Below are 51887 nucleotides of genomic sequence, written 5' to 3' on the forward strand. Positions count from 1 at the left end.
CCTCGGTGAACTCGGAGTTGGTGATGCTCGTCCGTTGGGTGTGGAGTTCGCCCGCGTAGTTCGTGTTGATGATGTGCTCCGCGAGTTCGGCGTCGGACTCGGGGTCCGGGTCGTCCGTGACGGTGAAGATGAGGTCGAACCGCGAGATGAGGGCGGGTTCGAGGTCGATCTGCTCGCCGATGGACTCGTACTGGTCGAAGCGGCCGTACTTTGGGTTCGCCGCGCCGAGGAGCGAACACCGCGACTTCAGCGTCGCGTTGATGCCGGCCTTCGACACCGAAATCTGCTGCTGCTCTAACCCTTCGTGCATCGCAGAGCGGTCCTCGGGGCGCATCTTGTCGAGTTCGTCCACCGCGGCGATGCCCTTGTCCGCGAGGACGAGGGCACCGGCCTCCAGCGTCCACTGTTGGCCGTCGCCGAAGTCGTCGCGGACGGCGGCGGCGGTCAGACCCGCCGAGGAGGAACCCTTCCCCGACGTGTAGACGGACCGCGGCGCGATGTTCCGGATGTACTGCAGCATCTGGGACTTCCCGGTACCGGGGTCGCCGATGAGGAGCATGTGCAGGTCGCCGCGGATGCGGGACCCGTCCGGGAGGTGCTTGGTCACGCCCGAGAACAGTTGGAGAATCATCGCGAGTTTCTCCTGTTCGTAGCCGTAGATGGAGGGCGCGACGGAGGCGATCATCTTGTCGTAGATGTCGTCGGCGTTCGACAGTTCGACGATTTCGGCCACGTCCTCCTCGGAGATGTCCATGTCCTCGAACTCCTCGTCCTCTATCTCGACGGCGACGCCGTCCATGTAGAGGTCGAAGATGGGCGTCTTCTCCTGACCCGACGTCTGCTGTTCGATGTGGAGGACGCCCGTGACGGTGACGTGGTCGCCCGCGGTGACCTTCCCCGTCACGTCGTCCTCGATGTCGATATCGATGCTCTGCGGCGTCTCGCCGCCCCGCAGGCCCTCGGGGCTCTCTTGGACGCGGAGTTTCTGCGAGTCGATGAACTCGGACTGGTCGAAGTTGACGTGGAACGGTCCCTGTCGCTCGCAGCCCTGACACTCGTGCGGTTCTTGGAACCCGCTGTCGGTCTGCGGGATGTACGTCATCGTCCCGCAGCGTTGGCACTCGAACGCCGCCTCCGTGATCTTCGGGCGGACGTCCGTCGCCTTCCGGACGATGCCCTGCACGGCGACCATCCGACCGATGTGGTCGTCGTGGACGCGGATGTTGCGGATGTCGACCGTGTCGGGGAGGTTCCGGAGGCGGACGTGCGCCTGCCCGAGTTTGACGTCCGCCGGGAGGTCGTACAGGCGGAGGCCCTCCTCGGCGTACTCGCGTATCTGATCGGGCTTCTTCCGGTAGTCCTCCGCGAGGTCGGCGTCGAACTGGTACAAGTCCTCGTAGTCGACGTACAGCGAACGCTGCTCGTTGGGGTACTTCTGGGCGAGTTTCCCTATCTCGTCCCGGTAGTACTTCCGGTAGAACTGTATGAACCGGTCGGTGAGGTCTGTGTTCGGGTCCTGCGGGGCCTGCGCCATCGATAGAGGCTACGTCCTGCATCGAATAAGAGTCTTCGCCACGCGCGCGACCCCTCCCCCTTATCGGGGGAGTCCGAGCGGAAGGTACGGGCGCGCACCGGCGGGTGAGACGAGAGGCCGAGATGAGGGAGAGAGCGGTCGAGACGGATCAGAACGAGACGTTCGTCTCGATGTCCTCGGTGGCGTCGCGGAGTCCGTCGTGGTGGGCGTCCACGTCGAGGCGCGAGGAGAGTTCCGCGTCGGTGAGGAGTTCCTCGAACTCGTCGCGGAAGCGGTGGTTCGCGCGCGTCGCCTCCGCCGTCGCCTCGACGACGCGGCGGTAGCGCGCGACCGTCTCGGCGTCGGCGTCCAAGTTCGCGGCGCACGCCTCGTCGTCCGCGCCCTCGGCGACGAGCGAACGGAGGTCGTCGAACTCGAACGGCGCGTCGCGGTCCGCCTCGCCGACGAGGTGGAGGTCCATCCGGGCGCGGAACACCGTCTCCGCGTCGGCGTCGGCGTCGAGTTCCGCGGCGATTTCGTCGTCGTCCGCCCCCTCGTAGAAGCCGAAGACGACCCGCTTGAGGTCGGCGTCGCCGAGACCGCTCTCGAACTCGTAGCGGTCGCGCATCCGCGAGACGAGTTCGCCCACCCGTTCGGTCACCCGCCGGTCGTCGCCGTCGTCCACCAACGACCCCGGGCCCTCCTCCTGCGATTCCGTCACGGTGTCCGAGCCCGTGGCGTCGATGAAGATGTCTCGGAGTTTGGCCGTCTTCTCGTCCATAGGTAGATCTCTCAGGGCGTGAAGCACGAAAAACTTACTGGGGCGACGCATCCAAATACCGGACTGTCGGCCGAATCCGCGTCGTACGAGGACCGCCGCCGATGTTCGTCAACCGAACGATTCATTGTGGTTTACGAGACACGGAGGTACATGGCGACTGAAACGGAGTCGGTCGAACTCGTCGGCGACGAGTCCGCGCGGAATATCGCGCGCGCGGTGCTCTTCGCCGCCGTGACGAGTGCGACCGCGCCCGTCGATCTAGTCCACCCCCTCGTACCGAACGTTCCGATAACGCTCCAGACGCTGTGGGTCTTCCTCGCCGGCGTCGTCCTCGGTCCCCTGTGGGCGGGCGTCTCCTTCGTCCTCTACGCGGTGGGCGGGGTGATCGGCCTCCCGGTGTTCGCCGGGGGGTCGAGCGGTCTCGGCGTCCTCCTCGGGCCGACCGGCGGGTTCATCGTCGGATTCCCCGTCGCCGCCTCCGCGGTGGGCCTCGTCGCGCACGGCACCGGTAGTCTCTCCGCGCCGGGCGACATCCCCCTCCCGCGAATCGTCGCGGCGATGGTCGCCGGGTCGGCGGTCATCTACGCCGTCGGCGCGGTTGGGTTCTCCGTCGTCCAGGGCATCGGTCTGCTGGCCGCCGTCTCGGCTGTCGTGATACCGTTCCTCCCCGTCGCGGCCGTGAAGATAGCCGTCGCCGCGGCGGTGACGCGAAGCGACGCCATCGTCGCGCGGTGACGTCGTGAGGCGAACGCGATGATCGCCGTCCGCAACCTCACCCACCGCTACGGCGAGGTGACGGCCGTCGACGACGTGAGCCTGACCGTCGAAGACGGGTCGTTCGTCCTGCTCGCGGGGGCGAACGGGTCCGGGAAGACGACGCTGGTGCGCCACTTCAACGGCCTCCTCTCGCCGGACGAGGGGGCCGTCGAGGTGAACGGCCGCCCCGTCGCCGAGGACGTGGTGACCGCCCGAACCGCCGTCGGGATGGTGTTTCAGGACCCCCGCGACGGGTTCGTCGCCTCGACGGTGCGCGCGGACGTGGCGTTCGGCCCCGAGAACCTCGGCCTCGAGAGGGCGGAGATACGTCGGCGCGTCGAGTCAGCGTTGGCGGCCGTCCGCATGGCCGACCGGGGCGACGCCCGCATCGAGGAACTCTCGGGCGGCGAACGCGAACGCGTCGCCATCGCGGGCGCGTTGGCGATGGAACCGGACCACCTCGTGTTGGACGAACCGTTCACCGGACTCGACTGGCCCGCGCGGACGGCCGTCCTCGACAGACTCGAACACCTGCGCGACGCCGGCACCGGCGTCGTCGTCGTCACGCACGACCTGCGGGACGTGTCGGAACTCGCCGACCGGACGGTGGTGATGTCGGAGGGGCGAGTCGAACTCGACTCGTCGGACCCCTCACCCGACCGCCTGCGGGAACTCGGCGTCCGCCCGCCGCCCGAAGCCGGATCGGAGTCGGCGTCGGAGGCAGAGACGGGGACGGACGCCGCGTCGCGCCGGCGCGCGAACGAGCGACGATGATCTCCTACGCGCCGGGCGACTCCGCGGCCCACCGCCTCGACCCGCGGACAAAACTCGGGTTTCAGGCGGCGTTCGCACTCGCGGCGTTCGCGCACACGACGCCCCGCGGACTCGCCGTCCTGACCGTCGTCGCCCTCGGCGTCCTCGCGGCGTCGCGGACGCCCCTCCTCGGGACGGTGCGGGCGTACCGAGCGTTTCTCCCCTTCCTCGTCGCCGGTCCCCTCTTGGCGGCGGTGACGCTCCGGCCCCCCCACGTCGTCCCCGCGGCGGCCGTCTACCCCGCACTTTCGAGTTACCGTGTCGTCCTCGTCCTCCTCGTGAGTACCGCGTACATCCGGACGACGCCCGTGCGGGACTCGCGGGCGGCCATCCAACGCGTCGTCCCCGGGCGCGTCGGCGTCCTCCTCGGGGCGGGCGTGGGGTTCGTCCTCCGCTTTCTCCCCCTCCTGAAGCGCGACTTGGCGACGATTCGCTCGGCGACGGACGCGCGACTCGGCGACCGGCGCGGCCTGCGCGAACGGATGCGCCTCGTCGCGGAGACGGGCCTCCGACGCCTGTTTCTCCGGTCGGACCGCTTCGCCCTCGCGCTTCAGGCCCGCTGTTTCGCGTGGAACCCGACGCTCCCGGAACTCTCCTTCTCGCGGGCGGACGCGGCGGGCCTCGCGGCGACGGCGATGCTGGTCGCCGCGGCGTTCGTCTGACCGCCGGGCGACGGCGACGCCCGCCCCGTCTCTCTGATAAGCGGGTCGGTGGTGGCAAGATTTAATCCCGCGCTTCCCGCCGTATCGACCATGACACTCTTGCAGGCGGAACCGACCCGAGAGACGTTCTGGACCGTCGGGCCGGTCGGCGAGGCGGTCTTCTACGGCCTCGCGGCGATGGCTATCTTGATCTTCTGCTACGGCGTCTACGAACGGTTCGCGCGGTACGCCCGTGGCGGGGCCGACCCCTTCGACAGAGTCAACGACCTGCCGGGGCGAGTCGTTCGCGCGTCCCGGGTCGTCCTCTCGAACGAGAAGCAGTTCGACCGGGACCTGTTCGCCGGGGTGATGCACGCGTTCATCCTTTGGGGCTTCCTGACGCTCCTCATCGGGACGACCATTCTGATGGTCGATATGGACATCTACCGCCGCCTGACGGGCACCTCGTTCTTCACGGGCGACTTCTACCTCTCGTACTCGTTCGTGATGGACGCCCTCGGGTTCCTGTTCGTCGTCGGCGTCGGCATGGCCATCTACCGTCGGTACGTCGTCCGCCAAGAGCGACTGTGGGGGAAACACACCGGCTTCGAGGACGACGTGTTCGTCTGGACGCTGTTCGTCCTCGGCGTCGGCGGGTACGTCATCGAGGGCCTCCGCATCGTCGGCACGGAGTTCCCCGCGTGGGAGACGGTGTCGTTCGTCGGCTACTTCGTCGCCCTCGCCTTCGACGCCGCCGGGGTGACGCCCGGACTCGCGGCGACGCTCTACTGGGTCGGGTGGTGGTCCCACGCCCTCGTCGCCCTCGGGTTCGTCGCGTTCCTCCCGTACGCGAAGCCGTTCCACATGATCTCCTCGTTCGCCAACGTCGTCGCCCGCGACGAGAAGGCGGGCAAGCGCCTCCCGGGCGTCCCAGAGGACGCCGCGCCCGACGAGATAGGCTACACCGGAATCGAGGACCTCTCGTGGAAGCAACTGCTCGACACCGACGCCTGCACCAAGTGCGGCCGGTGTTCGTCGGTCTGCCCCGCCAAGGAGGCGGGACGCCCCCTCGACCCGCGCGACGTGATTCTCGACCTGAAGTCCTACCGCGAGAGCCTCGACGCCGGGGAGACGGAACCGGTGGACATCGTCGCGGACGGCGGGCGGTCCGTCATCGCCGCCGAGACGATGGAGTCGTGCGTCGCCTGCATGGCCTGCATGGACTCCTGCCCCGTCGATATCGAACACCTCAGCCACTTCACGGAGATGAACCGCCGCCTCACCGAGACGGGCCAGATGCAGGAACCCGTCCAGGAGGCGATGATGAACGTCTTCCAGAACGGCAACGCGTTCGGCGACCCGGCCCGCAAGCGACCGGAGTGGACCGAGGAACTCGACTTCGAGGTGCCCGACGCCCGCGAGGAACCCGTCGAGTACCTCTGGTACGTCGGCGACTACCCCTCCTACGACGAGCGGAACCGCCGCGTCGCGCGCTCTCTGGCCCGCCTGTTCGAACTCGCCGGCGTCTCCTACGGCATCCTCTACGAGGACGAACAGAACGACGGCAACGACGTGCGGCGCGTCGGCGAGGAGGGCCTCTACGAGATGCTCGTCGAGGACAACGCCGCCGCGTTCGACGCCTGCGAGTTCGAGACGGTGGTCTGCACCGACCCCCACTCGTACAACACGTTCGAGAACGAGTACCCGGAGATGGCCCCCGACTTCGACTACCCCGTCTACCACTACACGCAGGTGGTCGAATCGCTGGTGAAGGAGGGCGAGATCGAACTCGACGGGACGGAGCTCGACTACACCGTCACGTACCACGACCCGTGTCACCTCGGTCGGTACAACGACGAGTACGACGCCCCGAGGGAACTCGTCCGGGCGACGGGCGCGCGGTTGGCCGAGATGCCCCGCAACCGCGAGGACTCGTTCTGTTGCGGCGGCGGGGGCGGCGGCCTCTGGATGGACCACGACGAGACGAAAAAGCCGAGCGAGGAACGACTCCGCGAGGCCCTCGAAGATACCGAGGCCGGGCGCGCAGTCGAGAAGTTCGTCGTCGCCTGCCCGATGTGCGGCACGATGTACGAGGACGGCCGCAAGACCGGCGACTTCGAGGAGGACATCGAGATTATCGACGTGGCGGAACTCCTCGTGGAGGCGTTGGAGTCGAAACGGGGGGGCGTCGCGGAAACCGAGACGGGGTCGGACGACGGCACGACGCCCGCGTCGGCGGACTGAAGCGTCGACGCCGGAGGACCTCGCCGCCTCAGGAGTCGGCGTCCCCGCCGTCTCCCTCTTCTTTCTCGTGTCGCCGCCGCAGTTGGTCCACGAGGTTGAGGTGCATGAGGTGCAGGTGCATCCCGATGCCGAACAGGAGCAGTCCCATGCCGACGAAGATGAGGGGGAGGAGGACGGCGTTGACTGCGCTCGGAACGCTGTCGAGGTTGTACGGGAGTCTGCCGACGAGAGCGAGGAGGAACGCGGCGAGGATGACGCCGAACCCGGCCCTGACGAACCGGGAGTACCGCCCCAGTTGGTCGATTCGGTCCTCTATCTCGCCGGTGTCGAGTGCGCGTTCGTCGTCTGTCATCGTGAGGGGTGGCCGCTGAACCGCGCTATCTGAACGTGAACCCTCCGTCCTTCGGTCGCCGAGGTGCGGACCGGCGGCTAGCGGAGGGATAAAACGGAGGAGTAGCGAGGAGACGGCCTCAGTTCATCGGGTACTCTTTCTGGAAGCCGCGGAACTCCGTGCGGTGGGCCTCCTCGTCGGCGAGGATGGTGACCGCGAGGTCCTCCGTCACGGGGTCGTCCGCTTCGCGCGCGGCGTTGACGAGCGACCGGTACGTCTCGATGGCGTCCTCCTCCGCCGTGAGGACGCCCTCGATGACCGAGACGACGTCCGTGCTGTCTTCCGGCGGTTGGAGATCCATCTGGTTCGCCTCGAACTCGGCGGACCCCGGCGGCTTCGCGTCGAGTTGCTTCAGGCGGTTCCCCAACATCTCGGCGTGGTTGAGTTCCTCTTGGATGTCCTCCTGAAGCGACTCTTTGACCTCCTCCGCGTGGACGCCGTCGAGGACGATGGAGTTGGTCAAGTAGTTCATCACCGTCTCCAGTTCGTCCAGATACGCCTCTTTGAGTATAGACGTGATTTGGTCTGCCATCTCGGTAAGATGTTGGCCCGCCGAGAACTAATAACTACCCGCCGCGGGGCGTCTCTCGGCTCTCAGTCCAGAAATCCGACCAGTTCGACGGCGTAGCCGTCGGGGTCCTCGACGAACGCGGCGCGGGCGTTCGCCTCCTCGATAGTCATCGGTTCGTGGACGACCGGACAGCCCGTCTCCTCGACGACGCGTTCGAACTCGGCGTCCACGTCGTCCACCTCGACGGCGACGTGGTCCACGCCCGAGGGGTCCACCGACTCGTCGCTCTCAGGGTCGTACTTGAACTGCAGTTCCAAGCCGTCTTCGCCGCCGACGTACACGTTGCGGACGCCGTCGAGGGTGAACTCGTGGGCGAATTCGAGTCCGAGCGTCTCGTAGAAATCGAGCGTCGCGTCCACGTCCGACACGTCGAGCGCCGTATGGATGAGTCGCATGGCGGTCAGACGACCGCACTCGTGAAATATCGGTCGGTCAGGCCCGGGAGGCGTCCACGTCGATGGCGTCCACGGGGCAGATATCGACGCAGAGCATGCAGTCGATGCACTGGTCCTCGCGCGTCGGTTCGACCTTCCTCTCGCTTTCGGGGTGGTCGGGCGTGTCCACCCACGTGAACACGTCCACGGGGCAGTTCTCCAGACACGCGCCGTCGGCGACGCAGATGTCGTAATCGACGGCGACGTGCGTGCCGTGGATGCCGAGTTTCTCCGGCGGGTCCACGGGGCCCCAGACGGCCACCCCGTTCTCCTCGCCGACGTTCTCGCGGTTCGCATCGAAGTTCGGATCGATTCCCATTTGGCGGCAGTAATCGCCCGGCCGTACTAAAGCGTCCGACTCGGAGATCGGCGACTCGACGCGGGCGGAGGCGCGACTCGGGCCGCCTCGCGTGACACCCAAGTGATCGACGCGCGTCCCCGTACTCATGCCGCGCGTCAACGAGTCGGACGTCGAGTGGACGGAGAACGAACGCGGAGAGACGCGGTTCCGCCGGAAGCAACTCGGGGCCGCCGCGGACGCGGACCGCCTCGGCGCGAGTCTCTACGAACTCCCGCCTGGGGCGTCGTCGTGGCCTTACCACTACCACGCGGGCAACGAGGAGGCGGTGTACGTCCTCTCGGGGACGGGCGTCCTCCGGACACCGGAGGGCGAATCGGCCGTCGAACCGGGCGACTTCGCCGTCTTTCCGGACGGCGAGTCCGGCGCGCACCGCCTGCGGAACGACGGCGACGAACCGCTTCGCTACCTCGCCGTCTCGACGATGAGAGACCCCGACGTGACCGTCTACCCCGACTCCGAGAAGGTGGGCGTGTTCGCCGGGTCGCCGCCCGGCGGACGCGAGGAACGGACCGTCTCCGGCTACTTTCGGCGCGAGGACGCGGTGGACTACTGGGTCGGCGAGGAGGAGTCGGAACGCGACGGGCGAGAATAGACGAGGCGACCCGGTCGCCCCGTCGGATACGGGACGCTCACGCGAGGGCGGTCTGGACGCTGTCGAGGACGTCTCGCGCCGGACTCCGGTCCCGCGGCGGTACGCTCCCGTCGATGTACGACCGGAGCACCGACGTCAGGTACTCCAGTTGCTCGCAGTCGAAGTCCTTCCCCTCTTCGAGGCGGAAGAGGAGGGTGAGCGCCCGTTCGGCGTCGTTCCCCTCGTCCAGTTCTCGTTCCACGGTGTCGAGGAGTGCGGTGTGCAGGACCCAGGCCTCCTCGCGGTTCAAATCGAGCGTCGTCGGGCAGTCGTGTGCCGGAGCGGTCATTGTCTTACTCCGGGCGAAACTACACCCCGGACGGTATAAAGGTGTGTTTGGTATTAGCACACTGCGCACACTAGCGGCAACAGATGCGGTTCGTCGGGTAGGACGTCCGGTCTTCTCCCCCGAGGCGGAATCGGTCGTCTCGGCGGGAGATCAGTCGGCGTCCCGGGTGAAGTTCCGGAGGAGGCGGTCGCCGAACAGGAGCACGAACAGTGCGCCGAGGAGGTCGAACAGGAGGTCTTCGACGGTGTCGCGGCGACCGTAGTAGACGAGTACGGGTTCGATACCGAGGCGGTCCGACAACCGGTGGACCGCGTACTCCATGATCTCCCAGAGGAGGCCGCCGCCGACGATGGATGCGAGAACGTCTCGTCGGGGGTTACGTCCGAGATGGTCCGCGGCGACGTGGACGAACCCGCCGAGGAGCGTCGCAGAGAGGACGTGCGTGACGTGGTCCCACCACCACGTGTCGTCGTAGGGGCCGAGGATTCCGACGGCGTGCGCGAGCATCGAAATCTCCGTGTACACTCGCTGCCACGGCCGGAACTCGACGTCGAACAGGCGTTCGGCGACGCTCGGGAGGTAGGTCGCCGCGAACATGAGAACGGCGTTCACGACCGCGTCGGGGTCCCGTTGGCGAAGTCCCTCGACGAACACGGCGAGAGTCGCGCCCTTGATACCTCGCTCGGCCGTCTGCTCCGTCGGAGTTCGCGTCGGTTCCGTCATAGATGCGGCTCACCGAGACGAAGGGGGCCAGAACGGATAGGCGTGTGGTCCGTTTCGGACGAGAACCCCGTGTCGAGCGAACGGAGTTACTCGAAGGCGCGATGCCCGTCGCTAACTGCGATTCCACCGTATCGAGTGACCGAAGTCACTCGAAGGCTGCAATCCCAGTTAGATCCTCCCCTAACACGAGCGTGTGGATGTCGTGGGTGCCCTCGTACGTGTACACCGTCTCGACGTTCGCCAGGTGCCGCATCGGCGAGTAGTCCGTCGTGATGCCGTTGCCGCCCAGCATCTCTCGGGCGGTTCGCGTCACCTCGCGCGCCATGGCGACGTTGTGTCGCTTCGCCATCGAGACGTGTTGGGGGCGGAGTTCGCCCCGTTCTTTCAACTCCGCGAGGCGATACGCCATCAGTTGCCCGTTCGTGATCTGCGTCGCCATCTCGGCGAGTTTCTGCTGTTGTATCTGGAAGCGCGCGATGGGGCCGCCGAACTGCTCTCTGTCCTTCGCGTACTCGCGGGCCGCCTCGAACGCGTCCCGCGCCGCGCCGACGATACCCCACGAGATGCCGAACCGCGCCTGCGTGAGACAGGAGAGCGGTCCCTTCATCCCCTCGACGTTCGGGAGGACGTTCTCCTCGGGCACCCGAACGTCGTTGAGACCGATTTCGCCCGTGACCGACGCCCGCATCGAGAGTTTGTCGTGGATCGGGTTCGTCGTCACGCCGTCGCGGTCCGTCTCGACCAGAACGCCCCGGACGGGCGACCCCTCGGCGGAGACGTCCCGCGCCCAGACGACGGCCACGTCCGCGATGGGCGAGTTCGTTATCCACGTCTTCGACCCGTTCAGGACGTATCCGTCCGCGTCCTTCTCCGCCCGCGTCTCCATCCCCGCGGGGTTCGAACCGTGCTCGGGTTCGGTCAGACCGAAACAGCCCACCGCCTCCCCCCTGCCGAGGGCCGGAAGCCACCGCTCCTTCTGTTCTTCGGACCCGTAGGCGTGGATGGGGTACATGACGAGTGCGCCCTGCACGCTCGCCATCGAGCGAATCCCCGAGTCCCCGGCTTCGAGTTCCTGCATCAGGACGCCGTACGCCCTTTCGCCGACGCCCGGGAGGCCGTACCCGTCGATGGTCGGCGCGTAGAAGCCGAGTTCGCCCATCTTCGGTACGAGTTCCTCCGGGAACGTCCCCGCCTCGAAGTGGTCGCCGACGTCGGGTTTGACCTCCTCCTCGACGAACCGGCGCGCCTCGTCGCGTATCATGCGCTCTTCGGGCGTGAGGTCCGACTCCAATTCGAGATAATCGAGCATGAACGACTCTTGCGCGGTACGGCGACAAAAGCGTTCGCTCGCGTCCCGTCGGGCGACGAAAGCGGGGAGAAAGCCGCGTCAGACCGTCAGTTCGGCGTCCGGTTCCTCGGTGACGTCCGCGTCGACGTCCGCGTCCGCGGCGACGTGTTCGGCGTACGCCACGAAGTTGTCGAACAGTCGCTTCGCCTCGCAGGCCGCCTCGTAGTTCTCGGCGTCGATGCCCGCGACGACGGATTCGATTCGTTCCTCGGGGAGGTCCTTCCCCCGGGTGACGGATTCGGCCGTCTGCGGGTCGTACTCGGGGTGGAACTGGACGCCCCACGCGCGTCCCTTCCGGAAGGCGTGGACGCCGTAGTCGTTCTCCGCGACGAGTTCCGCCCCCGGCGGGAGTTCGACGACGGCGTCCGAGTGCGTCGTGAAGGCGGTGAACGTCTCGCCGATGCCCTCGAACAGGGCGTCGTCGCCGGAGTGCGCCACCTCGCGGTAGCCGAGTTCGTACTCGCCCATGCCCTCCACGCGGCCGCCGAGTGCGGTCGCGAGCACCTGATGGCCGTAACAGACGCCGAGCATCGGCAAGCCGGCGTCGTGGGCGTCGCTCACGTAGTCCACCAGCGGTTCTATCCAGTCTTCGTCCCAGTAGACGGACGACCGCGACCCGGTGACGACGACGCCGTCGAAGTCGAAGTCGTCCGGCAGTTCGCCGGCCGTCGCGTCGAACTCGGAGAGGTCGGCGTCGAGTTCGCGCCGGAAGTTGCGCCGCGTGTTCGGGTCGCGGTGCGACGCGTCGAGAAGTGCAAATCGGAGGCGAGAGTGGCCCGTACTCATCACTGCGTGCGAACGTTTCCCGCGAAGAAGTGTCTTGCGCACGTGGCGCGTCGTGCCGGTCTTCCAGACGCCGCCGCGCGGACCGGTGGCGCGTCGCCGACAGTCGCCGCCGAACCGACGGCGCTACCGCGGCGCCGACTGCTCGTCGAGGAAGCGCAGGAGTTCGTCGTTGACGACTTTCGACGCTTCGACGTGCGCGAGGTGGCCCGCGCCCTCGACGGGGACGAACTCGCCGCGGGGGAGGTCCGCGGCCAGTTCCTCGCCGCGTTCGACGGGCCAGACGGCGTCCTCGGCGCCGTGGACGACCAGCGCCGGGGCGGTGATCTCGTAGAGGTCGTCCGCCTCGAATCGCTCGACTGCGGCGGCCTGCGCCTCCCACGCCGCCCGCGAGGCGTCCTCCTCGGCGCGCCACTCGACGATCTGTTCGAACGCCTCGGGTTGCGCCCCGACGAATCGCTCCGAGACGGCGGCCCGGAGCGATCGGTCGAGGGCCGCCCGGTCGTCGGGCGCGCCGAAGAGGGGTTCGAGGTCCAGGCCGCCGTCGGACCCGTGGTCCGACGTGCTCCCGACCGCGTCGGGACCGCCCCCGGACGCGGCGGTGCCGAACAGGGCGAGACTCCGGACGCGCGAGGTGGACCGCGCTGCCCGCAAGGCGACCATGCCGCCGAGTCCCGCACCCACGACGTGCGCCTTCCGGACGCCGTGGTCAGCGAGGACGGTCACGAGGTCGTCTACGAGCGTTCCGACGGCGTACGGGCCGGGCGGCGCGTCGGACCGCCCAGTGCCGCGAAGGTCGAGGACGAGGCTCTCGTACGGTCCGGCGACGGCGGCGTGTTGCCACCCCCACTGCCACGCGCCGTAGCCGACGTCGCCGACGAAGGCGACCGTCTCGCCCTCGCCCTCGGCGTCGTAGTACAGGTCGACGCTCCCGTTCGATGCGGTTGGCATGGTCGTCACTCTCGGCGGCGGCGTCTTTACGGCACCGACGCGTCGAGCGTCGGAAGAAGAGACGACCGACGCTCGGGGGCCCCTACGCGTTCAGGACCGTCCGGAGGACGTCCGGGGCGGCGTCGAGCGTCTCGTCGAGTTCGTCCACGTTCGGGCCGCCGCCCTGCGCGAAGTCCGGCGGGCCGCCGCCGCCGCCGCCGACGCGGCCGGCGAGTTGGCCGACGACTTCGCCGGCGTTGATGCCGACGCCCTCGGGGACGCCGACGACGAACTGCGCGCTCCCGCCCGTGTCGGAGCCGAGAACGGCGACCTTTCCCTCGTCCACGATAGCGTTGGCCGTCGCGCGGAGTTCGTCGGCGTCGCCGTCGAGTCGTTGGACGACGGCGGGCGTGCCGTCGATGTCGACCTCCTCGGCCTCCGCGGCGGCGCGCGCCTCCGCGAGTTCCGTCTTCAGGCGGTCGATTGTCTTGCCCCGTTCCTTCCACTCGGTGAAGAACCGCTCGGCCGTCTCCGGCACGTCCTCGGGGTTGACGTCGAGGACGTCCGCCGCCTCGTAGAGGGCGTTCTCGGTGCGGTGGGTGGCGTCGATGGCGGCGTCGCCCGCGGCGAAGACGATGCGTTCGATGCCGTCCTGAACGGGTTCGGTGTTCAGAATCTTGATGGTCCCGATGTCGCCGGTGTACTTCACGTGCGTCCCGCCGCAGGCCTGCACGTCGTCGCCGACGGTGATGACGCGGATGTTCTGTCCCGGCGGGATGCCGCCCTGATACAGGTCGAAGCCGTACTGCTCTTCGGCCTCGTGGCGGTCCGGCCACTCCTGTTGCACCGGCACGTTCCGCATCACGATGTCGTTGGCGAGGCGTTCTATCTCCTCTACCTCCTCGCGGGAGATACGTTCGTAGTGCGTCACGTCGAAGCGCGCGCGGTCGGTCCCCTTCTGCGCGCCCGCCTGCCGGACGTGGTCGCCGAGAACCTCGCGCGTCGCGTGGCCGACGACGTGCGTCGCGGTGTGGTGCCGCATCAGGCGACGGCGGCGTTCCGAGTCGACCTTCCCGCGGACGAACTCGCCCTTCCCCGGGTCGCCGTCCGCGCGGTGGAGGACGACGCCGTCGGCTATCTGGACGTCCGTCACCTCCACCGTCGTGTCGTCCGAGGAGAGCGTCCCGTGGTCCGCGGGTTGACCCCCGCCCTCGGGGTAGAACATCGTCTGGTCTAAGACCACGTCGTAGCCGTCGTCGCGTTCGAAGACGTCCAAGACGACCGCCTCGAACTCCATCCGCTCTTGGTCGTCGTAGTAGAGACGCTCCGTCTCCGGCAGGTCGGCGATGCGTTCGTCGCGGGCGACGGCGTCTCGGGTGCCGCCCTCGCCCTCGTGGCGGTCGGCGACCAGCGAGTAGAAGTCGTCCGGCATGTCGACCGTCGCGCCGCGTTCGTCGGCTATCTCCTCGACCATGTCCGGTTGGATGCCGTGGGAGTCGTACAGTTCGATGAGTTCCTCCACGGGGATGGGGTCGCCGGACTCGGCGTACTCGTCGGCGAGGGTCTGCACCTTCCGCGTGCCGCGTTCGAGCGTCTCGCGGTACTTCCGCTCCTCCGTGCGGACGATGTCGCGGATGGTGTCGCGGTTCTCGTAGCCGAGGCGTTCGGCCTGCATGTCCACCAGTTCGTCGAGGGGCGCGTCGACGCCGACGTTGTCCACCAGGCGCTTGGTCCGCCGGAGGACCATCCGCGCGAGGTAGCCGGTGCCGACGTTCGAGGGGACGATGCCGTCGCCGAACATGTACGCGAGGGTGCGACAGTGGTCGGCGATGGCGTAGATGTCTTCGAGGGGACGGAGAAGCGCCGTCAGTTCCTCGGCGTCCACGTCGAGTTGCTCCGCGATATCGACGCGCGCCTCGTACACATCGTCCACCTCGTCGATGTCGAGGTAGCCGGAGAGTTTGGCGGCGCGGTGGACGAGTTCGCGTTCCTCCTCGGAGAGTTCGACGCCCGCGTTCTCCTTGAGGAACTCGATCATGTCGGGGTAGACGGCCTCGTAGACGGTGGGGGTCCCCTGCGACACCCACGTCCAGCGTTCGAGGCCGTAGCCGGTGTCGACGATGTAGGTGTCCATCGGCGAGTACCGGTTGCCGTCCTTCATCTCGTAGTCGCCCTCGGGGTCCTGTTCCATCGACATGAAGACGAGTGTCGCCAACTCGGCGCCGCGGTACAGAACCTCGAAGGCGGGGCCGGCGTTGCCGCCGCCGACCCACGGGTCCTCGATGTACGTTATCTCCGAGACGTCCGCGCCCATGTGCTCGAAGAACTGATCGCAGAGGCGGACCGTCTCGTCCTTCCAGTACACCTCGCCGGAGTAGGCGTACTCGTCGCCGACCTCCTCGCGGGCGTTGAACGCGTGGTGCGCCATCATCTCGAACGCCATCGTGTGCCGGCCCGTCTTGCCGACGTTGTCGATGTCCTGCATCCGGATGCAGGGCTGAGAGATGGTCAGCGGGTTCGCCGGCGGCGGCGTCTGACCGCTGGTGACGAGCGGTTGGAAGTCGTAGATGGACGCCTGCGTCAAGAGCACGTCGTCGCGCCAGCGGTTGGCCGCGACGGGGTACGGTTCGATGCGTTCGTGGCCGTGTTCCTCGAAGAACGAGAGGAACTCCTCCCGCATCTCTTCGAGCGTGTACTCCTCGTCGAAGCCGGGGTTGTCGATGAAGGTGTAATCGTCGGCGGGCGGTTCGCCGCAGGTCTCTCTGTCGGGGTCGCGCGTCCAGAAGTGGACGTCGGTCACCGGACACTGCTTCCGGTAGAACCCCTCCTCCTCGAAGTAGTCGAGGCGATACTCCTCTTCGAGTTCGCTCATTACCCGTGATTGGCCTACGACCGGGTAAAACAGTTCCGGGAACGCGGGGGTACGAGCGGGCGATTCCGGGCTTCTTTCCGCACCCGAAGAGGCGGAACGAGCCGCCTTCGCCGCCGTCTAGGTGGGGGCGCGTCCGGCCGACGCGTCGGACGCCGGCGACACGGCTAACCGGTCACCGCGCCTCTCACCGGTATGGAGACGCGCGAGGCGGCCCCCGGCCGGTCGATAGGCGAGTGGATAGCGTGGGTCGGGGTGTCGTTGCTGGCGGGCGTCGTCGGGAACGCCCTCTCGGGGGCGGCGGTTCGGACGTGGTACCCGACGCTCGCCGAACCGTGGTTCGCGCCCCCGGAGTGGGTGTTCGGGCCCGTCTGGATAACCCTGTACGTCCTGATGGGGACGGCGGCGTTCCTGGTGTCTCGGTCCGACGACGGCCGGACTCGCGTCGCACTCGCCGCCTTCTTCGTCCAACTGCTGTTGAACGCCGCGTGGTCGGGGGCGTTCTTCGGCCTCCGGTCGCCGGCGTTCGGACTCGTCGTCATCGTCCCTCTGCTCGTCGCCGTCGCCGCGACGACCGGACTGTTCGCCCGCATCGACCGACGGGCGGCGGCGCTGATGGTCCCGTACCTCCTGTGGACGGCGTTCGCCACCGCCCTCAACTACGGGTTCTGGGCGCTGAACTGACGGCGGTGTCCCCGTCGGGCGGGAGAGCGGAAGAAGAGAGAACGTAACGGAGCCTACTGCTCCGACGCGCCCGCGAGAGACGCCAGCAACGCTTCGAGTTGCACCTGTTCGTTCGCGCCCTCGGTGATTCGGTAGTCCGCTTCGCCGATACGTTCCATCAGGCGGACGGTCGCCCGTTCGTCCAGGTCGAAGTCCCAGACCGACCGGTGGAGTTGGTCGATGATGTCGCCGCCGGCCATCCCCGTGTCGACGAGGAGCGTCTCCAACTTCGACCGCGCGCCGAGGAAGTCGCCGTCGATGGCGGCGGTGACCATCTCCTCTATGTCCTCGGGGCGGGCCGTCGAGGTTATCATGTACACCGCCTCCTCGTCCACCACGTCGCCCGTCGTCGCGGCGGCCTGCAGGGAGTTGATGGCGCGGCGCATGTCGCCGCCCGCGGCGTAGACGAGGGCGTCGAGGCCGTCCTCGGTGAGTTCGATGTCCTCGTTCTCCGCGATGTCTTCGACCTGCGACCGGACGGCGTCGTCCGAGAGGGGCGAGAAGCGGAAGACGGCGCACCGCGACTGAATGGGGTCGATGATCTTCGAGGAGTAGTTACACGAGAGGATGAAGCGGGTGTTGTCGGAGAACTGCTCCATCGTCCGGCGGAGCGCGGACTGCGCGTCCGACGTGAGGGAGTCCGCCTCGTCTAAGAAGATGACGCGGTAGTCGTACCCGCCGAAGGAAGAGCGCGCGAAGTTCTTGATTCGGTCGCGCACCACGTCGATGCCGCGTTCGTCCGAGGCGTTCAGTTCGAGGAAGTTGCCGCGCCAGTCGTCGCCGTAGATGGCGCGCGCGATGGCCGTCGCGCACGTCGTCTTGCCGATACCCGCCGGTCCGGCGAAGAGCAGGTGGGGAAGGTCGTCCTGTTCGACGTAGGACTGCAGACGCCCCACGATGTCTTCCTGCCCGTACACGTCGTCCAGCGTCTGCGGGCGGTACTTCTCTATCCAGATCTCTCGGCCCGCCGGCGTGGCGTCGGACTCTGCGGCCTCGCTCATACGCGTCACACGGGCCCCCCGAGTGATAAAGAACCCGCGTTGCGCGCGACCGGCGAGCGAACGCGGAACGGACGGCGGACGCGGAGAGAAACCCTGAAACCCGCGGCGCGCCGACGCACGACCATGCAGGTGACCGTCGAAGTCGTCGGGGAGGAGACGCGCGAGGTGGAGGTGGGCGACGACGGAACGTACGCCGACCTGATCCGCGCGGTGGACCTCAGTCCCCACGAGGTGTCGGTCCTCGTAGACGGCTCTCCCGTCCCCGAGGACCAACCCGTCGAAGCGCCGGAAGTGAAGGTCCTCAGGCTCATCAAGGGCGGATGACGGTCCGACGCGACTACCCCACGAAAACGGGTTCCTCGGAGGTTAGCCGTAGTAGGCGAACGAGTCGCTCCGCCCGTCGCGGAGCGTCCACCCGGGACTCCCCGCCGTCGACGGTGCTCTCGTCGGCGTACTCTTCCGCGCAGAGGTCCGACCCGCGTCGAATCGACCGACCCTAACCGAGAGACCGACGGCGGTAGCGCGGCGACCGACAGCGAGGAGGCCGACCAACAGGACATCATCGCCTCCGGCGAGATCCCGGAGCGTCCGAGCCGTAGCTCGCTGTCGCTGTACTACTCCGAAGGCTCCAAGACCTACGGCTGGTCGGAGTGCTAACCCCGAGTTGAGCTGCGTTACGCTCGGTTTGTCTCCCGTTCTTCGTCGTTCGGGCCGGAGACGTTACAGTGGTCCATAGCGTACGCTTCGTTCGATTATGCGGCTAACCGGGGGAACGGAGGGATGGTCGCGTGGCGGTCGCCGGAGAGGCGTCCCCGACGTGCGAACGAGAGAGGTTGCGGAGCCGAGCAGTACGGATACGAACGACCGTGCTGTCAGGACGACGGAGACGAGCGTCCACACCGCCGAGACGAACGCCGTCGCCGAAGCGGACGACGCCGCCGGGGAGGTATCGGCGTGAGTCCGAGGAGAGATTCGCTCCGGCGCGGACTCCTGTTCGTCGGCGCCGGCGTGCTACTCGTCGCCATCGCGTTCGGAGGGAGTTGGGCACTCGCTCCCGATACGGATCGGATGTCCGAGTCCGCCGACGTGAACAACTCGTCGCTGCTGGTGGGCGTGCAGGGACCTGGGCCGAACGGAAACGTGACCGCGCTCGACGGTCGGGGGAACGTTAAGTGGAGCATCGGGAACATCATCAGTTACCAGAGCGTCCAGACGCTCGACAACGGCTCGGTGCTGACCACGTTCGCCGCGGGCGGCTACCAGGACTGCGGACGGTACCAGCCGCCGTGCAAGCGGACCGGCGTCCGGATCATCGAGCCGAATCCCCGCCCGGAAGTCGTCTACGAGTGGAGCTACCCGGTCCGGACCCGGAAGGACAGCGAGGTCCACGACGCGGAGATGATGCCCAACGGCAACGTGCTCGTGGCCGACATGGAGTGGGAGAGCATCTTCACCTACGACCCCGAGACGGGTGAACGGAACTGGACGTGGAACGCAAGCGACCACTACGAGGCTCCCGACGACCCGACGAAGGTCGACTGGCTCCACCTCAACGACGCCGACTACATCGGCGACGGCCGCTTCCTCGTCTCGATCCGCAACGAGAACCAGCTCCTGATCGTCGAGCGCGGGAAGGGCGTGGTCGAAGTGATAAACGAGGACGGCGACGAGGACGTGCTGAACCAGCAGCACAACCCGCAGTGGCTCGGCGACGGCGCGGTGGTGGTCGCCGACTCGGAGAACCACCGCGTGGTCGAGCTCCACAGGAACGAGACGACCGGCGAGTGGGAGGAGGCGTGGGCTGTCGCCAAGGCGGGCGGTGTCGCGTTCGACTGGCCGCGGGACGCCGACCGACTGCCGAACGGCAACACGCTGGTGACCGACAGCCGGAACAACCGCGTGGTCGAGATACGCGAGGACGGGAGCGTCGTGGCGAGTTACGGCGTCCCCTCGCTGCCGTACGAGGCCGACCGCGTGCCCCACGGCGAGGTGTCCGGCAAGGCCCCGCAGTCGATCCAGCCCTACGGCACCGAGCGGGAGACCGACCTCGGCCTGCTCGAGCGCAAGATCCCGATACTCTGGATGCTTCTGGCCGGCGCGCGAGAGATCGTCGCGCTCCCCTACTGGGTGTCGGAGATTCACGTGCTAGTCGTGGCCGTCGCGCTCGTCCTCTGGATTCGGGGCGGGCACCTGCTCGTGCGAGGCGGACTCGGTGGAAAACAGTGATCGCGCTGGCGGGGTGAGCTACCCCCGTGAGCGAGGACGGTGGCGAGCGACGGGGCGGCCGACCTGTCCGATGTGCGAGGAGCCGATGTACCACCGCCACTGCAAGTACGTCCGTCCCCAGCACGGCGTGGCCTACGACTGTTCGGACACCTTCTACTGACTACTTCATCGTCACCCACGCCGGGAACGCGCGAGGGGATTTAACCCGACGCGGGGGCGAACGTCGGTCGATGAACCTCGCGGTGCGGGAGGCGACGCCCAACGACGAGGCGGACGCGATGTTCCTCCTCGACGGCGCGATGCTCGAAGCAGACGCCGAGACGGTCCGCCGCCGAATCGAGTCCGGGTCGGTGCTGGTCGCGGAGAGCGGGGACGACGGCCGTCTCGTCGGCGTCTGCGTCCTCAACGGGACGGAGATAGCGCAAATTGCCGTCCGTCGGCAGCGTCGCGGCCGGGGCGTCGGGAGCGAACTCGTGGCGGCGGCCGACGCGCGGGTCGACGGGACGGTGACCGCCGAGTTCGGCGACCGAGTGCGGCCGTTCTACGAGTCGCTCGGATTCGAGATACGGGAGACGGAGAACGAGGGGCGCTTCCGGGGCGTCCTCAGATGAGCGGTTCGACCAGTTCGCGGCCCGCCTCGAGCAAGGTATCGACGTCCTCCCGACTCGACGCCTCGGCGTAGACGCGCATCATCGGTTCCGTCCCCGAGGGGCGGACCAGAAGCCACGACCCGTCCTCGAGGAGGAGCTTGAAGCCGTCGAGCGTGACGACTTTGGCGATGTCGCGGCCGGCGACCTGTTCGGGGAGTTCGTCGTCTAAGTCCTCGATGACCCGTTCCTTCTCGGAGTCCGGGCACTCTAAGCCTATCTTGTCGGCGACGATGTCGCCGTGTTCGTCGAGGAGGCGGTCCACGCGTTCGTCCATCGGTTCGGCCGCCGTCGCCGCCGCGCCGAGGAGTCCCATGAGGACGCCGTCCTTCTCGCGGACGTGCCCGCGGACGGAGAACCCGCCCGATTCCTCGCCGCCCATCAGGGCGTCGTGCTCCTTCATCGCGTCGGCGACCCACTTGAATCCGACCGGCGTCTCGAACACCTCTTCGCCGTGCGCCTCCGCGATGCGGTCGATGAGGAACGTCGTCGAGACGGTGCGGATGGCGGGGCCGCTATCCGATTCGAGGAGGTAGTCGTAGGCCGCGGCGAAGAAGAGGTTCTCGTCCAAGTGGCCGCGTTCGGGGGTGACGAACGCCACGCGGTCGGAGTCGCCGTCGTTCGCGACGCCCAAGTCGGCGTCCTCCTCGCGGACGGTTTCGACCAACCGTTCGAGGTTCTCGGCGCTCGGTTCCGGCGGGCTTCCGCCGAAGTCGGGGTCCTGTTCGTCGCGGATGCTGATGACCTCCGCGCCCGCCGATTCGAGGAGGGCGTCCGTGACGCCGCGGCCCGATCCGTGCATGGCGTCGTAGACGACGGTGAGACCCGAGAGGTCGGCGTCCACGAGTTCGCGCGCGTGTTCCGCGTGCGGCGTGACGATGTCCACCTCCTCTATCGTCCCGCGTTCCGCCTCCGGGAGGAGGTCAGGTTCCGCGAGGCGTTCGACGATGGCCTCCGTCACCTCCGGGAGGGCGGGCGCGCCGTCGGCGGGGATGAACTTCACGCCGTTGTACTCCGCGGGGTTGTGCGACGCCGTGACCATCATCGCGCCCGAGAGGTCGCGGTCAACGATGGCGTAGGCGACGAGGGGCGTCGGTCGGTCGCGGTCCGGGAGCAGAACGTCGAAGCCGTTCCCGGCGAGGACCTCCGCCAGCGATTCGGCGAACCCGGGTGAGGACTCGCGGGCGTCGTACCCGACGAACACCGGCGCGTCGTACCCCTCCTCGGAGAGGTAGTCGGCGACGGCCTGTCCGACGATGCGGAGACGGTCGTCGGTGAACGTGTCGAGGGTGGCGCGCCACCCGTCGGTTCCGAAAGATATCTCGTCCATACGTGAACGTCTTCGGCGTCCGTCAAAAAGGTACGGCGCGGCGACGGGTAGACGCGCCCTACGGAGTGCCGACGGGCTTTTCAGCCGATGGGCCTAGTTCGCTAGCGATGACGAAGGTTATCGCCGTCTGCGGAAGCAGGCGCGACGGCAGTCACACCCTGAAAGCCCTCCGCGTCGTCCTCGACGCCGCCCGCGCGGCGGGCGCGGAGACCGAGATGATAGACCTCGGCGCGGCGGATTTACCCCTCTATCACCCCGACGAGGACGAACAGGGGGAGTCCGCCCGCTTGACCCGAAAGGTCCGCGACGCCGACGGCGTGATCCTCGGCTCTCCGGTGTACCACGGGTCGTACTCCTCGACGTTCCGCAACTTCCACGACTACTGCAGTTTCGACGACTACGAGGACACCGCCGTCGGGTTAGTCGCCGTCGCGGGCGGCGGGTCCTACGGCGCGACGCTCGAACACATGCGAAGTACCGTCCGAGGCGTCCACGGGTACGTCGTCCCCCAGCAGGTCGGAATCAGGAAGGGGTACGAGAAGTTCCAGGGCGGCGAACTCGTCGACGAGGACATCGAAGAGCGACTCGTCTCCCTCGGCGAGTCCGTCGTCGAACACGCGGCCAAACTCGACTGCGAACCGCCCGTCCTCGCGGAGTCGGACTGACCGCCTCGCAGGGGGTGCGGACCGCCGCCGGTCGAACCGCGGAGTCAGAAGAAGGCGGTGACCGACGCGGAATCTACCGCAGACGCCGACGCGAACGCGGACCGGACGCGCGGCCCCACCACCGACCTCCCCGACCGGACGCCCGACCACGTGACGAAGGTTCACGTCACCGTCCGGCAGTTCCTGAACGGTGAACTCGGCGGTGCCATCGGCGGCATCGTCGGCGGTTTCGCCGCGTAGAATCGGTCGTACCGTAGCCCTTCCCCCGGTCGTTTTCCTAGCCGTCTAATCCGACCAGTCGTTCCTTTCGTCGCCGCGAGAACTGCTTGACCTCGTACTCCCGGGACATCGCCTCGGACTTCGAGTCGAACGATTCGACGTGGACGAGTTCGACCGGCGTCCGGCCGCGGGTGTACTTCGCGCCCTCGCCCGCGTCGTGTTCGGCGACGCGGCGTTCGACGTCGGTCGTGTAGCCCGTGTACAACGACCCGTCGGCGCACCGGAGGACGTAGACGTAGTGTTCCGACACGGCGAGACGGTCCGCGCCGGACGGTGAAAGTTCGCTCGGTCCGACGGGTTCGGCTCGGTCGTCTGGTCCGCGCGTCGGAGGCTTAGTCGCCGTACGAGAACTCCGTGCCGCCGCACTTCGGGCACGCGTCGTTCCCGATGGGTTTCGGCTCCATCGACCGGATGCCGAGGAGGGTGACGCCGCAGGAGTCGCAGACGACGTTCACCGGCATCGGCCGGACGGGTTCGGCGGCGTCTGCTCGGCGTCGGTTCGACGAGGGGAGGAGGCTCCGCTCATACCTCGTCAACCGACCCTAAGGGGGGCTCTCCGGTCCTCGCGGAGAGGTTGAGTAGTTCCACCTCGTGGCTCCGCGACGCGTGGCGGGTGAAGAACGCCTGCGCGTCGTCGTAGTCTTCGAAGATAACCTCCTCCGTGCAGTCGCGGCACGCACATCGGTACATGTTACTCCTCACCCGGCGGTTCGGGGACGGTTCCCCCCTCGTCCGTCCGACGGGTAGTCTTCCGGTTTCGGGCGACGAACGCGGCACGAACGGGTCGCTCCGCGTCGCCTCCGAGTGGTCGAAGTGCGTCGCCGTCTGTCGCCTCCTGCGGTGGGAGACTGTCGCATCCGACGTCATCCGCTTCCGAAACCGCCGAGGGAACCTCCGCCGTCGATTCCTCCGTTTCGGAAGTCGCCAACTTCGCGCTAGACAATCCCATCGGCTACGAGTCAGTTTGCTACTACCAAAGTATTTTCTCCAACTCTAGTTATTGGAGTATATATCCCCAGTGTTCATTTACATTTCAAAAATTGTACCTGGGAAAATATCTAGCGGTCGTCGACGATTCCCTTCCCGAAGTGGTTGAACGGTTGGAGGTACGTGCGCCGTCGGAGGCGTTCGCTGACGATAGTCAACCCCAAGGCGTCTATCTGGGTGGCGATGTCGTTGATCTCGTCCGAGTCGTTGGAGACGGCAAGGACCCTGACGTTCTCCTGCGCGCTCAACATCTCCTCGACGCGGACGACGTGGTCGATTTTCAGCGCCTCCTGAGCGAGCTCCTCGCGGCGTTTGACCGGCGCGGTGCAGCAGAATTCGAGCCGAATGGGGAACCCGGCGTTCTGATAGTTGATAAGGGGGACGTACCCTTCGAGGACGCCCATACGTTCCATCTTCTCGATTCGGTTCCGGATCGTCTGGTCGGACACCGGGAGCTGTTTGGCCATATCGACGGGCGTGTGGTTCCGAGCGTCTTCCTGAAGGAGGTGGAGGATGCCCAAGTCTATCTCGTCGAGTCCCTCGGCACTCATGGATGACGTAGCAGTATCGGACACAATGATTCTTTGGACTGACGTTTCGGGCGGGCCGGACGAGCGGCGGCCGTGAACTCTCTCCGGAGCGAATTCGCCCTCGACGACGAACTCGGGCTTATCGCTTTAATACCTCAGCGAGCGTCGGAATACCTATGGTAACTACCACTACGCCTCCGAGCACCCGGTACGCCGTACCAACCGGCGCGGGTGAACTCGTCCGCCGGACGACGGCGGGCGTCCTCGTCGCAGTCGTCGCGCTACTCCTCGTCCGTACCGTCGTCGCCCTCTCCGGCGCGAACCTTGGCGCGACGGGGGCCAACGACCCGTTCGCCCTCGGACCGGGAATCGCCGCGGCCACCGTCGCCGGCGTCGGGGCGGCCGTCGTCTACGCCGCGTTGGTCCGACTGACCGACCGACCGGTCCGAAAGTTCGTCGCGGCGGCCGCCGTCGTCTTCGCGGTGATGCTCGTCCCCGTCATCGTCTTCGCGCCGACGCTGGGCGTCACCGCCGTCGGACAGGCCGTCCTCGTCGTCTCCCACGTCGTCGTCGCCGTCCCCCTCGTCGCGTTCGTGACCGGGGCGATTAGAGTCTAAGAGACTTCGTACCCCATATCTTGGACGGCACCTTTTATCTGCGCCTCGCCTATCAGTTCGAGGTCGAATCGGACGTCCGCCGCACCGCTCTCGGCGTCGATGTCCGCCTCCATGACGCCGTTGGCGTTCTCCAGTTCGCTCTCTATCTCCTCGACTTCCTCTTCGGACTTGACCGTCCTGATGGAGAACTGCGCGTGATTTTCGGCCATGGGAGTACGGTATTCGAGGCGGGAGAATGAGCACACGGCCTGCAAGGATAAGCCTTGGAAGGGTTTCGCGGGCAGAGCGGTCGAACTACTCGACTTCGAACGTCTCCACCACGTCCGCGAGGGCGTCGCTGTCCGGCACGCCGTGGTTCACCGAGAGCGGTGAGACGCTCACCTGCGCGTCCACGAGGGCGCGGCGGTCGGTGCCGACCGGGTAGAGGCGGCGGTGTTCCTCCGTCGGCGGGAAGGGGTTCTCCCACCCCACCGCGCCGGGCCACGTCCGGTCGTGGAGGCGGACGAGGCGTTCGTCGTCCGCCAGGTCGTACTCGTCGCCGGGTTCCGCGACGGGTTCGACGTGTTGGCCGTAGTCGTGGTGCGGTCGGGTGAGGACGACCGGCGGGTTCGCCGCGTCCACCGGCGCGTTGACGTTTAGGAGGTCCACTTCGTCGTAGACGCCCGCGTCGAGGGCACGTTCGACCAGTCCGCGGGCGGCGCGGGCGGGCCGGGAGAAGTCGTACTCCTCGGGCGGCGAGAGGAAGAAGTCCTTCGAGTGGTACGCCGAGACGGCGAGGGCGGGCGTGTCGAGGAACGCCGCTTCCAACCCCGCGCCGACGGTGGCGGAGCGTCCGACGACGTAGTTGCCGGCGTTCGGGCCGTCGTTGACGCCCGCGACGACCACGTCGAAGGAGGCGTCGAGTCCGCGGAGGCCGTACGCCGCGCAGTCGGCGGGCGTGCCGCCGAAGGCGTACCCCCACGGGTGGTCGCGGACGACGGCGGTGTCGTTCCGCGTCCGGCCGAGGCCGCTTCGGTTGCCGTCGGGCGCGACGACGGTCACCTCGCCGAGGGCGGTGAGTTCCTCGCGGAGGGCCGCGATGCCGGGCGCGTCGATGCCGTCGTCGTTGGTCAGGAGGATGGAGAGACCGTCGCTCATCGGGTACCTGAGCCTCGTCGGAGTCGAACCTATGGCTTCTGATTCGCCGCGGGAAAAGGGGGGTCGGCTTCGCGTGGTGGTCTTCCGTCCGCTTCAACGGTTATGCGGTGCGGGTACGTCGCCGCGCGACTTCAGCGATGCCCGCGTTCGCCGAACAGTTTGGACAGGCGAGGACTCGCCCTTGTTCGTCGGCGAACACGCGCACGAAGTGCTCGGAGACGTGCGACCCGCAATGGTCGCAGGTTGACATAGTTGGGTCCGGCAGCCACCACAGTGCCGGTACTCACCGTAGGTGTCCCGCGCGTAAGACCGCTTCGCGCACGTGCGACGGTACCACACAACTCCGTTCGCGGCGGCGCGTCAGTTCGCGTCGTCCGACCGACCGGCGTCCTCGGCGTCCGCCCTCGCCTGCGACACCGCGCGGGCGACGAGTCCGGCCTGCGCCCCGGCGACGAACCCGGCGTCCACGTTGACGACGGAGATGACGGTACAGGACTGGAGCATCCCCGAGAGGGCCGCCTCGCCGTCGCCGCCGTGGCCGTACCCCGTCGAGACGGGCAGGCCGATGACCGGCGTATCGACCAGTCCGGCGACGACGGTCGGAAGTGCGCCCTCGCGCCCGGCGGCGACGACGAGGACGTCGGCGGCCCGCAGTTCGTCGAGGTGGTCGAGGACGCGCCCGAGGTGGGCGACGCCCACGTCCTCGACGCGGAAGACGGAAGCGCCCATCTCGCGCGCGATGACGGCCGCCTCTCCCGCGGCCTCGGCGTCGGAGGTGCCGCCGGTGACGATACCGACGGCGGCGTCGAGACTCGGCGGTTCGAAGTCCGGCGCGCGCGCGACGAGCGTTCGCGCCCGTTCCTCCCGGTCGAGTTCCGCCGCGTCGCCCAGTTCCTCGGCGACGGCGTCCACGTGGGCCTGCGAAGCGCGGGTGAGTATCGCGCGACCCGTCGATTCGACGGCCGCGGCGGCCAGCGTCGCCGTCTCTGCGGGCGTCTTCACGTCCGCGAGAATGGCCTCCGGGACGCCTCGGCGCGTCTCGCGGGCGGCGTCGAACCGCCCGGCGTCCGTCGTCGCGTACCCCGCCAGTCGGGCCTCGGCGGCCGCCGGGGAAAGGTCCCCCGCGGCGACCGCCTCCAGAATCTCTCGCATGGTGCGCCGTTCGGATTACTCCTCCTCGTACGTGTCGTTTCCGGTCGGTGAGGGTCCGCCGACGGTCGAACCTTCCCTATCACTGCTCCCCCTATATAAATCCGTTCCCTCTGAAAGGCCATAACCTACCGGTAGGGACGTAGAGGAGGCAGATTTGCGAAATCTTATTAAGTAGGACTCTGAAAGGTGGGTTGTATGGCAGACCTTATTGTCAAGGCAGCCGTCAAGGAAGCGCTCAACGACAAGAACGTCGCTTCGGACTTCTACGACGCGCTCGATGAGGAAGTCAAGGAACTGCTCGAAGATGCCGCCCGCCGTGCGGAAGAGAACGACCGGAAGACGGTCCAGCCCCGCGACCTGTAAACCGGTTCAATCCGGCTTCGATTTTTTCGAGGCGATACGTCAGATAGCCTCGCGTGTGCGGGGCGCTACGACGGCGAACGCGACGGAGGGGAGCGTCAGCCCCGCGTCCTGACCTCGACGCCGTCGTCCGTTCCGACGTACACCTCGTCGGCCATCCCGACGAACAGGCCGTGTTCGACGCACCCCGGAGTCGCAGAGAGGTCCGCGGCGAGGGAGGCGGGGTCGTCGATAGCGCCGAACTCGCAGTCGAGGACGAGGTTCCCGTTGTCGGTGACGACCGGCCCGTCCTTCCGTTCGGCGCTCCTGAGCGTCGGGTCGCCGCCGAGTTCTCGCAGGCGCGCGGCGACCGTCGTCCGCGCGTCGGGCAACACCTCCACCGGCACCGCGCGGTCCAGCGTCGCCGCCGTCTTCGAGGGGTCGGCGACGACGACGAATCGCTCCGCGGCGGCGTCGACTATCTTCTCCCGCGCGTGCGCCGCGCCGCCGCCCTTGATGGCGTTCAGTGCGTCGTCCACCTGGTCCGCGCCGTCGATGGCGACGTCTACGGTCTCCACCTCGTCCAAGGAGGCGAGGGGAATCCCCTCCTCGCGGGCGAGTTCGCGCGTCGCGAAGGAGGTGGGGACGCCGCGGACGTCGAGTCCGTCTTCCTCGACGGCGCGGGCGATGGCGCGCACGGCGAACGCCGCCGTGCTCCCGGTGCCGAGTCCGACCGTCGCGCCGTCCGTCACGAGGTCCGCCGCGCGTTCGCCTGCGCGGCGCTTCTGGTCGTCCGTACCGCCCGTCGTCTTCATACCCGTGCGTCGGAGAGGCGCGGCGAAAAGCCTTCGAACGCCGTCGCCCGCGGTCATGCCTTTACTCCCGGAGTCCGTCGTCGGGAGTATGACAGATTCTGTCGCGGTCGTCGCGGGCGTCGGCCCCGGACTCGGAGCGTCCGTCGCGCGTCGGTTCGCCGACGAGGGGTGTTCGGTCGCCCTGTTCGCCCGGTCGGAGTCGTTCGTCGAATCGCTCGCCAAGGAACTGGACGACGGACCGGGCAAGGGACTCGCGGTGCCGACGGACCTCACGGACCCCGAGGACGTGAGAGACGCCTTCGAACGCGTCCGGTCGGAGCTCGGCCCCGTCGATATCCTCGTCAACAACGCCAGTTCGTCGGCGTGGAAGGGCGTCCGCGAACTCTCGGCGGCGGAGTTAGACGACGCGTTGGCCACCGGCGTCCGCGGCGCGTTCGTCTGCGCGCAGGAGGCCGTAGACGACATGCTCGAAACCGGGGGCGGAACCGTCGTCTTCACCGGTGCCACGTCCGCCGTCCGCGGGCGGGAGGGGGCGGTCGGCTTCTCGGCGGCGAAGTTCGCCGCGCGCGGTATGGCGGAGTCGATGGCGCGTGAGCTCGGACCCGAGGGCATCCACGTCGCCCACGTCGTCGTGGACGGCGGCATCCGCCCGTCCGACGCCGACGGAGACGAGGACGGAGACCGGACCGGCGAGGTGGAATCGCTTGACCCCGACGCGATCGCCGATGCGTACTGGTACCTCGTTCGGCAGGACAGAAGCGCGTGGACGCTGGAACTAGACCTGCGTCCGAACGCCGAGGAGTTCTGAGAAGGGTCCGCCGCCGACTCCGGCGGGTTCAGAGGCGGTCCAACACGGCCTCGGGGTCGTACGCCAACGAGAGCGACCGGGAGCGCCCCCGGCCCTCGATGTCGGCGTACTCGGTCTCGATGACGCCGAGTTGGTCGAGCTTGTTCGTTATCTCGGAGTACCGCGTGTAGCCGAGGTCCGTCTCCTCGCGGAAGGCGTCGTAGACGGTGCCGGCCTGTTCGCCGTCGTACTCCGCGATGACCCGCACGAGGGCGCGTTCGGTCTCGGAGAGGCCGCGGAGACACCGCGAGAGGTGGACGTACTTCGATTTGTCGTAGGCCGCCTCCACGTCTTCGAGTTCGACGGTCCGACTCGCGCGCATCTCCGCGTGGAGTCCCGCGCGGCGGAGCAAGTCGATGCCGACGCGCAGGTCGCCGTTCTCGGCGGTGAGCTCCGCCACCCGGTCGAGTTCCGGGTCCCCGATGACGTTCTCGTGGAACCCGCGGCGGGCGCGTCCGCGGAGGATGTCCACGATCTCGTCGACGTCGTAGACGGGGAAGTACACCTCCTCGGGGCGGAAGACGCTCTGGACGCGCCCGTCGAGTTCGTCGATGACGTCGAGAGAGAGGTCCGAGGAGACGATGATGACGCCGATTCTCGCGCCCGTGTGCGTCTCGTGGGCGCGGAGCAAGGAGTAGAGCGTGTCGGACGCCTCGTTCTCGTAGAACAGGTAGTTCACGTCGTCCAAGGCGACGGCCAACACCTCCTCGTCCTCGACGAGCCTGTCGGTTATCTGGCCGAACAGTTTCTTGAACGAGATGCCCGACGACGGCGGTTCGTACTCGAAGATGTGCTCGAAGATGCGGGAGAACACCGCGTAGCGCGTCGAATCGACTTGGCAGTTCACCCTGACGGTGCGAACGCCCGACTGCGCGCCGAGTTCGCCGAACAACTTCTGCACTGCGGTGGTTTTTCCGGTACCGGGAGGACCCCGAACCGTGGTGTTGAGGGGGCGGGAACCGCGAACCGCGGGGCGAAGCGCGTACTTCAGACTCTGCAGTTGCGTCTCGCGGTGGTTGAACGTCTCCGGGACGTAATCTATCTCGAAGACGTGTTCGTCGCGGAACACCGTCTCGTCCCACGACAGCATCCCCTCCTCGGGGTCGTCCCTCATCGCTTCAATCACGAATAGCAGTCTACTTAACGGTTCCCCAGCGGCGGAGCGAAAGTGAAAGTAAAACGAAGGGACTCTGAGACGCCCGGTATCGTAGGTTCGCGTTAACTAACGTGTTCGGGCGGCGGCGGTCCGCGGACGGCCTCGAACGGCCGGCGGTGCGTCACTCGGTCGCAAGCGTGTAGACGCGATAGGCGGAGAACAGGCCGACGGAGAGGGCGACGCCGCCGAATGCGGCCGCCGTCGCCGGTGCGGAACCGGCGAGGAAGGGGCCGATTCCGGCATAGGCGAGGGAGAGGCAGAGAGCCGCGAGTGCGAGGTGAAACAGCATCAGCGTCGCCGTGCCGACGACGTACCAGACGGCGTCTCTCGTCGCGCGGTGGACGGCGTCGTACGTCTCGTCCGCGCCGGACGGGTCCGCGTCGGAGGTGGAGGAGTCGGGGACCATATCCGGCGGAACGGAACTCACCGACATAAATCCCGGTCAGAACTTCTCTAAGAGGCGGTCGTAGAAGCCCGACCCGTCCTCGCCGGCGAGTTTCTCGACGATGAGTTCCGGCGTCGAACGCGCGAGGTGGTCCTTCACGGGGGAGCGGTTCACCTGTAGTTCGCCGTCCTTCAGGCCGACCGCTTGGATGCCGTCGACGGCCACCTCGAACGACGCCGCCTCGCGTATCTCCCCGGCGAGGTGGGAGACGAACACCGCCGTCGCGTCCTGTTCGTCCAACGCTTCGAGGATGCCCGCGATAATCTTCGCCGACGCGCCGGGTTCGGTGATGCTCTCCAGTTCGTCCACCAGGACGAGGCGGCTGGCGTCGCCGTCGGCGAGTTCGCGGAAGTCGCGGAGCGTACTCTCGAACGCGCCCGCGTCGAGGGTGCCCTGCGTCTTCGCGTAGTAGTGTAACTCGGAGAAGCGTTCGAGTTCGGCGCGTTCCGCCGGGACGGGGAGTCCCATGTGCGCCAACACGACGACGACGGCGACCAAATCGAGCGTGGACGTCTTCCCGCCGGAGTTGACGCCGGAGAGGAGGGTGACGCCGGAGACGCCGTAATCGACGGGTTCCACGTCGTCGAACCCGACGTCGAGGAGGGGCGACCGGCCGCCCGCCACCTCGAACCCCTCGCCGTCGAACGCCGGGACGACGCAGTCGAAGTCGCGGGCGAACCGCGAGACGGCGAGTTCCACGTCGAGTTCGAGGGCCGCATCGACCATCTCCTCGGCGGGGTCGCGGAGGGAGGCGAGGTCCTCGGCGAGTTCGCGCTTGAGTCGCGCCGCGCGCCTGTCGCGGCCCGCCTTCAGTTCCGTCCGGAGGCGGGAGACCATCTCCTCGTTCCGTTCGACGGGGAAGGAGGCGTCGTCGGAGAACGCGCGGACGGCCACGTCCGCCTCCTCGGGTCTGAGGTTCAGCGTCTCCACGAGGTGGTCCCTCGCCGCTTCGATGGCCGCGTCGTACTCGTCTTCTAACTCCCGAGAGAGGAGCGAATCGACGCGCGCGCCCTGTTCGACAAGCGAGAGGAAGTCCGTCCCCTCGATGGTCACGTCGCGTTCGCGGATGGCGTCGCGGAGGCGGTCGTTGGCGACCGACTCGGCGGCCGAGACGGCCGTATCGAGGTCGTCCACCGCCGCCGCGAGGCGGTCGAGTTCCTCGTCGCCGACGACGGTGCCGTCCTCGTCCAGTCGGTTCAGTGCGTCCCGCAGTCTCTCGACGTCGCAGGGCGCGTTGAGGTCCGATGCCTCGTGGACGTCCGCGGCCGCCTGCACGCGTTCGCGGTTCTGCGCGAAGAACGCCAGCACCCGTTCGGGGACTATCTCGTCGGGGTTCTCCGCGGCGTCGGGGCGCACCCGAACGTCGCCCTCCACGTCCACGCCCGCGAACGTCTCGTCCAAGGCGACGACGGTGGAGTACGACCGGGCGAGTTCCGCCAAGTCGCGGGCGTCCTCGACCACCTCCACGGAGAGTTCCGGGAAGGCGTCCTTCGCCGCCGCGTAGCGTTCGGCGTCGAGGGTGGCGAGACAGCGCTCTCGGACGCGGACGCCCGAAGCGGGTTCGAGGGGTTCGACGCCGGAGAGGGCGTCCAGCACCTCGGGGTCGGGGTCGCGTTCGACCGCCTCTTCGGCGAACTCGCGGACCTCCTCGATGCGCGAGGCCGACGACGTGGGAAAGAGCGTCTCGACGCGCTTGCCGGCGTAGGCGGTGACCGTTCGGTCGCGGAGAAGCGAGAGCACGTCGCGGTACACCTCCCGGGCGCGGTCGGTGGCGAGAAAGTCGCCGTCGTCGCCGTGACGGCGGCGGATGGCGGCCCGCGCGATGGCCGCCGCGCGCCCCTCGGTGATGCCCGGGGCGCGGGCGAGTTCGGCGACGTCGCCCGCTTCGAGGGCCCGAGCGGGGTCGTCGAGTTCCGAGAGCGCGGCCGCCGTCTTCTCGCCGACGCCCGGAACGGTTTCGAGGTCCATCTCGCCGTGGAGTATCGCTCCACCCGACAAAACGTTACGGGTCGCCCGGTCGGGCCGTGTCGCCGAGATTCTCTCGGCGGGCCTCCGCGGGGGACGCCGAGGACAACGCGCTTTTGGCGCTTCGCGCGGAAGTGCATGCCATGCAACCCGACGTGGACTCGACGGGCGGTGCGGACGCTTCGGTCGAGGAGAAGGCCGAGGCGGTCCGGACGGCCCTCGGAGAACGCGACGGCGTCGTCGTCGCCTTCTCCGGCGGCGTGGACTCCGCCGTCGTCGCCGCCCTCGCGCACGACGCCCTCGGCGACCGAGCGGTGGCCTGTACGGCGCGGTCCGAGACGCTGCCGTCCTCGGAACTCGACGAGGCGCGCCGCGTCGCCGACGAAATTGGAATCAGACACGAAGTCGTCGAGTTCTCCGAGTTGGAGAATCCCGACTTCGTGGCGAACGACGGCGACCGGTGTTACCACTGCCGGACGATGCGTCTCGGCCGGATGTACGAGACGGCGCGCGAACTCGACATCGACACCGTCTGCGACGGGACGAACGCCTCGGACCCCGGCGAGGGGCACCGACCTGGCCTCCGCGCCGTCGAGGAGTTGGAAGTGTTCTCCCCGCTTTTGGCCCACGGCATCACCAAAGACGAGGTACGAGCGATAGCCGACGAGTACGGCCTCTCCGTCGCCGACAAACCCTCGATGGCCTGTCTCTCCTCGCGCATCCCCACGGGACTGGAAGTGACCGAAGAGCGACTCACGCGCGTCGAGAAGGCCGAACGCGTCCTGCGGACGTGGGGGTTCTCGCAGTTCCGCGTCCGCGACCACGACGGCCTCGCCCGCATCGAAGTCGCCCCCGACGAACTGGAGGCGGCGTTGGACATCGACTTCGTGGAGGCGGCCCGCGAACACCTGACCGACATCGGATTCGACCACGTGACCCTCGACATGCACGGCTACCGCACCGGGAGCGTCAGCCCCGCGAGCGAAGCGAGTGGGGCATCGTCGCAAGCGGAGCGAAGCGACGGCAGCCCCGCGAGCGAGGGTGACGACGGCGAGGAGGAGAGCGCTGACGACTCCGAACCGGTGGTCGAGGACGTGTTCTCGGCGGACTACCCGACGGGAGAGTAGTCCGAGAGACGGAGCCAGACCCCGGCCGCGGGCGGAGTGAGACCACGACTTACGCGCTAGTTCACGTTCTTGGACGACGTATAGGGACGTATGCGAGAACTCGTTACGACGATAGCTATCGACGCCGCGCCCGACAGGGTGTGGGAGGTGCTGACCGACTTCGAGTGCTACTCGGAGTGGAACCCGTTCATGCGGATTACGGGCCGGGCCAACGAGGGCGCGCGCATCGCGGTGGAACTCTACCCGCCGGAGGGGCGCGGCGCGGCGTTCCGACCGACCGTGACGGCGTCGGAGTACGGCCGCGAGTTCCGGTGGGTCGGTCACCTCGGCGTCCCCGGACTGTTCGACGGCGAACACCGCTTCGTCCTCGAACCCGACGCCGACGGCGAGCGAACGACGCTCACGCACGCGGAGACGTTCCGCGGCGTCCTCTCGGGGGTTCTGTTCAGAGCCGTCGGCGACAACACGGAGGCGGGCTTCCGGCAGATGAACGAGGCGTTAAAGGCGCGCGCGGAGTCGCCCGCGCCGGACATCGCCAGCGGGTGGGCCGACGGAAACGCGTCGTAACCCCCGCCCCGCCCGCCGGCGGACCGACGGTCACTCCATCCTCGTCCACCGCAGGAGGAACAGCGTTCCCTCGAACAGCGTGATCATCGTCGCGGCGATGATGATGGGTGCCATCCCCGTCGGGTCCGGACTGACGAGGAACGAGAGGCCGAGGAACGCGCCCCAGAAGAGCAGACGCCGCTGAATCAGCCAGTCCCGCGTGACGAGGTTCATCATGATGGCGAGCATGACGAACAGCGGAATCTGGAACACGATGGCCATGTAGCCCATCAGAAGGAGGATGAGGTTGAACGTCTCCTTGAGGCCGAACGCGACGGTGGCCGTCCCGGTGGTGTAGGAGGTGAAGTACGCGAAGATGGCGGGGAGGACGACGAAGTGCGCGAACGCCATGCCGACGAGGGCGAGGACGAGACTCGTCGGGACGGCCGCGAGGTAGTAGCGTCGCTCCCGCTTGTACAGGCCGGGCCGCATGAACAGGTACGTCTCGTAGACGAAGACGGGGAGTCCGACGAGGAGGCCCGCGAGGGCCGCCACCTTCAGTTCCGTCAACACGAGTTCGAGCGGTCCGTACACGCGGGGGCGGCGCTTCGCGATCTCCGGCGCGCCGGGGATGTGGCGGTTCCACAGGTAGTTGATGACCTCCGTCGCGCTCGTGAGGTCGAAGCCGAACGCGGAGTTGACGAGTTCGCCGCCCGGGAACAGAATCAGCGTGACGATGCTGCCGACGGCGAACACCACCGCGAGGCGGCGGACCATCTCTTCGATGTGGTCCGCCAGCGGCATCTCCTCGTCGCTCTCGGGGCCTTCGCCGACGATGCCGTCGTCGGCGTACTCGGTCTCGGAACGCTGTTGACGAGTCGGGGCGTTCGCCGAGGGGACTTCGCCGCCGTCGGTCCCCGTTTCGACGGCCGCCTCGCCGTCCGCGTCCGGAGCCTCTGGGTCGACGGGATCGTCCGCGTTCGGGTCGCGGCCGTCCGCGTCCGGCGCGAGGTCGTCCATCTCGTCGGGCGTGTAGTCCGCCTCGGGCCACGGGTCGGTGTCGTCGTCGTCCGAGTCGTCCGCGTTCGGAGAAGGAGCGTCAGCGTTCGGGTCGCGACCGTCCGCGTCCGGCGCGGGGTCGTCCGCGTCGTCGGGCGTGTACTCCAGCCGGTTGGTGGGCTCGTCGCCCGTCGAGTCGTCGTCCGGGCTTTCCGAATCGGATGACTCTGATACGTCGGCGTCCGGGGGAGTGTCAGAATCGGTATCGGCGTCTACGTCGCCGTCGCTCCCGGTGGCGTCCGTCTCGGGGACCTCCTCGTCGCTCTTCGCGGGGTCGGCCCCCGACCCGGACGCGAGTTCGTCGGGGGGGCTCCCCTCGTCCGTCTCCGACTCGTCGGCCATTCACCTGGAATTCACCACCCGGTTCTTATAGGCCTTTCCGCATCGCGCCGAGGTTTCGCGGTGGGTAACCGACGAGCGCGGTGAAAAAGATTGATAACCGCGAGAGGGTTTTCAGTACGTATGTCCAGCGCGCTCGACGAGGACACCCAACAGACGCTCGCGGCGGGACGAGAGACCGCCGGTGCGATGCTTCGAGCGGCGCAAAAAGACCTCCAGAAGGTGTTCATCGTCTTCCTCGTCGGCTTCCTCGGTACGTTCTACGCGCTCCGGTTGTTCATCTGGGACTTCCTGAAGAGCGTCACGGAAGCGCAGATGTCGGCCCACGTCGAGGGCAGCTACGACATCATCGCGCAGACTCCGTTCGACGTCATCCTCCTGCAGGCGAAGATAGGGTTGGTGACCGGCATCATCCTCGCCGCGCCAATCTTCCTCTACTTCTCCCGCGACGCCCTCCGCGACCGGGGCGCGTGGCCGCAGTCGCCCGTCGCGACGTGGAAGCTCGCCTTCATCGTCGTCACCTCCGCGATCCTGTTCGCCGCCGGCGTCGCCTACGGCTACTTCGTCTTCTTCCCGTTCATGTTCGCGTTCCTCGCCGGGAACGCCCTCAGCGCCGGGTTCGCGCCCACCTACTCCATCGTCATGTGGGCGCAGTTCATCTTCCTTCTGACCGTCTCGTTCGGCCTCGCGGCGCAGATGCCGCTGGCCATCACCGGCCTCTCGTACGCCGAAATCGTCCGCTACGAGACGTTCCGCGACAAGTGGCGCCACGCCGTCGTCGCCATCTTCGTCTTCGGCGCCCTGTTCTCGCCGCCGGACCCCTTCACCCAGATCATGTGGGCGCTCCCCCTGCTGTTCCTCTACGGCGGGAGCCTCTACCTCGCGAAAGTCGTCGTCACGGCGCGGCGCGGGAGCGAACGCATCAGCGTCCCCGCCGTCGCCCGGCGTCGGTGGAACCTCCTCGCCGGGAGCGCAGTCCTCGGCGGCCTCCTCGTCTACCTGTTCTACGAACGCGGCGGTCGAACCGCCTTCAACGGCTTCCTCGCCCGGTTCGGGAGCGACTACCGCGTCCCCGCACCGGGGGCAACGCTCGGCCTCTCGCCGGAGGTGTCGCTCGTGGTGTGGGCCGCCCTCGGCGCCGCCGCCTTCGCCCTCGCGACCCTCGCGTACACCGTCTACCGCGCCATCGCGGAGTCGGTCGATCCGCTCGAATCGGGGCTCGGCGAGCCGAGTCAGATAGACGTCGCCGGCCTCGACGCCTCGGGCGTCCACGCCGCGCCGCCGGAGGCGTTCGCCGACATGACCGAGGACGAGGCGATGGCCATCGCGGGGCAGGCCGTAGACGAGGGGAACCACGAGAAGGCCCAAGCCGTCCTCGACAGGTTCGACGAGGCGGAGGAACGCCGCGAGGCCGAGGAGGGCGACGGGTCCTCCGACGTGCCCGAGGACGCCGGCACCATCGAGGACAGGGCGACGCGCGCCGGCGGGACGTTCCTCGACGAGTTGACCGAGGGCGAGAAGGACGAGGACGACATCGGCGGCTACTACGCCGACATCGCGTTCATCGTCGACTCCATCACCTCGAAGACGTTCCGCATCGTCGCGGTGTTCATGCTCGTCCTCGCGGGGACGTTCGCGTGGCTCTACACGGGCGGCATCAAGGAGGTGTACGACAACTTCCTGAGCAGCCTCCCCGCCTCGGTGCACCCGGAGGAGGCCATCAACGTCGTCGCCCTCCACCCCGTCGAAGCGCTCATCTTCGAGGTGAAGTTCTCGACGCTCATCGCCGCACTCGTCACCCTCCCCATCGTCGCCTACTACGCGTGGCCGGCACTCAGAGAGCGGAACATCGTCCGCCAGCGCCGCCGGACCGTCTTCCTGTGGACCGGTTCGCTCACCGCCGGACTGCTCGGCGGCTTCGTCCTCGGCTACACGTTCATCGCCCCGACCATCATCTCGTGGTTGGTGAACGACGCGGTGCAGGCGAACATGATAATCGCCTACCGCATCACCAACTTCTTCTGGCTCATCTTCTTCACGACGGCCGGAATCGGCATCCTCGCCGACATACCGGTGGCGATGGTGCTCCTGAACGGCACGGGCATCTCCTATCAGACGATGCGGAACCGCTGGCGCGAGGTGACCGTCGGCGTCCTCGCGTTCGCCGCCGTCTTCACGCCCGCCGGCATCATGACGATGTTCCTCGTCACCGTCCCCCTCATGGTCGCCTACGGCATCGGCCTCGGCGTCCTATTCATCGTTACGTTGGGCGGGCGGCGCAACCTCGCTCCCGCCCGCGGCGCGGACATCTAGAGACCCACTTTTTCTCGGGGGCGCTACGCGCCCCCGACAAAACCTGGAGGAAAAAACGGCGGACGGTCGGCGAACTGCCGTAGGCCCGTTCCGGGGGCGTACCGGCACCCGAACGGAACGGTCCGGGCGGTCGATATTCGAACGGTCATCTCGTGGTATGAAGACCGTATGCTTAATACCGCGTTACGACCCAAGAGCCGAGTATGGCCAAGATAAGCGTCGAGATACCCGACGAGTTGCTCGCGGACCTCGACGAACACGTCGGCGACGACGGGAAGTTCGTCAACCGGAGCGACGCCATTCGGGCGTCGGTTCGGAAGACGTTGGACGTACTGGACGAGATAGACCAGCGCCACGGACGACTCGAAGATGAGTGAGCGAGGACCGGCGACCGGACAGGTCGTCCTCATCGGACTGTTCGTCACGGCGTTGGTGACGGCGCAACTGACCGCCTCGAAACTGCTGGCGTTCGGTCTGCCCCTCGCGTTCCCGGTGACGGGCGACAGCATCGTCCTCCCCGGGGCGGCGTTGGCCTACGCGCTCACCTTCTTCGCCTCGGACTGCTACTCGGAGTTGTACGGCCGCCGGGCGGCGCAGGTGATGGTCAACGTGGGCTTCGCGATGAACTTCGTCCTCCTCGCGTTGGTGTGGGGGACCGTCTTCGCCCCCGCCGCGGACCCCGAGTTCGGCGCGCAGTTCCGGAGCGTCGTCGCGCCGGGGACGAACATCGTCGTCGGGAGTCTGCTGGCGTACGTGGTGAGTCAGAACTGGGACGTGGTGGTCTTCCACCGCATCCGCGAGGCGACGGGCGGGTCGATGCTGTGGCTCCGCAACATCGCCTCGACGGCGACGAGTCAGGCGCTGGATACGGTCATCTTCGTCGCCGTCGCCTTCCTCGTCGCGCCGGCGGTGCTCGGCTTCGGCGAGGCGCTTCCGACCGAGGTGGTGCTATCGCTCGTCGTCGGACAGTACCTCCTGAAACTGCTCATCGCCCTCGTGGACACGCCGTTCGTCTACGGCGTGGTCGCCCTGTTCGGCGGCGAACGAGCGAGCGTGCCGGACGACGCGTGGACGGTCGAGTAACGAGACGGCGAACGGACCCTACTCCTCTACGACTTCCGCGAAGCCGAAGTTCGGCTTGAGGTCGGTGACGCGGACGCGCACGTCGTCGCCCGCCTCCGTCTCCGGGACGAACAGCGTGTAGCCGTCGACTTTCGCGACGCCGTCGCCCTCGCTCCCCACGTCGTCGATGGTCACGTCCACCTCGTCGCCGGTGGCGACGGGGGCGGTGATGCGGTGCTTGCCGACGAGGTACTGCTCGGAGGACTGGTCGCGGGAGGCGTCCGGTCGGATGGAGCGGACGTACTGGAACTCCCGCTCCATGTCCGCGCGGAGGTCCTCGACGTCCGGGCCGTCGAACACCTTCACCGCGAGATCGCCGCCGGCCGGGAGCAGTTCGAGTGCGACCTCGAACGCCTGCCGGGCGAGGTGGACCGAGCGGGCGTGGTCCAGCGAGTACTCGCCGGTCATGTTCGGGGCCATGTCCGAGATGACGACGTCCGCGCCCTCGTCGCCGATTCGCTCGCGGAGTTTCTCCTTCGTCTCCTCGTCGGTCATGTCGCCGCGGATGGTCTCGACGGTGTCGGCCTCCACGTCGCGGATTCGCTGGAGGTCCACGCCGATTACCTGCCCCCGCGGGCCGACTTCCTCGGCGGCGACCTGTAGCCACCCGCCGGGGGCCGCCCCGAGGTCCACCACGGTGTTGCCGGGGCCGAACAACCCCGCGTCCTCGTCTAACTGCTTCAGCTTGTACGCCGAACGGGCGCGATAGCCCTCCTGCTTCGCCTTGTTGTAGTAGTGGTCTCGTTTCGTCATGCCTACCTCACTGAGTTCGACGGTGCGTTTCGCAGGCGAACTATCGACGAATCAGCGTTCATACTACGCGTAACGCCGTCGAACCGGAAAGGGACATCGAATGGACTCGCCCTCTCCCTCGACAACGCAAAGGACGAACTCCTCCCAGTGCCGTCCCGCGGTGCTCGCACGGTTTCGCTTTCCGGGCGACGCCTGACCCCCTCGCTGAGGCCGCAGGCGAACGTGAAGGGCCGGATTACCGACCCCCTCTTTCGACTCGAACGGGCCGCCATCTCTACGGCACCCGAACGTTTACCATACGGTAAACCAATTAGATGGTCACATCCGGGCGCGCCCGCGAGACGGGCGTTCCCCGGCGAGGAGGACGATTCAGTATGTCCGATACCAACACACAGTCGGCGGCTCAGGGGAAGATCCTGAACGGAATCACGGTTCTCGACCTCTCAACGTTCGTTACCGGCGGGTTTAGCTCCGCGATGTTCGCCAATCTTGGTGCCGAGGTGATCAAGATCGAGCAGCCGGGCTACGGCGATGCGATCCGTCACACCGGACCGCCGTTCATCGAGGGAGAGTCGCCGTACTATTGGACGGTCAACTACGGAAAACAGAGTCTCGAACTCGACCTGAAGAACGACCGAGCGAGAGAAGCCCTCTACGAACTAGCCGAGGAGGCGGACGTTTTCATTCAGAACTACCGTCCGGGAACTGCTGAACGCCTCGACGTCGACTACGAGTCCATCAGAGAACACAACGAAGGGATCATCTATCTCGCCATCTCCGCGTTCGGTCAGACGGGGCCGTGGGCGAAGCGGTCGGGGTACGACCTTCTGATTCAGGGGATGAGCGGCATCATGAGCGTGACCGGAGAGGAGGGCCGGCAGCCCGTCAAGGTCGGACTTCCGGTGACCGACCTCATCACGGCGATGTGGGCCGCCTTCGGGGCGACCGCCGCGTTGTACAGGCGCGCGCAGACCGGGGAGGGCGAGTACATCGACCTCGGGATGCTGGAGGCGACGCTCCCGTGGCTCACCAAGCAAGCCGGGCAGGTGTTCGCCGGGGAGGAGCCGAAGCGGATGGGAACGAAGGACCCCGTACTCGCTCCGTACCAGACGTTCGAAACCGCCGACGGCTACCTCAACGTCTGCATCCTCAACGAGAAGCTCTGGCACGAACTGTGCGAGGCGATCGACCGACCCGACCTCCCGGCGGACGAGCGATTCGAGGAGAACGCCGACCGGGTCGACCATCAGGACGAACTAGAGGCGGAGATAGAAGCCACGCTCACGGGGAAGACGACCGCCGAGTGGATCGAGATCATCGCCGAGGAAGCCGGCGTCCCGGCCGGCCCGGTTTTCGAGGTCGAGGAAGCGCTGAACAACCCGCAGATCGACTACCGAGGGACGATCACCGAGATCGATCATCCCGAGTTGGGGTCGGTACCGGTGATCGAGCACCCCCTGAAGTTCGAGAACAGCGATAGCGGATTCGAACTGGCTCCGCCGCTCTTGGGGGAACACAATCGTGACGTCTTCCGCGAGTTGGGATACTCGGAGGCGGAGATCGACGAGATGGCGGAGCTAGGCGTGTTCGGGGAGCAGGACGGGGCCGAAGGCGCCCGATGACGGACGTACCGATCGTCGAGGTCGGAACGACCGATGTCGCGCCGGAGACGTCGGATCGACGGAGGGGTAGTGACAACCCCCTCATCGGACCGATACGTTCCCAAAGCGGGCGGAGAACTACCGAGGGTCCGCGTGGAGCGATTCGAGAATGAACTCGTCGATCGCCTTTCGTGTCTCCTGGGGCGCGTCGTCGTGACCGAGGGCGAGTTTGCGACCGCGAGCGGCGTGGATCACGTCCGTGATGAGCTGGCCCATCCTCGCGGCGTCGACCTCGCGAAAGACGCCCTGCTCCATCCCGTCTTCGACGACTTCGGTGATGCTCGACCGGATCCGCTCGTAGTGGTCGTTGAAGATCTCTCGGTGTTGCTCGTCGTTCTGTGCGTGCGTGAACAGTTCGTGATAGACCTTCATCCGATCCCAGTGGCCGAAGTCCTCGAACTCGGGACCGAAGAGACACTGATCGATTCGAGCGTCGAGCTCCTCTCGGGGAGGTGCGTCCGGATCGACCTCCACGCTCCCCTCGTACTGTTGGATGATGTACTCGAGGAAGCGGGACATCAGGTCGTACTTACCGTCGAAGTGGTAGTGGATGACCTGCCGCGTCATCTCCATCTCGTCTCCGATATCTCGCATCCTGAGTTCGCTGTATCCGTGCTTGCTGAGGGCGCGGAAGGTCGCCTCCATAATCGCCTCTTGAGTGTCGGTGGAGGCGGTCTCCTCGCCGGGGGGGCTCATATTACGGAATAGTCCGCTGCGATAGTTATATCGCTTGTCTTACCGAGTGTGCACCGATTTACCGCACGGTAAATTATTTACAACCTTAGTCCGAATCACCGCTCGATCATGACAGAGAAAGTCATACAGGGTGGGACGGTCGTCTCTCTCGACCCGGAGATCGGCGATGTAGAGGACGCCGACGTTCTCATGGAAGACGGCGAGATCGTCGAGATCGGACGCGGACTGTCGACCTCGAACGCGGAAGTGATCGACGCGGAAGACCACATCGTGCTGCCGGGGTTCGTCGACTCTCACATCCACCTCTGGCAGACGCAGGTTCGAGGGATCGCGGGCGACTGGTCGTTGATGGGCGATTACTTCAGCGATATGCTCGGCAACATCGCCGGACTCTACCGACCCGAGGATATGTACCTCGGGAACCTGTTCGGCTCCCTCGAGAAGTTGTACACGGGGACGACGACGGCCATGGACTGGTCGCACGCGATCAACACACCCGAGCACGCGGAGCGAGCGGTTGACGGCATCAAGGACGCCGGACTCAGGGCGGTGTACGCGTACGGCCCGCCCGGCGATGACGCCGAGAAGTGGTGGTTCGACAGTTCGACGCCGCATCCGGAGGAACAGGTCCGGGAACTCCGAGAGGAGAAGATCGCGGACGACGACCTTCTGTCGCTCGGCGTCGCCCTCCGGGGCCCGGACTTCACGACCGAGGAGGTGGCACGCGGAGACATCGAACTGGCCCGCGACCTCGGCGTCGTCGCGACCATTCACATGGGCGCGGCCCAGTGGACGTCCTCGGAGTACAACCCCGAGTATCAGGGCTTCGGCGCGATCGAGGACATGCTCGGGCCGGACGTGAACGTCGCCCACGCGAATCACTTCTCGCAGGAGGACATCGAACACGCCGTCGAGGAGGGGGTTTCCTTCTCGGCGACGCCGGAGGTGGAGATGCAGATGGGCCACGGCATCCCCGTGACCGGGAAGGTGATGGAGGCGGGCGGACGCCCGACGTGGGGCGTCGACGTCTGCTCCGGCGTCAGCGGCGATATGGGGAGTCAGATGCGGATCGGACTCCAAGTTCAGCGGATGCTGGAGAATCAGGAACTGCTCGAAGGGGGCGAGGACGTGATGGAGGTGAACATCACCGCCCGCGACACACTCGAGATGGCGACGATCGAAGGGGCGCGGGCGCTGAACATGGAAGACGAGATCGGGACGCTCACGCCCGGGAAGCGGGCGGACATCATCATGATCGACACGAGTGACTTCATGACCGCTCCGAGCCATTCGCCGGTGCAGACCGCCGTGTTCCAGTCGGATCAGTCCCACATCGACACGGTACTCGTCGACGGGGAGGTCGTCGTCTCCGACGGGGAACTGAGGAACTCCAAGGTGAACGAGGAGTTCGACCGATTCGTCGAGTCCGGTCGTCGCCTCATCGGCGAGGCCGGCGTCGACCTCTGAACTGCGTTCGCCCGTATTTATCATCAACTGACAGTGAGCATTACGACACACGAAGATGCGACTCGGACAATACAGTACGGAAGACGCGGAGGAAGCGTGGACGGGAATACGACTCGACGACGAGACGGTGGTGAACCTCCCGGAGGCCGGTGCGGCCGCCGGCGTCGAACTCCCGAGAACGAGTACAGATCTGCTCGCCAGTTGGGAGTGGCGGGAGAAGACCGAACTCGCCGTCAAGTACGCCGAAGAGACCGAAACCGGACTCTACGACCTCGACGGCGTCACCCGGCACGCGCCGGTCACGAACCCCGGGAAGGTCGTCTGCGTCGGGTTGAACTACCGAGACCACGCCGAGGAGGGGGACAATCCGATCCCCGACACGCCGGTACTCTTCTCGAAGTTCCCGACGACGGTGACGGGGCCGAACGGCACGATCGCGTGGGATCCAGACCTGACGGGGAAAGTCGACTACGAGGCGGAGTTGGTCGTCGTCATCGGTCGCGAGGCCCGACGCGTAGACGAGGACGAGGCGCTTGAGCACGTCGCCGGATTCCTCGTCGGAAACGACGTCTCGGCGCGCGATCTCCAGCACGGTGACGGTCAGTGGGTGCGCGGGAAGAGCCTCGACTCGTTCGCGCCGATCGGGCCGGAGTTGGTTACGCCCGACGAGGTGTCCGACCCGCACGACTTGGACATCTGGGCGGAGGTGAACGGCGAACGACTGCAGGACTCCTCGACGTCGAATCTCATCTTCGGGATCGACGAGCTCGTCTCCTTCTGCAGTCAGGCGTTCACGCTCGAGCCGGGCGATCTCCTCTTCACCGGAACGCCGCCCGGCGTGGGGGTCTATCGGGAGCCGCCGGTGTTGCTGGAGGACGGCGACAGCGTCACGATCGGGATCGAGGAACTCGGCGAGTTGACGAACGACTGCGCGTTCGAGTAGGCCGGCGCGGCGCTCTCAGCCGGAGAACCCGTACACCTCTCGCGGGTTTTCGAGCACGACCCGCCGGATCGCGTCCGGCTCGATGCCGTAGCGGTACAGTTCGAAGATCGCTCGCTTGATCGCGTACGGATCCGTCCGGAGGACGTTCGCGCAGTCGGTGTCGATCATGATCCGCTCGGGCCCGTACTCGTCGATGGCGTCGGCCACGTCCGCCGCGTCGACGCCGATCAGCCACGAGTGACCGATGGTGAAGCTGAGGTAGCAGTCCGTCTCGCGCATCAGATAGTCGGTGTTGTTCTGGTCGGCGTGCGAGGCGACGACCCGCGTCTCGTCCAAACCGGCGTCGCGCGCCGCCTCGACGTCGATCTTCACCGATTCTAAGGCGGGGTTCTCGCCCGTGATCACCGGACGCTGACCGAGCGTCGTGTTCTTCTCGTAGCCGGGGATCCCCAGTCTGGGCCGGTAGCTTCGCCCGCCGCTACCGCCGGAACGGTTCGGCGTGTGGAGAATCACGGGCAGGCCGTGATCGTCGGCGATCTCCATCTGCGCCTGAACGACGGCGCGTTGCTCGTCGACCTCCCACGACTCGGCGTGTTGGGACGGAGTCACGCCGGTTTCGCCGACGGCGACCACCTCGTCGAGAGCGCAGTAGTCGTCCATCGCATCGAGCAACTCGTCGGGGTTCTCGATGCGGACGCCGGTGTGGATACCGAGTCCGAGTCGGGGAGTGAAAAAGTGGTTCTGTTCGATCGCGGCTCGGCGGTTGACGGCGTCGTCCCACAGGTAGCGAACGTCGTCGGCCTCCACCGGCTTGTACGGCGTCCAGTGGTATCCCGATGCGACCATGACCATCCCCTCGCAGCCGGAGAGCGCGTACCGTTCGCGGTCGTCCCACGAGAGCGTGTGCGCGTGGTTATGGCCGTCTATCCACGGCAGGTTGAGTAACTCTGTCGGAAGCGAGGGCGGTTCGTCGTCCAGATGCGCCGCGTCGGTCGGTCGCTTTGTGGGTTCGGTCGGGTTCATGGGAGGGGAAGCGCGTACTGGCGGTCGAGAGTGACGTCCGTCGACTCCCGTTCGGAAGGGCCTTACTTAGCGTTTTACGGCTCGGTAAATATTTATTAGTATGCCATACGGCATCACAACACATGACGCTCCTGATCGGAACAGACGAGGGACTGTACCGGGTCGACAGGATCCCGTTCGAGAGAGGTGACGCGGAGCGGATCTTAGACTGCGGCGTCGTGACCGCCGTTCGGACGTTCGACCACGTCGAGGGCGTCTTCGTCGCGTCATCGGAGGGGGCATTCCGTTCGAGAGGCGACGGCGACGCGTGGACAGATTTGGGCGTCCCGCTGGGTGACCGATTTTGGCACGCCGGACAGAGCGAGGTCTGGTCGATACTCGCCACCGCGGACGGGGCGCTGTACGCGGGAACGAACGACCCCTACATCTACCGATCGATCGACGATGGCGAGACGTGGTCGGAACTGAAGGGGTTCCGCGACCTGCCTTCGAGAGGCCACTGGGAGTCGCCGATCGATCCCCACTACGCACGACTCCGCGCGTTGGAGTCCGTTCCCGGTCGTCCGAATCGACTGATCGCGGGGGTCGAGGCCGGAGGAATTCACCTCAGCAACGACGGAGGACAGACGTGGCTCGACCGGCGCGAGACGATCATCGACGACGTCCACCAGATCCTCCCGATCTCCGAAGACGTCTGGCTCGCGACGACCGGGTACCTCGACCACGATCTGGAGAACCTCGGTCTCGGCCACGCCGTCGGCGAGGGAGGCCTCTACCGAACGACTGACGCGGGAGACTCGTGGGACCGGATCGATACGGGAAACGACTTCTCGTACATCCGGCGCGTGTTCGCTCACGACGGGACGGTCTTCTTCTGCGGCGGCGAGGAAGCCCCGCCCGCGTGGGTGAACGACGAGCACGAGGCGGCGCTGTTCGAGTCGACGAACTTCGGTCGCGACTTCGAACGCGTCCCGTATCCGGGCGAACCGCACGAGGTCATCGAGACGTGGGACGTGCACGAGGGCGACGTCGTCTGCGGGTCGGGACTGTTCGACGTGCCGGACGCGCGAGAGGACGTCGAGGGCCGCATCATGCGTCGGGACGACGACGGCACATACCACAGCGTCGGCCGAGTGGAGTCGAACGTCAGTCGTATCGCCGCCCTCTGACCGGGAAGACGATTCCGGAGAAGAACAGTTCGCGAACCATCGACGCAATCTCCGACCACCGACTCAATGACATCGAACGATCCACCGTCTGCGCTCGGCCGACTCCTGTACAGCGGAATCCTCGCCTACATGGCGATTGACGGATTCAAAAACAACGAGAAGCGAGTGAAGGCCGCGGAAGCCAGCGGAGTACCCGCCCCGGAGTTGCTCGTTCCGTTCGTCACCGGAATGCTGTTCGTCGCCAATCTCGGGATCCTCCTTTGGAAGTATCCGCGCGCTTCGGCGGGTGCCCTCGTCGTGTTCTTCCTCGGAACGACGCCGGTCATCCACAACTTCTGGACGATGGAGGGTGAGGAGCGTCAGGGGAACAAGATCAACTTCCTGAAGAACTGCGCGCTACTCGGCTGTAGCATCATGCTGCTGGACGAGGCGGCGAAGACGGCCGACTGACGCCACGTCTCTTCCGCGCACGGGTTCTGTTTCTGTTCTCGTGTACGGAACGTCGCCGGCGGCCGTCGATGGAGGGTGCCGAAGGACTTCGCGGTCGAGAGGTGGCGTTCAGCGAGTAGGCGCGATAGACCGCGAGGAGTAGTCGGAGTAGTGGCTTCGTTTCGTCAGCCGTAGTCGCGGGGAGTCGCCCGCGCGCAGTCGCGCCCGACGCACGGGAACACTCTATCACACCGAGAAACCGGGGGGATTTTTAAGCCCGATATCCTATCACCGTCCATATGTTCAAGGCCATCGTCAGCGCCTCCACGCTCCGGGACGCGCTGGATTCGGTGAGCGTACTCGTCGACGAGTGTAAGATACGACTCAACGAGGACGGACTCGCGATTCGTGCCGTGGACCCCGCGAACGTCGGCATGGTCGATCTGTCTCTCGACGCCGCGGCGTTCGAGTCCTACGAGGCCGATGGCGGCGTCATCGGCGTCAACCTCTCGAAACTCGAAGACTTCGTCGGCATGGCCGACTCCAGCCAGCTCGTCGAGCTCGAACTCGACGAGGAGACGCGGAAGCTGAACATCCGCATCGAGGGGCTCTCCTCGACGCTGGCGCTCATCGACCCCGACTCCATCCGGCAGGAACCCGACATCCCGGACCTCGATCTGGCCGCCGAAATCGTCCTCGAAGGCGCGCAACTCGACCGCGGTATTAAGGCCGCGGACATGGTCTCCGACCACGTCCGCCTCCGCGTGGACGACGTCGAGGAGGCGTTCCACATCCAAGCGCAGGGCGACACCGACGACGTGGACTTCGAGCTCGACGCCGAGGACCTCATCGACCTCACCGCCGGGCAGGCCGACTCGCTGTTCTCCCTGGACTACCTCAAGGACATGAACAAGGCCATCCCGAAGGACGCCGAGGTCACCGTCGAACTCGGCGAGGAGTTCCCCGTCAAGCTGCACTACCGCGTCGCGGAGGGGCAGGGCAACGTCACCTACATGCTCGCGCCGCGCATCCAGAGCGACTGAAGACGCTCTCTCTTCTCGTTTTCGCCGTCGGCACGACCGATCACTCGTCTCCCGCGCCCGTCTCGACGCTCTCGCCGTCGTCGCGGCGAGCGGTTCGAACGGTTCGGGCCGCGAGGAGGGCGACCACCGGAACGACGAGTACCGCGCCGGCGACAAACGGCGACCAGTACGCGACGACGTAGAGCGCCGCCATCGACGGCGGACCGACGGTTCGCCCGAGGCTCCCCGCGCCCTGGGTGACGCCGAAGGCGTTGCCCTGCCTGTCGGCGGGGACCGACCGCGAGACGAGCGTGGAGAGGGCGACGTTCAGCAGGCTGTTTCCGAGCGAGAGGCCCGCCAAGACGAGCAGTAAGGCGAGAACCGAGGCGGTGAGCCACGGGGGGCCGCCGACTTCGGGAACGGCCGAGCCGAGGGCGTGGGAGAACGGAAGCGCCGCGAGGGCGACGGCGAGAATCGTCGCGCCCGCGACGGCGACGGCGCGTTCCCCGTACCGACGGGAGAGGCGGCCCACGACGACGCCCTGATTCAGCACGGCGAGGACGCCGACGTAGGAGAGGAGAAGCGCGGTCTGCGTCTCGTCGTAGCCGTACAGGTCCGCGGCGTACGGGATGAACATGACCTGAATCCCCGAGAACGCGACGGAGACGAGGAAGAAGGAGACGACGAGGCCGCGAATCGACGGGTCGCGGAGCGCGCCCGCGAACTGGCCGACGAGCGTCGTCCGACTCGCGACCCCCCGAGTCCGGTTCGGTTCCGGGAGAAACAGCGCGGCGGACGCGAACGCGACCAGGCTGAAGAACGCGGCGGCGAAACTCGGCAGCGAGAAGCGCGTCGCGGGGACGAATTGGGGGAGAACGGTCCGGGCCGCCGCGACGGCCTCCTCGCTGGCGAAGACGCCGCCGATGGCGGGGCCGAAGACGAACCCGAGGCCGAACGCCGCGCCGACGAGTCCGAGGGCGGCGGCGCGGCGGTCCGCGGGCGTCACGTCCGCGATGTACGCCTGCGCGGTGGCGATGTTGCCGCCCATCGCGCCCGCGAGCATCCGCGAGGCGAACAGCGTCGCCAGCGCCGGCACGGTGCCGAAGAGGATGCCCACCTGCGTCCCCAACCCGAACACCGTCCACGCGACGGTGTTGCCCGCGAGCGACAGCATCAGCACCGGACGGCGGCCGCGCGAGTCCGAGACGCGCCCGAGAAGCGGCGCGGAGAGGAACTGCATCGCCGAGTAGGAGGCGGCGAGCAGGCCGATGAACACGTCGCTGGTGGCGAAGCTACGGACGTAGAAGGGCAGGATGGGGATGACGACGCCGAAGCCGAGTAGGTCGACGAAGACGATGCCGACCACGATGGCGAGGGCGCCTTTCGGCGCGTCTACCGACTCCGCGGGCGGAGCGTCGGGCGACCCGGGACCGGCGGATGCGCCCTCCGGTGTACTCACGCCCCACCGCACGGGCGGTGGAGCCGTAATTCTACCGACTAGTCAGTCCGATAATAGTTCAGGGTGTCGAGTCAATCCGGCGGGCGGCGACGCCGCCGGGGACGACGCTCCGGACTACCGGTGACGGTCGATGACGCGCTTGGCGGATTCGGCCTTCTCCTTCCAGCCGTACCCCGCCTCGTAGACGTGGCGCTTCTTGTCCACCAACTGCTCGGGCGTCGCCTCCTCGAACCCGCCGCGACTCCACGAACCGCTCTCTCGGAGCCAGTCGGCGACGTTCTCGCGCGTCTCGGACCACGAGAGGCCGACCATCTCGTACCACGCGATCATGGCGAAGACGGCGTTGTCGTGACAGCCGGGGTAGCTTCCGTGGCGGTAGAGCGTCTTCATCGGTTCCCGCGACGGAACCGACACCTCCTCGCGGAACTCCTCGGCCGTGAGGAGGCGGAGGACGCCGTTTGACTCGTCCACGCGCCCGTCGCGCTTCAGTCGCTCCATCGCCGCCCGGTGGAGCGCGTCCCACTCGCCGTGGACGAGGCTCAGAACGTCGTCCTCGTCCGTCGTTCCCGCCGAGAGGTGCGCGACGACGTCGGTGTACGCCTTCTCGACGTCCGGCCACGGCGTCCCCTCGAACTGGCAGTCGGCGTCGTGGAGGCTGTTGGTGGCCCGGCAGTCGGGGCACGGATAGTCGAACTGCGGCACGAGACGACGGACGAAGGATGTCGTCTTAGGTGATGTGATATTCTCCGCTCCGAGAGAAGATGTGACACTCCGACACGGCGGGCGCGACGCGCCCGCGACAATCGCCGTGTTTATTCGCAGTCACTCGCAAACCAGAGCCGATGCCGATGGACCCGCTCCACGCGCGCTACCCGTTCTTCGGCGGCGCACGTGACGCCGTACGAGAGGCGGACATCTCTCCCGCGGAACTCATCGCCGAAGACGCACCCGCCGTAGAGCGCGGGCTGGAACGGGTCGAACGCGCCCTCATGGAGGGCACCGTCGAAGCCGAGGAACCGAACCGGTGGGACGAACGCGAGGAACTGCTCTCGTACCCCATCGCACGCATCCTCGTCTCGCTGGTCGATACCCCGGCGGCGGTGGACAAGTACGCCGCCGCGGAGGCCGCCACCGCGCGGACGCGGTTTCTCGCCGACTTCGAGGCCGACGACGACGACTTACAGAGCACTCGGACGCGCCGCGCGTCCCTCGACGGCGTCCTCTCGGAGTTCGGGCTTTCGGGCGACGTGCGCCCGGAACGCGACGACGACGCGCCGCGGCGGCGCGACCCGACGCACTACTGGGTCGCCCTCGGGTCGTACCTGACGCTGGCGGACGCCGGGTGGGGCGAACGGTGGCGACTCGTCAACCGCGAGGTGGCCGACGGCGAGGTTCGCGTGACCGGAGACGAACTGCACCGGACACTGGAGGAGGCGGTCCGACGGCGCGTCGCCGACGGACTCCCGTTCGAGGTGCGCGGCAGCCCCGCCGGCGAGGAGATAGCCGACGCCCTCGACGAGGAGGTGGCGGCGCTCCGCGACCTGTTGAACGACCACGACGCCGCCGGGAGCGCCGCCGTCGAAACCGTCGTCCCCGCCCTGTTTCCGCCGTGCATGAAGACGCTCGTCCGCCGAGTCCGGGAGGGCGAGGCCGTCGCGCCGCACTCGGAGTTCTCGCTCGTCTCCTTCCTCGTCGCACTCGGGATGGACGAGACGGAGGTGACGACGCTTCTGAACGCCGACGGGGAGGACGCGGAGAGAGTGGAGACGCGCATCGCGTACCTCGCGGACGCCGACGGATCCCAGTTCGCGCCGCCGACG

The 51887-nt window shown here is 67.1% G+C and carries 61 protein-coding genes (2 of these 61 only partly in view); 28 read left to right on the forward strand and 33 right to left on the reverse strand.

Features of this window, described 5'->3' with window-relative positions:
- Together ACFQEV_RS18105 and ACFQEV_RS18110 are read right to left on the reverse strand one after the other, a co-directional pair.
- Nucleotides 1–1534, reverse strand: partial view of a minichromosome maintenance protein MCM gene (locus ACFQEV_RS18105; protein ID WP_379699057.1) — the 5' portion only. 581 nt of this gene lie to the left of the window's left edge; the window shows 1534 of its 2115 coding nt (coding positions 1–1534); the start codon lies at nt 1532–1534; its stop codon lies beyond the left edge, outside the window.
- Between the two features lie 148 nt (nt 1535–1682).
- Nucleotides 1683–2294 carry a conditioned medium-induced protein 4 gene (locus ACFQEV_RS18110; RefSeq protein WP_379699059.1) on the reverse strand — a complete coding sequence of 204 codons (612 nt, stop codon included), beginning with the start codon at nt 2292–2294 and terminating at the stop codon, nt 1683–1685.
- 150 nt (nt 2295–2444) lie between these two features.
- Here ACFQEV_RS18110 and ACFQEV_RS18115 point away from each other — a divergent pair, with 150 nt between their 5' ends.
- The 4 genes from ACFQEV_RS18115 (at nt 2445) to ACFQEV_RS18130 (ending at nt 6748) form a co-directional block, all read left to right on the forward strand.
- Nucleotides 2445–3029: a biotin transporter BioY gene (locus ACFQEV_RS18115; protein ID WP_379699061.1), complete on the forward strand. Its 585-nt coding sequence runs from the start codon at nt 2445–2447 to the stop codon at nt 3027–3029.
- 18 nt (nt 3030–3047) lie between these two features.
- Nucleotides 3048–3824: an energy-coupling factor ABC transporter ATP-binding protein gene (locus ACFQEV_RS18120; protein WP_379699063.1), complete on the forward strand. Its 777-nt coding sequence runs from the start codon at nt 3048–3050 to the stop codon at nt 3822–3824.
- Complete coding sequence (locus ACFQEV_RS18125; protein ID WP_379699065.1) at nt 3821–4525, forward strand: energy-coupling factor transporter transmembrane component T family protein; 705 nt, start codon at nt 3821–3823, stop codon at nt 4523–4525. The genes ACFQEV_RS18120 and ACFQEV_RS18125 overlap by 4 nt, the downstream gene beginning before the upstream one ends.
- 90 nt (nt 4526–4615) lie before the next feature.
- Entirely contained in the window at nt 4616–6748 is a 2133-nt protein-coding gene (locus ACFQEV_RS18130) for a (Fe-S)-binding protein (RefSeq protein WP_379699067.1), read from the forward strand.
- Nucleotides 6749–6776: 28 nt separating this feature from the next.
- Here ACFQEV_RS18130 and ACFQEV_RS18135 read toward each other — a convergent pair whose 3' ends face one another.
- The 4 genes from ACFQEV_RS18135 to ACFQEV_RS18150 all read right to left on the reverse strand — a co-directional run bounded on the left by ACFQEV_RS18135 (nt 6777) and on the right by ACFQEV_RS18150 (nt 8463).
- On the reverse strand, nt 6777–7100 hold the full coding sequence (locus ACFQEV_RS18135) for a hypothetical protein (RefSeq protein WP_379699069.1): 324 nt from the start codon (nt 7098–7100) through the stop codon (nt 6777–6779).
- A 118-nt stretch (nt 7101–7218) separates the two neighbouring features.
- The gene (locus ACFQEV_RS18140; protein ID WP_379699071.1) at nt 7219–7671 is read right to left on the reverse strand and encodes a ferritin-like domain-containing protein; all 453 of its coding nucleotides are present in this window, start codon (nt 7669–7671) and stop codon (nt 7219–7221) included.
- Between the two features lie 62 nt (nt 7672–7733).
- On the reverse strand, nt 7734–8105 hold the full coding sequence (locus tag ACFQEV_RS18145; protein WP_379699073.1) for a VOC family protein: 372 nt from the start codon (nt 8103–8105) through the stop codon (nt 7734–7736).
- Nucleotides 8106–8142: 37 nt separating this feature from the next.
- The gene (locus ACFQEV_RS18150) at nt 8143–8463 is read right to left on the reverse strand and encodes a 4Fe-4S dicluster domain-containing protein (protein ID WP_379699075.1); all 321 of its coding nucleotides are present in this window, start codon (nt 8461–8463) and stop codon (nt 8143–8145) included.
- 127 nt (nt 8464–8590) lie between these two features.
- Here ACFQEV_RS18150 and ACFQEV_RS18155 point away from each other — a divergent pair, with 127 nt between their 5' ends.
- A complete protein-coding gene (locus ACFQEV_RS18155; protein ID WP_379699077.1) occupies nt 8591–9097 on the forward strand; it encodes a cupin domain-containing protein in 507 nt (168 codons plus the stop codon).
- Between the two features lie 37 nt (nt 9098–9134).
- On the opposite strand, the gene ACFQEV_RS18160 is transcribed toward ACFQEV_RS18155, so the two are convergent.
- From ACFQEV_RS18160 to alaS, 6 genes are all read right to left on the reverse strand, one after another.
- On the reverse strand, nt 9135–9425 hold the full coding sequence (locus ACFQEV_RS18160) for a DUF7853 family protein (protein ID WP_092538296.1): 291 nt from the start codon (nt 9423–9425) through the stop codon (nt 9135–9137).
- Between the two features lie 150 nt (nt 9426–9575).
- Nucleotides 9576–10148 (reverse strand): DUF2238 domain-containing protein, encoded by a 573-nt coding sequence (locus tag ACFQEV_RS18165; protein WP_379699079.1) that lies wholly within the window; start codon nt 10146–10148, stop codon nt 9576–9578.
- 145 nt (nt 10149–10293) lie between these two features.
- Complete coding sequence (locus tag ACFQEV_RS18170; protein WP_379699081.1) at nt 10294–11457, reverse strand: acyl-CoA dehydrogenase family protein; 1164 nt, start codon at nt 11455–11457, stop codon at nt 10294–10296.
- A gap of 78 nt (nt 11458–11535) precedes the next feature.
- The gene (locus ACFQEV_RS18175; protein WP_379699083.1) at nt 11536–12282 is read right to left on the reverse strand and encodes a type 1 glutamine amidotransferase; all 747 of its coding nucleotides are present in this window, start codon (nt 12280–12282) and stop codon (nt 11536–11538) included.
- 123 nt (nt 12283–12405) lie between these two features.
- Nucleotides 12406–13230 carry an alpha/beta fold hydrolase gene (locus ACFQEV_RS18180; RefSeq protein WP_379699085.1) on the reverse strand — a complete coding sequence of 275 codons (825 nt, stop codon included), beginning with the start codon at nt 13228–13230 and terminating at the stop codon, nt 12406–12408.
- An 82-nt stretch (nt 13231–13312) separates the two neighbouring features.
- Nucleotides 13313–16081, reverse strand: a complete 2769-nt coding sequence (gene alaS, locus ACFQEV_RS18185; protein WP_379699087.1) for an alanine--tRNA ligase — start codon at nt 16079–16081, stop codon at nt 13313–13315.
- 192 nt (nt 16082–16273) lie between these two features.
- Between alaS and ACFQEV_RS18190 the strand changes: the two genes are divergently transcribed.
- Nucleotides 16274–16762: a TspO/MBR family protein gene (locus ACFQEV_RS18190; protein ID WP_379699089.1), complete on the forward strand. Its 489-nt coding sequence runs from the start codon at nt 16274–16276 to the stop codon at nt 16760–16762.
- A 53-nt stretch (nt 16763–16815) separates the two neighbouring features.
- On the opposite strand, the gene ACFQEV_RS18195 is transcribed toward ACFQEV_RS18190, so the two are convergent.
- On the reverse strand, nt 16816–17802 hold the full coding sequence (locus ACFQEV_RS18195) for a replication factor C small subunit (RefSeq protein WP_379699091.1): 987 nt from the start codon (nt 17800–17802) through the stop codon (nt 16816–16818).
- 123 nt (nt 17803–17925) lie between these two features.
- Here ACFQEV_RS18195 and samp2 point away from each other — a divergent pair, with 123 nt between their 5' ends.
- From samp2 to ACFQEV_RS18220, 5 genes are all read left to right on the forward strand, one after another.
- Nucleotides 17926–18126 (forward strand): ubiquitin-like small modifier protein SAMP2, encoded by a 201-nt coding sequence (gene samp2, locus ACFQEV_RS18200; protein ID WP_379699093.1) that lies wholly within the window; start codon nt 17926–17928, stop codon nt 18124–18126.
- 493 nt (nt 18127–18619) lie between these two features.
- Nucleotides 18620–18760: a hypothetical protein gene (locus tag ACFQEV_RS18205; protein ID WP_379699095.1), complete on the forward strand. Its 141-nt coding sequence runs from the start codon at nt 18620–18622 to the stop codon at nt 18758–18760.
- A complete protein-coding gene (locus ACFQEV_RS18210) occupies nt 18757–20028 on the forward strand; it encodes an aryl-sulfate sulfotransferase (RefSeq protein WP_379699097.1) in 1272 nt (423 codons plus the stop codon). The genes ACFQEV_RS18205 and ACFQEV_RS18210 overlap by 4 nt, the downstream gene beginning before the upstream one ends.
- Nucleotides 20029–20098: 70 nt before the next feature.
- The gene (locus tag ACFQEV_RS18215; protein ID WP_379699937.1) at nt 20099–20188 is read left to right on the forward strand and encodes an HVO_2523 family zinc finger protein; all 90 of its coding nucleotides are present in this window, start codon (nt 20099–20101) and stop codon (nt 20186–20188) included.
- 70 nt (nt 20189–20258) lie between these two features.
- Nucleotides 20259–20639, forward strand: a complete 381-nt coding sequence (locus ACFQEV_RS18220; RefSeq protein ID WP_379699099.1) for a GNAT family N-acetyltransferase — start codon at nt 20259–20261, stop codon at nt 20637–20639.
- On the opposite strand, the gene ACFQEV_RS18225 is transcribed toward ACFQEV_RS18220, so the two are convergent.
- A complete protein-coding gene (locus ACFQEV_RS18225) occupies nt 20632–22005 on the reverse strand; it encodes a phosphoglucomutase/phosphomannomutase family protein (protein ID WP_379699101.1) in 1374 nt (457 codons plus the stop codon). The genes ACFQEV_RS18220 and ACFQEV_RS18225 overlap by 8 nt on opposite strands.
- Nucleotides 22006–22112: 107 nt before the next feature.
- Here ACFQEV_RS18225 and ACFQEV_RS18230 point away from each other — a divergent pair, with 107 nt between their 5' ends.
- Entirely contained in the window at nt 22113–22670 is a 558-nt protein-coding gene (locus ACFQEV_RS18230; protein ID WP_379699103.1) for an NADPH-dependent FMN reductase, read from the forward strand.
- A gap of 57 nt (nt 22671–22727) precedes the next feature.
- On the forward strand, nt 22728–22910 hold the full coding sequence (locus ACFQEV_RS18235) for a hypothetical protein (RefSeq protein WP_379699105.1): 183 nt from the start codon (nt 22728–22730) through the stop codon (nt 22908–22910).
- A 37-nt stretch (nt 22911–22947) separates the two neighbouring features.
- Here the strand turns inward: ACFQEV_RS18235 and ACFQEV_RS18240 are convergent, their stop codons facing one another.
- From ACFQEV_RS18240 to ACFQEV_RS18260, 5 genes are all read right to left on the reverse strand, one after another.
- A complete protein-coding gene (locus tag ACFQEV_RS18240) occupies nt 22948–23199 on the reverse strand; it encodes a GIY-YIG nuclease family protein (RefSeq protein WP_379699107.1) in 252 nt (83 codons plus the stop codon).
- Between the two features lie 82 nt (nt 23200–23281).
- The gene (locus ACFQEV_RS18245) at nt 23282–23485 is read right to left on the reverse strand and encodes a zinc ribbon-containing protein (RefSeq protein ID WP_379699109.1); all 204 of its coding nucleotides are present in this window, start codon (nt 23483–23485) and stop codon (nt 23282–23284) included.
- Nucleotides 23472–23639, reverse strand: a complete 168-nt coding sequence (locus ACFQEV_RS18250) for a hypothetical protein (RefSeq protein ID WP_379699111.1) — start codon at nt 23637–23639, stop codon at nt 23472–23474. The genes ACFQEV_RS18245 and ACFQEV_RS18250 overlap by 14 nt, the downstream gene beginning before the upstream one ends.
- Nucleotide 23640: 1 nt before the next feature.
- Nucleotides 23641–23898 (reverse strand): hypothetical protein, encoded by a 258-nt coding sequence (locus ACFQEV_RS18255; protein ID WP_379699113.1) that lies wholly within the window; start codon nt 23896–23898, stop codon nt 23641–23643.
- Between the two features lie 109 nt (nt 23899–24007).
- A complete protein-coding gene (locus ACFQEV_RS18260; RefSeq protein WP_379699115.1) occupies nt 24008–24487 on the reverse strand; it encodes an Lrp/AsnC family transcriptional regulator in 480 nt (159 codons plus the stop codon).
- A 155-nt stretch (nt 24488–24642) separates the two neighbouring features.
- Between ACFQEV_RS18260 and ACFQEV_RS18265 the strand changes: the two genes are divergently transcribed.
- On the forward strand, nt 24643–25083 hold the full coding sequence (locus tag ACFQEV_RS18265; RefSeq protein ID WP_379699117.1) for a DUF6069 family protein: 441 nt from the start codon (nt 24643–24645) through the stop codon (nt 25081–25083).
- On the opposite strand, the gene ACFQEV_RS18270 is transcribed toward ACFQEV_RS18265, so the two are convergent.
- From ACFQEV_RS18270 to larB, 4 genes are all read right to left on the reverse strand, one after another.
- Complete coding sequence (locus ACFQEV_RS18270) at nt 25080–25292, reverse strand: heavy-metal-associated domain-containing protein (protein ID WP_379699118.1); 213 nt, start codon at nt 25290–25292, stop codon at nt 25080–25082. The two genes, ACFQEV_RS18265 and ACFQEV_RS18270, sit on opposite strands and share 4 nt — an antisense overlap.
- 85 nt (nt 25293–25377) lie before the next feature.
- Entirely contained in the window at nt 25378–26220 is an 843-nt protein-coding gene (surE, locus tag ACFQEV_RS18275; protein WP_379699120.1) for a 5'/3'-nucleotidase SurE, read from the reverse strand.
- A gap of 100 nt (nt 26221–26320) precedes the next feature.
- On the reverse strand, nt 26321–26470 hold the full coding sequence (locus ACFQEV_RS19945; RefSeq protein ID WP_464391773.1) for a DUF7563 family protein: 150 nt from the start codon (nt 26468–26470) through the stop codon (nt 26321–26323).
- A gap of 110 nt (nt 26471–26580) precedes the next feature.
- Nucleotides 26581–27372, reverse strand: coding sequence for a nickel pincer cofactor biosynthesis protein LarB (gene larB, locus ACFQEV_RS18280; RefSeq protein ID WP_379699122.1), 792 nt, complete (start codon nt 27370–27372; stop codon nt 26581–26583).
- A gap of 195 nt (nt 27373–27567) precedes the next feature.
- On the opposite strand from larB, the gene ACFQEV_RS18285 reads away from it, so the two are divergent.
- Complete coding sequence (locus tag ACFQEV_RS18285; RefSeq protein WP_006055446.1) at nt 27568–27735, forward strand: DUF1931 family protein; 168 nt, start codon at nt 27568–27570, stop codon at nt 27733–27735.
- Between the two features lie 95 nt (nt 27736–27830).
- Here the strand turns inward: ACFQEV_RS18285 and rpiA are convergent, their stop codons facing one another.
- The gene (gene rpiA, locus ACFQEV_RS18290) at nt 27831–28526 is read right to left on the reverse strand and encodes a ribose-5-phosphate isomerase RpiA (protein WP_379699125.1); all 696 of its coding nucleotides are present in this window, start codon (nt 28524–28526) and stop codon (nt 27831–27833) included.
- 88 nt (nt 28527–28614) lie between these two features.
- On the opposite strand from rpiA, the gene ACFQEV_RS18295 reads away from it, so the two are divergent.
- Nucleotides 28615–29334, forward strand: coding sequence for an SDR family NAD(P)-dependent oxidoreductase (locus ACFQEV_RS18295; RefSeq protein WP_379699127.1), 720 nt, complete (start codon nt 28615–28617; stop codon nt 29332–29334).
- Nucleotides 29335–29362: 28 nt separating this feature from the next.
- Here the strand turns inward: ACFQEV_RS18295 and ACFQEV_RS18300 are convergent, their stop codons facing one another.
- The 3 genes from ACFQEV_RS18300 to ACFQEV_RS18310 all read right to left on the reverse strand — a co-directional run bounded on the left by ACFQEV_RS18300 (nt 29363) and on the right by ACFQEV_RS18310 (nt 32942).
- Complete coding sequence (locus ACFQEV_RS18300) at nt 29363–30487, reverse strand: ORC1-type DNA replication protein (protein WP_379699129.1); 1125 nt, start codon at nt 30485–30487, stop codon at nt 29363–29365.
- 163 nt (nt 30488–30650) lie between these two features.
- Nucleotides 30651–30935 (reverse strand): hypothetical protein, encoded by a 285-nt coding sequence (locus ACFQEV_RS18305; RefSeq protein WP_379699131.1) that lies wholly within the window; start codon nt 30933–30935, stop codon nt 30651–30653.
- Between the two features lie 36 nt (nt 30936–30971).
- Nucleotides 30972–32942 (reverse strand): MutS-related protein, encoded by a 1971-nt coding sequence (locus ACFQEV_RS18310; RefSeq protein ID WP_379699133.1) that lies wholly within the window; start codon nt 32940–32942, stop codon nt 30972–30974.
- 140 nt (nt 32943–33082) lie between these two features.
- On the opposite strand from ACFQEV_RS18310, the gene larE reads away from it, so the two are divergent.
- Nucleotides 33083–34066, forward strand: coding sequence for an ATP-dependent sacrificial sulfur transferase LarE (gene larE, locus ACFQEV_RS18315; RefSeq protein ID WP_379699134.1), 984 nt, complete (start codon nt 33083–33085; stop codon nt 34064–34066).
- Nucleotides 34067–34156: 90 nt separating this feature from the next.
- On the forward strand, nt 34157–34633 hold the full coding sequence (locus tag ACFQEV_RS18320; RefSeq protein WP_379699135.1) for an SRPBCC family protein: 477 nt from the start codon (nt 34157–34159) through the stop codon (nt 34631–34633).
- Between the two features lie 30 nt (nt 34634–34663).
- On the opposite strand, the gene tatC (ACFQEV_RS18325) is transcribed toward ACFQEV_RS18320, so the two are convergent.
- On the reverse strand, nt 34664–36013 hold the full coding sequence (tatC, locus tag ACFQEV_RS18325; protein ID WP_379699137.1) for a twin-arginine translocase subunit TatC: 1350 nt from the start codon (nt 36011–36013) through the stop codon (nt 34664–34666).
- A 120-nt stretch (nt 36014–36133) separates the two neighbouring features.
- Between tatC (ACFQEV_RS18325) and tatC (ACFQEV_RS18330) the strand changes: the two genes are divergently transcribed.
- From tatC (ACFQEV_RS18330) to ACFQEV_RS18340, 3 genes are all read left to right on the forward strand, one after another.
- Nucleotides 36134–38323 (forward strand): twin-arginine translocase subunit TatC, encoded by a 2190-nt coding sequence (gene tatC / locus ACFQEV_RS18330; protein ID WP_379699139.1) that lies wholly within the window; start codon nt 36134–36136, stop codon nt 38321–38323.
- A 203-nt stretch (nt 38324–38526) separates the two neighbouring features.
- Nucleotides 38527–38700, forward strand: a complete 174-nt coding sequence (locus ACFQEV_RS18335; protein WP_379699141.1) for a ribbon-helix-helix domain-containing protein — start codon at nt 38527–38529, stop codon at nt 38698–38700.
- A complete protein-coding gene (locus ACFQEV_RS18340) occupies nt 38693–39406 on the forward strand; it encodes a queuosine precursor transporter (protein WP_379699143.1) in 714 nt (237 codons plus the stop codon). Before ACFQEV_RS18335 ends, ACFQEV_RS18340 begins: the two co-directional genes overlap by 8 nt.
- Before the next feature lie 18 nt (nt 39407–39424).
- On the opposite strand, the gene ACFQEV_RS18345 is transcribed toward ACFQEV_RS18340, so the two are convergent.
- Nucleotides 39425–40198, reverse strand: coding sequence for a 23S rRNA (uridine(2552)-2'-O)-methyltransferase (locus ACFQEV_RS18345; protein WP_379699145.1), 774 nt, complete (start codon nt 40196–40198; stop codon nt 39425–39427).
- Between the two features lie 374 nt (nt 40199–40572).
- On the opposite strand from ACFQEV_RS18345, the gene ACFQEV_RS18350 reads away from it, so the two are divergent.
- On the forward strand, nt 40573–41820 hold the full coding sequence (locus ACFQEV_RS18350; protein WP_379699147.1) for a CaiB/BaiF CoA transferase family protein: 1248 nt from the start codon (nt 40573–40575) through the stop codon (nt 41818–41820).
- Between the two features lie 117 nt (nt 41821–41937).
- Here the strand turns inward: ACFQEV_RS18350 and ACFQEV_RS18355 are convergent, their stop codons facing one another.
- Nucleotides 41938–42555, reverse strand: a complete 618-nt coding sequence (locus tag ACFQEV_RS18355) for a TetR/AcrR family transcriptional regulator (RefSeq protein WP_379699148.1) — start codon at nt 42553–42555, stop codon at nt 41938–41940.
- Between the two features lie 108 nt (nt 42556–42663).
- On the opposite strand from ACFQEV_RS18355, the gene ACFQEV_RS18360 reads away from it, so the two are divergent.
- Together ACFQEV_RS18360 and ACFQEV_RS18365 are read left to right on the forward strand one after the other, a co-directional pair.
- A complete protein-coding gene (locus ACFQEV_RS18360) occupies nt 42664–44022 on the forward strand; it encodes an amidohydrolase family protein (protein ID WP_379699150.1) in 1359 nt (452 codons plus the stop codon).
- A 55-nt stretch (nt 44023–44077) separates the two neighbouring features.
- Nucleotides 44078–44965: a fumarylacetoacetate hydrolase family protein gene (locus ACFQEV_RS18365; protein WP_379699152.1), complete on the forward strand. Its 888-nt coding sequence runs from the start codon at nt 44078–44080 to the stop codon at nt 44963–44965.
- Between the two features lie 15 nt (nt 44966–44980).
- On the opposite strand, the gene ACFQEV_RS18370 is transcribed toward ACFQEV_RS18365, so the two are convergent.
- Nucleotides 44981–45988: a TatD family hydrolase gene (locus ACFQEV_RS18370; protein ID WP_379699154.1), complete on the reverse strand. Its 1008-nt coding sequence runs from the start codon at nt 45986–45988 to the stop codon at nt 44981–44983.
- 122 nt (nt 45989–46110) lie between these two features.
- On the opposite strand from ACFQEV_RS18370, the gene ACFQEV_RS18375 reads away from it, so the two are divergent.
- The 3 genes from ACFQEV_RS18375 to ACFQEV_RS18385 all read left to right on the forward strand — a co-directional run bounded on the left by ACFQEV_RS18375 (nt 46111) and on the right by ACFQEV_RS18385 (nt 48629).
- The gene (locus tag ACFQEV_RS18375; protein ID WP_379699156.1) at nt 46111–47157 is read left to right on the forward strand and encodes a WD40/YVTN/BNR-like repeat-containing protein; all 1047 of its coding nucleotides are present in this window, start codon (nt 46111–46113) and stop codon (nt 47155–47157) included.
- A gap of 66 nt (nt 47158–47223) precedes the next feature.
- On the forward strand, nt 47224–47607 hold the full coding sequence (locus ACFQEV_RS18380) for a DoxX family protein (protein ID WP_379699158.1): 384 nt from the start codon (nt 47224–47226) through the stop codon (nt 47605–47607).
- 278 nt (nt 47608–47885) lie between these two features.
- Nucleotides 47886–48629, forward strand: coding sequence for a DNA polymerase sliding clamp (locus ACFQEV_RS18385; RefSeq protein ID WP_092538328.1), 744 nt, complete (start codon nt 47886–47888; stop codon nt 48627–48629).
- Between the two features lie 40 nt (nt 48630–48669).
- Here ACFQEV_RS18385 and ACFQEV_RS18390 read toward each other — a convergent pair whose 3' ends face one another.
- Both ACFQEV_RS18390 and ACFQEV_RS18395 read right to left on the reverse strand, forming a co-directional pair.
- The gene (locus tag ACFQEV_RS18390; RefSeq protein WP_379699161.1) at nt 48670–50067 is read right to left on the reverse strand and encodes an MFS transporter; all 1398 of its coding nucleotides are present in this window, start codon (nt 50065–50067) and stop codon (nt 48670–48672) included.
- A gap of 114 nt (nt 50068–50181) precedes the next feature.
- Nucleotides 50182–50769, reverse strand: a complete 588-nt coding sequence (locus tag ACFQEV_RS18395; protein WP_379699163.1) for a DUF7474 family protein — start codon at nt 50767–50769, stop codon at nt 50182–50184.
- A gap of 146 nt (nt 50770–50915) precedes the next feature.
- On the opposite strand from ACFQEV_RS18395, the gene ACFQEV_RS18400 reads away from it, so the two are divergent.
- Nucleotides 50916–51887, forward strand: the 5' portion of a protein-coding gene (locus ACFQEV_RS18400; RefSeq protein WP_379699940.1) for a DNA primase. Its footprint extends 147 nt past the window's final position; only the first 972 of its 1119 coding nucleotides appear in the window; it begins with the start codon at nt 50916–50918; its stop codon lies beyond the right edge, outside the window.

Origin of the sequence: Halopelagius fulvigenes, from assembly GCF_042662625.1 — an archaeon.
Taxonomy (GTDB): Archaea; Halobacteriota; Halobacteria; order Halobacteriales; family Haloferacaceae; genus Halopelagius; species Halopelagius fulvigenes.

Bases quoted from the DNA above. Each gene is read 5' to 3' on its own strand.
- ACFQEV_RS18225 (WP_379699101.1), bottom strand. From the start codon at position 22,005: ATGGACGAGATATCTTTCGGAACCGACGGGTGGCGCGCCACCCTCGAC.
- ACFQEV_RS18260 (WP_379699115.1), bottom strand. From the start codon at position 24,487: ATGAGTGCCGAGGGACTCGACGAGATAGACTTGGGCATCCTCCACCTC.
- ACFQEV_RS18310 (WP_379699133.1), bottom strand. From the start codon at position 32,942: ATGGACCTCGAAACCGTTCCGGGCGTCGGCGAGAAGACGGCGGCCGCG.
- ACFQEV_RS18145 (WP_379699073.1), bottom strand. From the start codon at position 8,105: ATGCGACTCATCCATACGGCGCTCGACGTGTCGGACGTGGACGCGACG.
- ACFQEV_RS18305 (WP_379699131.1), bottom strand. From the start codon at position 30,935: ATGGTCCCCGACTCCTCCACCTCCGACGCGGACCCGTCCGGCGCGGAC.
- ACFQEV_RS18115 (WP_379699061.1), top strand. From the start codon at position 2,445: ATGGCGACTGAAACGGAGTCGGTCGAACTCGTCGGCGACGAGTCCGCG.
- ACFQEV_RS18130 (WP_379699067.1), top strand. From the start codon at position 4,616: ATGACACTCTTGCAGGCGGAACCGACCCGAGAGACGTTCTGGACCGTC.
- ACFQEV_RS18215 (WP_379699937.1), top strand. From the start codon at position 20,099: ATGTGCGAGGAGCCGATGTACCACCGCCACTGCAAGTACGTCCGTCCC.
- ACFQEV_RS18335 (WP_379699141.1), top strand. From the start codon at position 38,527: ATGGCCAAGATAAGCGTCGAGATACCCGACGAGTTGCTCGCGGACCTC.
- tatC (WP_379699137.1), bottom strand. From the start codon at position 36,013: ATGGCCGACGAGTCGGAGACGGACGAGGGGAGCCCCCCCGACGAACTC.
- larE (WP_379699134.1), top strand. From the start codon at position 33,083: ATGCAACCCGACGTGGACTCGACGGGCGGTGCGGACGCTTCGGTCGAG.
- ACFQEV_RS18320 (WP_379699135.1), top strand. From the start codon at position 34,157: ATGCGAGAACTCGTTACGACGATAGCTATCGACGCCGCGCCCGACAGG.
- ACFQEV_RS18125 (WP_379699065.1), top strand. From the start codon at position 3,821: ATGATCTCCTACGCGCCGGGCGACTCCGCGGCCCACCGCCTCGACCCG.
- ACFQEV_RS18170 (WP_379699081.1), bottom strand. From the start codon at position 11,457: ATGCTCGATTATCTCGAATTGGAGTCGGACCTCACGCCCGAAGAGCGC.
- ACFQEV_RS18365 (WP_379699152.1), top strand. From the start codon at position 44,078: ATGCGACTCGGACAATACAGTACGGAAGACGCGGAGGAAGCGTGGACG.
- ACFQEV_RS18155 (WP_379699077.1), top strand. From the start codon at position 8,591: ATGCCGCGCGTCAACGAGTCGGACGTCGAGTGGACGGAGAACGAACGC.
- ACFQEV_RS18195 (WP_379699091.1), bottom strand. From the start codon at position 17,802: ATGAGCGAGGCCGCAGAGTCCGACGCCACGCCGGCGGGCCGAGAGATC.
- samp2 (WP_379699093.1), top strand. From the start codon at position 17,926: ATGCAGGTGACCGTCGAAGTCGTCGGGGAGGAGACGCGCGAGGTGGAG.
- alaS (WP_379699087.1), bottom strand. From the start codon at position 16,081: ATGAGCGAACTCGAAGAGGAGTATCGCCTCGACTACTTCGAGGAGGAG.
- ACFQEV_RS18140 (WP_379699071.1), bottom strand. From the start codon at position 7,671: ATGGCAGACCAAATCACGTCTATACTCAAAGAGGCGTATCTGGACGAA.
- ACFQEV_RS18250 (WP_379699111.1), bottom strand. From the start codon at position 23,639: ATGTACCGATGTGCGTGCCGCGACTGCACGGAGGAGGTTATCTTCGAA.
- ACFQEV_RS18385 (WP_092538328.1), top strand. From the start codon at position 47,886: ATGTTCAAGGCCATCGTCAGCGCCTCCACGCTCCGGGACGCGCTGGAT.
- ACFQEV_RS18255 (WP_379699113.1), bottom strand. From the start codon at position 23,898: ATGGGATTGTCTAGCGCGAAGTTGGCGACTTCCGAAACGGAGGAATCG.
- surE (WP_379699120.1), bottom strand. From the start codon at position 26,220: ATGAGCGACGGTCTCTCCATCCTCCTGACCAACGACGACGGCATCGAC.
- ACFQEV_RS18120 (WP_379699063.1), top strand. From the start codon at position 3,048: ATGATCGCCGTCCGCAACCTCACCCACCGCTACGGCGAGGTGACGGCC.
- ACFQEV_RS18110 (WP_379699059.1), bottom strand. From the start codon at position 2,294: ATGGACGAGAAGACGGCCAAACTCCGAGACATCTTCATCGACGCCACG.
- ACFQEV_RS18165 (WP_379699079.1), bottom strand. From the start codon at position 10,148: ATGACGGAACCGACGCGAACTCCGACGGAGCAGACGGCCGAGCGAGGT.
- ACFQEV_RS18360 (WP_379699150.1), top strand. From the start codon at position 42,664: ATGACAGAGAAAGTCATACAGGGTGGGACGGTCGTCTCTCTCGACCCG.
- rpiA (WP_379699125.1), bottom strand. From the start codon at position 28,526: ATGAAGACGACGGGCGGTACGGACGACCAGAAGCGCCGCGCAGGCGAA.
- ACFQEV_RS18265 (WP_379699117.1), top strand. From the start codon at position 24,643: ATGGTAACTACCACTACGCCTCCGAGCACCCGGTACGCCGTACCAACC.
- ACFQEV_RS18190 (WP_379699089.1), top strand. From the start codon at position 16,274: ATGGAGACGCGCGAGGCGGCCCCCGGCCGGTCGATAGGCGAGTGGATA.
- ACFQEV_RS18375 (WP_379699156.1), top strand. From the start codon at position 46,111: ATGACGCTCCTGATCGGAACAGACGAGGGACTGTACCGGGTCGACAGG.
- tatC (WP_379699139.1), top strand. From the start codon at position 36,134: ATGTCCAGCGCGCTCGACGAGGACACCCAACAGACGCTCGCGGCGGGA.
- ACFQEV_RS18230 (WP_379699103.1), top strand. From the start codon at position 22,113: ATGACGAAGGTTATCGCCGTCTGCGGAAGCAGGCGCGACGGCAGTCAC.
- ACFQEV_RS18270 (WP_379699118.1), bottom strand. From the start codon at position 25,292: ATGGCCGAAAATCACGCGCAGTTCTCCATCAGGACGGTCAAGTCCGAA.
- larB (WP_379699122.1), bottom strand. From the start codon at position 27,372: ATGCGAGAGATTCTGGAGGCGGTCGCCGCGGGGGACCTTTCCCCGGCG.
- ACFQEV_RS18295 (WP_379699127.1), top strand. From the start codon at position 28,615: ATGACAGATTCTGTCGCGGTCGTCGCGGGCGTCGGCCCCGGACTCGGA.
- ACFQEV_RS18380 (WP_379699158.1), top strand. From the start codon at position 47,224: ATGACATCGAACGATCCACCGTCTGCGCTCGGCCGACTCCTGTACAGC.
- ACFQEV_RS18340 (WP_379699143.1), top strand. From the start codon at position 38,693: ATGAGTGAGCGAGGACCGGCGACCGGACAGGTCGTCCTCATCGGACTG.
- ACFQEV_RS18135 (WP_379699069.1), bottom strand. From the start codon at position 7,100: ATGACAGACGACGAACGCGCACTCGACACCGGCGAGATAGAGGACCGA.
- ACFQEV_RS18345 (WP_379699145.1), bottom strand. From the start codon at position 40,198: ATGACGAAACGAGACCACTACTACAACAAGGCGAAGCAGGAGGGCTAT.
- ACFQEV_RS18180 (WP_379699085.1), bottom strand. From the start codon at position 13,230: ATGCCAACCGCATCGAACGGGAGCGTCGACCTGTACTACGACGCCGAG.
- ACFQEV_RS18370 (WP_379699154.1), bottom strand. From the start codon at position 45,988: ATGAACCCGACCGAACCCACAAAGCGACCGACCGACGCGGCGCATCTG.
- ACFQEV_RS18355 (WP_379699148.1), bottom strand. From the start codon at position 42,555: ATGAGCCCCCCCGGCGAGGAGACCGCCTCCACCGACACTCAAGAGGCG.
- ACFQEV_RS18175 (WP_379699083.1), bottom strand. From the start codon at position 12,282: ATGAGTACGGGCCACTCTCGCCTCCGATTTGCACTTCTCGACGCGTCG.
- ACFQEV_RS18160 (WP_092538296.1), bottom strand. From the start codon at position 9,425: ATGACCGCTCCGGCACACGACTGCCCGACGACGCTCGATTTGAACCGC.
- ACFQEV_RS18300 (WP_379699129.1), bottom strand. From the start codon at position 30,487: ATGAGGGACGACCCCGAGGAGGGGATGCTGTCGTGGGACGAGACGGTG.
- ACFQEV_RS19945 (WP_464391773.1), bottom strand. From the start codon at position 26,470: ATGTCAACCTGCGACCATTGCGGGTCGCACGTCTCCGAGCACTTCGTG.
- ACFQEV_RS18150 (WP_379699075.1), bottom strand. From the start codon at position 8,463: ATGGGAATCGATCCGAACTTCGATGCGAACCGCGAGAACGTCGGCGAG.
- ACFQEV_RS18350 (WP_379699147.1), top strand. From the start codon at position 40,573: ATGTCCGATACCAACACACAGTCGGCGGCTCAGGGGAAGATCCTGAAC.
- ACFQEV_RS18285 (WP_006055446.1), top strand. From the start codon at position 27,568: ATGGCAGACCTTATTGTCAAGGCAGCCGTCAAGGAAGCGCTCAACGAC.
- ACFQEV_RS18220 (WP_379699099.1), top strand. From the start codon at position 20,259: ATGAACCTCGCGGTGCGGGAGGCGACGCCCAACGACGAGGCGGACGCG.